This is a genomic window from Lysinibacillus zambalensis (genome assembly GCF_040183165.1).
In the GTDB taxonomy this organism is placed as follows: domain Bacteria; phylum Bacillota; class Bacilli; order Bacillales_A; family Planococcaceae; genus Lysinibacillus; species Lysinibacillus zambalensis.
On the sequence record NZ_JBEGDG010000009.1, the window covers coordinates 57,672 to 115,342 of the forward strand.

The following is a 57,671-nucleotide window of genomic DNA, read 5'->3' on the forward strand; positions in this document are numbered from 1 at the left end:
GTAATCGCCGCTGCATCATCCGTTAACATCTCTTGTACAAAGGATTTATCAATTTTTAATGTGGAAATCGGCAGATTTTTCAAATAACCTAAAGATGAATATCCGGTACCAAAATCATCAATGGCTAAATTTACCCCAAGTCCCTTTAATTGTATCATTGTTTTTAATGTTAATTCTGTATTTTTGACAATTAGATTTTCAGTAAGTTCTAATTGTAAATACTCAGGTGACAAGTCTGTTTCTTGTAAGACATTTTCTACAATAGAAAATAAATTACTCTGTTCGAATTGATGGACGGATAAATTTACAGACATACTAATGAAAGGACAACCTTGGTTATGCCATTCTTTCAATTGCTTGCAAGCTTCTTTAAGAACCCACTCACCTATAGGGACAATTAAACCGGTTTCTTCAGCAAGTGGAATAAACTTATCTGGTGTGATCATTCCGTGTTCTCGATGATTCCATCTTAATAAAGCTTCAACGCCCTTAATTTTGTTTGTTTTATAGTTTATTTGTGGCTGATAGAAGATAATAAGTTCATCTCGCTCTAACGCTTTATATAAATCATTTTCAAGCTTGATACTTTCAAAAGTTCTCGTATCCATTCCTTCGCTAAAGAAATGGTAGCTAGTACCTGGTGTTTCTTTTGATTTGTACATAGCTGTGTCTGCATTTTTGATTAACGTATCTGTCGTATCCCCATTATCAGGAAACAGGCTTATACCAATACTTGTTTTAATGTATATTTCATTGTCTATTAAGTTGAAAGGATTAGAGAAAGAAGCATTAATACTATTAATAACCTTCAAAATGTCATTTTCACATTTAATATTAGGCAAATAAATTGTAAATTCATCCCCTCCTTGGCGTGATACAGTTGCATCTTCTGGGACGCAAGTACTTAAACGTTTGGCAACCTCTTGAAGTAATAGATCGCCATAGCTATGTCCAAGCGAATCATTTACTAACTTAAAACGGTCTAAATCCAAATAGAGAACTGCTAATTTTTCTCCGTTCGCTTTTGCATACTTCAGCCCTTGAGTTAGTCTGTCTATTAAAAGAATTCTATTCGGTAAATTCGTTAAACTATCAAAATAAGCGTGGTATTTAATCTTTTCTTCTAGTTGCTTTCTTTGAGTTATATCTTTAAATGTGACAACTTCTCCTACAATATTGTCTCCTTCTTTTATTAAGGAGGTTACATATTCTACGGGAAAGTTGGAGTTGTCTTTTCTAAAAAACACCTTGTAGCTGTTGAAATTAGTATTTAAAAGGGATGAAATAATAATTTTGTCTTCCGTTTCATTACCACTCATAATAATATCGACGGATTTTCCGATTAATTCTCGCTCTGTTTCATAACCTAACATGAGTGCACCAGCTGGATTGCAGAATGTAATGTTTCGATCAAGATCTAATCCAAAGATACCTTCACCTGCAGAGTTGAGAATTAACTCTTTTTCACGGCTAAGCTGCTGTAACTCCGCTACAACTTTTTCAAGCTCTTTATTTTTGACTATTACTTCTGAGGTTCTCTCCTCAATAATGATTTCTTGCTTTTCCATATATATAAGGTTTGATAATGCAGATGCTGTAGTGTCAACAATGGATTGAGCTAGCTGTAATTGAGTTTCTGAATAGAAAAATGCTTTTTCTTCAAGATTAACAATAGATATTTGCCCTAAAATTTCACCCATTGAAACTAGAGGAAACATAACTAAACCGTTTATGCCGAAATTACGACAAACTTCATGATTAGGTCTTTCATCCTCAAATACATTTGAAATAAGAATGGCTTTTTTTGTTTCAAAAACCTCCTGCATTACAGCATCATTGCTTTGATCAATTTTAAATTTGTTATGTGTCTTTAGCCAATTCTCTTCTGTCCAATCACTTTCCTTACTCAACTTAGCCGGTTTCACTCTTTTTTCTGCTAAAGGATCTAAAAGGTGAATCCCTATATTTTTATTATCTAAAAATTTCTCTAAGTAGAAAAAGCATTTATCAAGGCTTTCTTGTAGTGAGGAGCACATTGATAAGTCACGTGTAACATCAAGCAGCAACTGCTTTTCGTTAATAAGGCGTTCTTTATAAGTTAAGTTGTTTGCATTTTGAATAGCAACAGCAGCCATATTCACATATGCCTCGACCGTTTGAATTTCTTCGTCTGTTAAGTTCATTGGAATTCCATAATCAAATAAAAAAACAAGGCCAAATAACTCTTGTTCAAAGGAGATGGGAAGAACTAATAAAGATTTAATATGGAACCCCTCAACTGCTCTGGGATCAGGTCGACTATCCTTCGAAGTATCAGGAATATAGATGGTTTTCTTTGTTTCAATTACTTCTTTTGCTAGTAAATCTATTTCGGTATCAATTATATGCATATTCAAAGTCCAGCCATTAATAACTGCTGGTTTTCCTACATATCCTCTGAATGTACCATCTTTTTGTGGTAAATAAATGCCCACAGAATCACATGTGACGATTTCTTCAGAAATTGCTATTGTTACCTGCTCTAATACTTCACGTAAATCTAGCTTCATATTAATCATTTTTGTTATATTAGCCAGTCGAGAATACCTCGTTTGTTCCATAGACATATATATGAACCCCCATTTTTATCCTTATCTTGTATAAATTTTTATTAAATTATTTCTTAATTCGTATCGAATGTCCCAGTCTTTTCATTTTACAGTAGTGATAAACAGGTAGGTAAGAAAATATAAAAATTAGTAAAAAAATCTTAAGAGCATTATGTCTTTTTACTAGTAGCCTTTTTATGTAGGACTACAATCATTCTTTAAGTGAAGTATTCCTTGTATTTCAAGTAGCGAAAGTAAATTTAAATATATCAAACAGTGGTAATTTCTTGGGCGACTTTTTGTTGTAGGTCTAAAGGAGGGAGATAATTAGTATTCAATAGAAAATATTGACATTTATTTTTCAGATAACTAAACTTAATTGGAAATAGAGCTGGGGAGGGACTGCCAGTGGAATTCATTAAATTAAATTGTCCGAATTGTAATGGGAAAATTGAATATAAAGAGGAACAATCATTCAAATGTCCTTTTTGTGAAACCGAGATAATGTTGAAAGAGAATAAAGTTTATTATGTTGATCAGACGATTAATAATTATTATGGTACAACTTCTGCCAATAAAGCTACACGTCCAAAAACGAATTTAAAAGCTCTTTTAATGGTACCGATTATAATCCTTTGTGCATTCCTTGGCTATTTCCTCTTAAGTAGCAATCAAACAGAAAATGATAACCGTGAGAAAATATCTGTTCGAAAAATGCCTGAAAGCGAAGTTCTTTTACTCTTTTTAAAAGATATTTTTGATAAAGGTGAAGCTTTGCCAACTAAAGAAGAAATCGCAAGTATCCGTTATTTGGCAGTCTATCATTCTGAAGATCAGTGGCATTTTGATTACAGTCTTGATGATCCATTTACAAATAAGCAAGCCAAAATTTCTAACTATATCATTATGGATAAGTTATTAAATACACAAAAAATCGAACAAAAAGATTTTGAGGCCTTTACTGGTCTGACGGTATTGAATTTGATGGGCGATTATGAAATATCACAAAGTGGAAATGTAAGCTTCCGACATCTGGAAGGTTTAAAAAGCTATACAGGTAGTTTTAATGAATCATTTAGTAAAATTGCTGAATATTTTAGTGATAAGTCTAATGTTGTAGAGCTTTCTATCCAAATTCGAAGTAATGATGAACTTGCTTTATTATTAGAGTTTCCCAATCTTCAATCACTTGAAATTTCGTACTACACTGAGACGGTTACAGACTTCCCTCTGCTGAATCAACTGCCATTAAAGTCATTGTCCTTAATGTCTGCCAATGATTTGAAATGGTTGTCTTCATTAACAGATTTAGAGTCGCTAACAATAGATCTAAGTGAAGCGACAGATTTTAGCTCATTCTATTCACTGAATCAATTACAAGAATTGAAGCTTACAGCGGTACGAAATTTAAAAACGCTTGATTTTATACAAAACATGCCCAACCTGCAATCGCTTGATCTTGAAAATATGGATATTACAAATGTAGAACGCCTTAGAAATAAGTCTTCATTGACAAAATTGCGTTTAGCTTCACTTTTTAAATTAGAAGTGCATGATATTGTAAACAGCCTGACTTCTCTGACCGATTTATCGATAACTGGTTATCATGGTGAAATATCGTCGATTGTAGCACCTCATTTAAAAAAAGCAGAATTAACAAGTTCTTTGCTCCCAAAGCTAGAGGCACCTGTTTTAAAATATTTGACTGTTGAAATTAGTGGAGCGCAGTCGTATTTGAATGGAGAAGAATTACTAAAATACCCGCAGCTAGAACAACTTACAGCAATGGAGGGAAGTGATTTCATAGGCATCGCTTCTTTAAATCGACTCCCAAATCTGCAAACAATAAATTTAAATGAGACAACTTTTTATGAAGAGACGAGTGAGTTATTCAATTTACAGCATGTAAAAAGGTTAAATTGTAATGAGTGTAAGTTTCAAATTGATAGTCAAAATTCGTTTAACAACAACAACCTGGAGCATTTAACTTTGAATGATGCATCTTTTCAAATAGACAATGGTGACTGGGTGAACGAAGTTGATAAGGTTATGCCTTACTTCGCTGGCTTTTCAGCTCTGCATTCATTCACTTTACAAGATAGTTCACTACAATCATTAAGTTTTATGGAAAAGTGGCAACAAATTGAGGAGCTTCATTTAGAAAATAATGCCATTTCAAATGTAGAGCCTTTGGTGAATTTGCCTAATTTGAAAAAGCTATATATTTTAGGGAATCAGGTGCAAAATACTTCTGTTCTAGACAAAGGAATTTTGATTTATTAAGGTAATTTCAATCAGGAGATACGTATCACTAAGCTATTTAAATTTTAGGTAGTTCTTCTTGCATTGAAATGAGCCAATTAAAATCATCCTCAATAATTATTTGAATGTCTAAGCCGAGGCTCATTAACTTCTCGGCTTTTAATTGTTTTGTACTTATACCACGACGTTTGTTCCCAAGAATAAGGAAATCTGTATCCTGTGTAACCGCCCCTTGCATAATTCCTCCACAAGCTCGTACTCTTTTTGCAGCTTCTGAACGTGTCATAGTGGAAAGGGCCCCTGTAAAGACAATTTGTTTATGATGAAATGGATGCTTTAAACATTCTGATGGGTCAGAAAGTAAGATGACTTCTGTGTTGTCCTTATTGTTGTTCATGTTGACTCTCCTTGATTGAAATAAGGTTTCTACCTAATGTATAGGTGACATTGATTTGATTCTACATTTAAACTAGTTATGGGAAATCGTATCATAAGTAAGGGATAAAAAATAATAGATCCGTTAATTATGAATACTTGTATCTATAGAAAAAGCTAAGAGTATGTAAAATTTAAATTGATTTCGCATACTTTTTTTCCTAAAGAAGGATTTTATAAATAGTGCTCGAACTAAGGAATAGAGCGGGCAAAATATAAACTAGCTCATTATCAAAAGAAAATAAGGGGAAAAGGGTGGTTCATGGTGATTCAATTCCAAAATAATAATATTACAGTTTTTCAAAGTGCATTATATATGACTACTTCGGCAATCATTCAAACGAATGAAGCAGTAATTATGACAGATCCTAATTGGCTACCTACTGAAATTGAAGATATTAAGAGTCATATAAACGAGATTAGAGGTGATAAACAACTATATATTGTTTATACACATAGCGATTTTGATCATATTATTGGTTCTGGGGCATTCCCAGAAGCTAAGGTAATTGCCTCAAAACAATTTGATGAAAATCCTAACAAAAAAGACATCATGCAAAAAATTAAACAATTTGACCAAGGGTATTATTTGAATAGAAGTTATTCACCTCAATATCCAAATGTAGATATTGTCGTTTCAGAGGACGGGCAAAAAGTAGAATTCGATTCCTTTACCATGACATTTTATCCAGCACCTGGTCATACGAATGATGGTTTATTTACAGTTATTGAGCCTTATGGTCTGTTTCTTTCTGGCGATTATTTGTCAGATATTGAGTTTCCATTTATTTTTAGCAACTATAAAGACTATGTAAATACGGTCAATAAAGCTGAAAATATTTTGCTTAATCATGAAATAACGACCCACGTACCTGGGCACGGTACGACAACGCAAAATCAACAGGAAATTCAAAAAAGGATAAACAGCTCGAAGTATTACTTAGAGCAGCTTCCTCATGATAATGAAGAGTTAGAAAAATATTTAAGTGAAAAATATTCATTTTTTGAAGGGATGAGAGGCATCCATACTGACAATAAGAAAATGGCTGAAGAAATTTTGTAGAGGAAGCATTCATGAGTGCTTCTTTTTTTGTTTTTTAATTCGCACTTTGTCCGTACATATTTTCTGCTCATTTTACAATACTATATCTAGATTATTTATTTAAATGGTAGGAAGGGGAGAGGTAGAATTGGCTAAGCACTCAGATATGAGTTGGAAAAAGGATCACCCAAGCACTTTGTTTGGGAACTCCGTCCAAAAGGCGGAGCGTTTGTTGAAGCATGTAAAGTCACACCCAGAGGAGATAGCGATTGAGCATGCTTTCAATCAAATAGAACATGCAGAAAATGCATTTATGAATGCAAAGGAATACGGTGAGCATTTGGATACAGTCCAACAAAATAAAGAGTACTTAGAGCAGATCAAGCAGCAATTACACGAAATGCAAGACAAATAGTGACAGAATAAATAAAAATAACTTTTAAGCGGCTTAAGTCCAATAATTGAAAGGACTAAGCCGCTTTATTTATTCCTTTTGTTTGCTTGCAGTAATCCCACCGTTATGCGAAGTGTTGCGAAAGACGGGGTGAATGAGCACCTTTCCTGGGAAATAATTTTTGTATATTTTTAATGTTCGGTTTAATTTTATGTTATTACTAAAGTTGGAATGATATTTACGTATGTCATGAATGTTAGATAAGGTAGGAGCACCCCTGGAAAGCGCCTGGTCGGAACGTATATCAACTACATGTTCTTAATCTTAAATTAACACCAAACGATTATTTTATACGGTGTGGTTTGTGCAGGGATACTTCTTGTAGTAGGGCCATAGATCACAATTAAGTTTCGATTGGCTAGGCTTTTTGAAAAAGGTTGACCATTTTTGAGCAAGATAAGTGTATAAGCAGAAACATTTAGTTGTAGTTGACCATCACTACTAACTAATTGGTTATTAAAAAAGTCGACTTTGACATTTTGATTGTTATTTTCCTTTACAACAACAAGTGCTCGATATTGAGGCGGATATATTAAAGGGACAGGTGCATTCCCATCATAATATCCAGTAACCCGATCGCCGGGAGTCACAATTTCTTGATTCACAAAGTAAGTGGAAGGAGAGACGACAAAATTGACGATGCCCTGAGTACTATCTTCTACCGTCATCAATTTATAACAACCTTCCTTTTCACCATTTTGCCCAATAGGGAAATCATCAATCTGAGTAACGACACCACGAAATGATTTAAAGTTTACCATTGCAATTCCTTTCTTTATAAAATTTCAAGCAATCATTGGTGAGACAAAAGCTTTCGTTATTTATTGTTTACCCGAAGGAGCTAAATTGAATTCATGACTAAAAGAAAATCAACAGCATTATTTTTAATTTATGTAACATATCCAATTTGGGTGACAGAGAATGATTGTAAGAACAGGTTTATATAATACATGAATCAATATATACTTAATTGGCAAACTATAAACGTTATTTTTAAGAGGAGGGGAGCCTATTGAAGTGGATTTCTAAAAACAAGAAACTCCTTTTAATATTCATCATTATTATTATGTTTATTGCTGGTATACTCGATATCAAATATGAAGGATTATTCTTTCAACTATTACCTGAATCTGTTCAAAACTATTTAGCTAATATTTTTTAAGTAGAATTGTATTTTTTAGGAATAGAGACTGGCTAAAAAACTCGTCTATTTATATTTGGAATTGGATTTTTATCCAATTCCTTTATTTAATTTCTTTCAGCGGGTATTTGGGCACCGGCACCCGTTGAAAGAAATTAAAGTACAAAGCCGATTCCTGAATCAATCATGCCGAGGCATAATTGATTCTCAAGCAAAATTTGGATGAACAGAAGAATTAAAGGAGTTGAAGTAAGAGAGTGAATAGTAAAGAGGATATTCAAAAACAGTTTTATAAAATATATAAAGGACAGATTAGTATCTCAGAATTTGAAGAATGGCTTTACAAAACACAAGAAATTGAAAGTGTTTTTAACAATGATTTTTACTTCAAGTTACTTGATTTGGATTATAGAAAAAAGCATATTAAAGTTGAATTAGTGAAGGTAATAGAGATGGAAATTCCACATGGGAAGTTTGAACAGTCGCGGATTCTTTCTCTTTTGAAAAACATCATATTTGAAAAAGGTGACCCAGTAGAGATATTGGAGCAATTATATGATGATTATTGCAACGGGTATTCATTTCTTCGTTTTTTAGGACTTACGTATATAACAGGAATTGATGTACTACCTACATTAAAGCAAAGAGATAAATGGGATGATAATAAATTTAATAGTAAGAGAGAAATATTAAACAATATTAAACCAAAACTAATAAAAGAAGCAGAGCGTTTGTTGTCATTCTTTCAAGAAGGGTTACTAATAATTGCTGAAGAAAATGATTACCTTGATTATCGAAAAGAGGAAGAAAAGATAGAACTTCATAATATTGAAAGGATGTTTAAAGAATAAGTCATTAATGGGTTAAGTGGTGGTGAGACAATGAATGATTTTGTAAAATCAATTTTATCTCCAAGTGAAGAATATAAGGTTGAAATTATTAAAAGAAATGACGGTCTATATACAATAGAGATCTTCAGATGGTTTGAAGGCGATATCGACTATTCATATGAGTATTGGAATCCTATCACACAAGGTTTTTCACTAATGGATACAGAAGAAAGTGCAATGAAAATTGGTGTTGAACAATTAAAAGTACACTCTGGTGAAATATTTGACCTTTAACATAATTAGCAACTGCGATATATTTTGACTTGTATTAAAGTAATTGTTCAGAAGGTGTTGACATTGAGCTAACTCCATCTTTTAAAGTGAAAATATTAAAAGAATGGGGTGATGTGAATGGCTATTATTACTTATGTATTGATAGGGTTATACGCATTATTGACATGGATTGCAGGCTTGCAGCAATGGAGAGAGAAAGGACATCAAGTACGAACATTTTTGTTTATGGTCTTATCTATCTGTATTCTTGTAACGATATTTTTACCGAACAAAGCTCTAGAACTGATGTTGCTAATTCTTTAATTTGTTTTGTTACATGTATTAGCAGTTGCGGAAGGGCTAGTAACAAAATTAAAATACTTTCTGAATGGTCGCAAAATACGGACGAAAATGATGAATTGACAGAAGCGGAAATTCAAAACCTTCAACAGATGAAATTATTATTTCAAAATAAGTATAAACAGATGATTCAAAGAGAAAAAGAGATTAAACAAATAAAGCAAGTCTTACAACGTGCTAAAAATAAAATGGAGCTGCTATTAGAAAAAAATAAAGGTAGTTTTAAAAGCTTTAATGGAAACGGATAAACAGTAAACCGTGTAAGAATCAGATGGGTGATTTTGATATTGATGGTTGGAAAATAAAAAGTCCTGTAATAGAATGAGTTTTACTTTCTTGGTTAGACTAAAAAGAAATAATTTTAATAAAACACTAGAAAATAGTGAGAAAATTCTATATATTTTAAGTATAGTGGAGCTGGTGCAAAAACAAGACTGGTTCCATATTTTTATGTTATTATATAAATATAATAATTTAAAAAACCTCATTATTTTATGAAAACGCTAGCCAAATTTAGGACGATTATTCCATAACGCTTAAATAAAGGTAGTGATTCTTAATGGGGGAATAGTAGGTTTTTCTCTTGATTTATTAAGGGGAAGGCTCGAAAAATGCACATAACTCTCATATAGATAGTTGATATTTTAATCTTTATGTAATTATGATACACTGCAATAAGGTAATAATTGATACAGAAAAGATGTACTCCTAAGTTACTCTAGAGCTTACTGTGACAGCAGGAGAGCTTACATCCTTTCTGCAAATCTTAATATATAAGGAAGGTAAAAATGAGTAACAGACAAATTAAATCAGATGTTATCTTAATTGGTGCCGGAATCATGAGTGCGACTTTGGGGACAATGCTTAAAGAATTAGCACCAGATTGGAAAATTACAGTGTTTGAGTCGCTTGATAAAGCTGGTGAAGAAAGTTCTCACGAATTAAATAATGCGGGAACTGGGCATGCGGCACTTTGTGAACTTAACTACACTTCAGAGAAAAAAGACGGATCAATCGATATTAGCAAAGCGATTAACGTTAATGAACAGTTCCATGTTTCAAGACAATTTTGGTCTTATCTTGTGAACAATAAACTAATCAGTAATCCACAAGACTTTATTATGCCTTTACCTCATATGAGTTTAGTACAAGGGAAAGACAATGTAGAGTTTCTGAAAAAACGTCATGAAACGATGACAAAAAATCCTTTATTCCAAGGTATGGAATTTTCTGATGACCCAGAAAAACTAAAGGAATGGATTCCTCTTATTATGCAAGATCGTCCAGCAGATGAAGCTATCGCTGCGACAAAAATTGACACTGGTACAGACGTTAACTTTGGTGCATTAACACGTATGTTATTCGACCACTTAAAAAATAAAGACGTTGACATCAACTACAATCATAGTGTTGAAAGCATGAAACGTACTAGCGATGGTTCATGGGAAGTACGAGTGCACGACAAAAAAGGCTGCAAAATGGAATACCATACAGCAAAATTTGTCTTCCTTGGAGCTGGTGGAGGAAGCCTAGAATTACTACAAAAATCAGGTATTCCTGAAGGGAAACATATTGGTGGATTCCCAATCAGTGGATTATTCCTAGTATGTAAAAACCAAGAAGTTGCTGAGCAACATCACGCGAAAGTATACGGAAAAGCTAAAGTTGGTGCTCCACCAATGTCTGTTCCGCATCTTGATACACGCTATATTGATAACAAAAAATCTTTATTATTTGGACCATTCGCAGGTTTCTCACCTAAGTTCTTAAAAACAGGTTCAAATATGGATTTATTTGCTTCTGTAAAACCGCATAATATTACAACGTTATTAGCGGCGGGAGTTAAAGAGATGGGATTAACAAAATATTTAATCCAACAACTTATGTTATCTAAAGAACAACGTATGGAAGAGCTACGTGATTTCATTCCAAATGCTAAGAGCGATGATTGGGATATTATTGTAGCTGGTCAACGTGTACAAGTTATTAAAGATACTGAAGCTAGTGGTAAAGGTACGCTTCAATTTGGTACGGAAGTTGTAAGTGCTTCTGATGGCTCAATTGCTGCATTACTTGGAGCTTCTCCAGGTGCATCTACTGCTGTACACGTTATGCTTGAGGTAATCAATAAATGCTTCCCTCAACATGTTAACGAGTGGGAGTCAAAAATTAAAGATATGATCCCATCATACGGCAAGTCATTAGCAGAAAATCCAGAGTTTCTTAAAGAAATTAACGAAGCAACGGACGAAGCGCTTCGTTTAAAATAAAATTAGATGTAGAAACAAAGAATGTAAACGATTTGTTTCTACAAAATAAAATAGAACCTTCATTCTAATTTAGGGTGGAAGGTTCTATTTTTTTATTTCATAAATGGAGTTGCAGTGAGAATTTTCATCCATAATATCTAATATATTTAAATAGGCAATAATTTATGACAAAATCGCAATGATTTAACGAAAAAAATATTTATTTATAAGCAAAATAAATGATTAGAAGCACACCTTTTACTAGCAAACAAAAGGTGTGCTTCTAATTTTAAAATTTAAGCTTGGAATAACAAAATTGGATAGATCGTTTGATATATATTGAACAAAAGAATAGCAACAAGGAAACCAAGAGTGCTAGCGGAATGCTGAAAGCGATCGGAAGCTCAGCACTATTCCAAATGCTCATTTGTATTTGTTCCAAGCCGAATGTTCGTAAAATGCCGGCTACTATTGATAGTAATGCACTGAAGACCAGCCCTGCATAGAGGACAGATAGTACGAGAAGGGCTAATGAGCAAAAAAAGCTTAGAATGATTTTTATGAATGTCATTCCTTTTCCCTCCGTATAATTTGTTGCACCTTGGCGTTTTTAGCAATCGAATAGTTTTTTGTATAATAAAGTGTTTGTATATGACAATTATCGCCTACTGCTACAATATCTCCGTATACAATTTCTGCATCTGTATAGGAAAGATGTATTTGTTCACCTTTAATACATTTACAATTCAACTTTTTCTTTAGAAAAGATATAGATAACGTATCTTTTTCTACATGTATCACATCTGCAATAAGCTTTTTTATCTCATTTCCACCAGACATTTTTAATTGAAAATGTTTTGCCTCTATTTCATTCGCTTTAACAAAACCGACTGCATGAAACTGTTCTACTTGTAAGTTTTGTTCAATGGCCAACTTCCCAGAACTATTCAATTTTGTTATTCGCCCATTACGCATATTTAAGCTCCCCGCACTTTTAACCTCATTAATTTCACAAAAATCTTTTATAGAGCATGATCCGGTACTATTTAAAATCTGTGCTTCAACGCGGGAATGAAAAGAGCTATGACCATGAGTAGAGATTTTTTTTACGCGTATTTCCTGATGTAAAGTAACAGATCCACGGATATTTATTTGCTCACAATCTGCTGTTAAGTCTTTAATAGAGCCGTTAGTAAGGGTTACTGTACGTAGTTTTTGAATCACGAAAACCACCTCATTTTTAATTTAATTGATATATATTTTAATAATTAAAATATATATCAATTAAATTATATGCCGCCTTGTTTTGTCAAGAACAAAAAAATGTCCATGAGTTTTTTATGGATTTTTTAGGCAATAAAAAAAGGATTTCAATTTTATGAAATCCTAAAAAATTTTATTCATTAACTGATTAACCTCACGCAATATTTTTGCCATGTCTATCAGTTTTTCCTGTGGAAACTTTAAAAATAAATCTTGAACCTTTAATTCACCGCTATTAGTTAACACCATTTTTACTACACGACGATCTTCTTGCTCTCTAATACGTTCTACAAATTCTAATTTCTCAAGTTTATCGCACATGGATGTAACGGCTCCTGGCGTCACACTAAAGAACTCAGCAATTTCTGTTGCCTTCATACCGTCATTAATTTTTAGCTGAAGTAGGAGGATCAATTGGTTTTGCGATAATGATTCTCCCTCAGATAAGAGATTTACAAACATTTTCGATGTATGTTGTATTTCAAGCATCTCTTTCATAATGATTTCCACATTGTGCAATTGCTCATTTTTTGACATAGTATCACTACCCGTTAAAATATTTAATAACTAAATTATATAGTAAATAAATAATGTGAGCTACTATCGTTATCCTTAAGAGAACTGATTCCTTGTCATTGTAGAACACAGAAGCGACCCATCAGACGCCCCGAGGAAGCTGTGCTCTGTGCGAAAGCGAAGCGACACAACAACAAAGTACCCAGTCGAAAGGAAATCAACCCCATGTTTTAGTGAAGAGTCAATTTATTTCACAAACGTATCGCACAGCCATTCATAAAATTTTTCCTTCTCTTCAAATTGTGGATAATGAGCGGATTGTTCAAAGGAAATAAATTCTTTTTTATCGGCTTCAATCATATCAAAGTATTTTTTTGCTGCATTAGATGAAGTTTGATAATCATATTTACCCATAACAAAATAGCATGGTAATTCAAGTTTTTTTACTTTAGTAGGTAATGGGTTTTTCATTACTTCCCCTAATAGAGTTTTTTGAGAATAGGATAGCCCATAGTTGTAACGAATCACATCTAATAAGTTATACTCACGACTGAATAACATACTTATGATATTCCCATCAGGGTTATCAATAAGTCTTGTAGCTCCACCATATTTTGCAATATACTTCCGTGGAATAAACATCTCGCCATTTTCAACTTGTTCAGTTAACCCTTGTAAATATAAAACGTCATCTTTATTGCCGGCATTTTCAGCTTGCTGAATAACGTAATTCAGACCGTCAATCTCGCTTCCTGCTTGATCACTCATCTGTCCAATTCCAACATATGCTGTAAATTTTTCAGGAGCTTTAGAGGCAGCTTGCGTTGCAATATACGTACCATAAGAATGGCCAATTAATATTACTTTTTCTTTGCCAAGACGATCTGATATATAATCCGTCAAGGCCAATAAGTCATCTACGAGTAAGTCTGATGAAAGATTAGAATAATCCTCAAAAAAATGATAGGATTTTCCGCTTGCTCTTTGGTCGTAATTCACGACCGTAAAATCGTTTTCCAATAAGTTTTGATACTTACTGGCATAAGGTATTTCTGAACATCCAGGCCCTCCATGGATAAAAATAATAACGGGATTATCCTGATCTTTGCCGCGTATCATAACTTCATGTTTACTTCCATTTATCTCTACTTGCTCTAATGCACTTACACTGTTATTACCTTTAATATGGGCAGTCCATGTAGGGAATAAAAGCGCTGTTATTAGTAATACGATAGTAATTATTCCGGTGAATTTTATAAATTTCATTATCTTTTTCATCTAATCCCCTCTGTGAATGCGAATTATAATCGAAATTTTCAGACTCTTTTAGGGAGAGTTGTTGAATTGTACATTTTTCTTTTATAAACATAAAAGTACATACTAAGGGGCCACCAAAGGACGACAAAGATTGGATAAAACGCCCATATTACGTTTGGAGAAGAGACAACGTTTACTGTAATAAAAAAGATGCTGATCAGTATTGTAGCGGTAACAGAGAATGCTACAAACGTTTTTCTTTGTGCGTGGTATAAAGCTAATGGCCACCAAATGACTAAAAATGCAGGATAAATCGCCCAAGGGTATGGATGGGATAAAATAATATTTAATAAAGAATAATAAATGATGGTACTTGCACAGCCAATCAGCGCAATCTTTAATGTTTTTGCTTTTTCCTCTAAATACATAAGAATTGGCCACCAGATGATTGGATAAACCGCATAAATGAACCATATATGATCGGGGGAGTATAAATAATTTTCAATGATAAGAAAAGCAATAATCATAGCGCTGCAAACTAGAGAATATTCCTTATACATTCTTTTAGACATGAAAAATAAAGTAATGGGCCAAAGCAGAACAAGTAAACACGGGTAAATAAACCAAATCGTCTGAGGTGATGTCGTATAATTGACGATTCCTAAAAAAATCATTGTCATTAAACTACCAACAATCGAAAAGCTAATAAAGTTCTTCATGTTTTATTCACTCCATTTCTTACGTGACCAAACGAAGTACATTGATAGGGGCCACCATAATATTGCGAAGATCGGATAGATTGCCCATATTGTATGTGGCGTATAGTAGAGATTAATAAATATAAAAAATACAATAATTAAGCCGCTACCCCATATAGAGAATTCTAAATTTAATTTAGCCATGTTTTTCTTTTCGGGCTTCTTCACACCTAATTCCTTTTTTAAATCTTCAATATCTCCAAACTCTACGATGGCTTTGTTAATGGCATCCTCTTGTTCTTTCCCTTGATCCATCAAATAAAAAACTTTTTCTTCAAGATTTTGAATGATTTCTTGTTTAACCATCTCGGTTTCTTTATTACGAGGAATGTCTTTAAAAAGCTCATCAATATGGTTTTTTATTTTTTTCATTCTAAGCCCTCCATAAATAAGTCGATAATTTCTTTTACTTCCGACCACTCTTTTACTAGCTCATTTAAATAAGCTTTACCTAATGGGGTAATACGGTAATACTTTCTTTTGCCTCCGTGTGAAACATCACCATAATAGGCTTCAATAATTTCCTTTTTCTCAAGGCGTTGAAAAACTGCGTATAACGTTGCTTCTTTAATTTGAAAACGATTATTTGTGCGGATACTTATTTCCTGAGAAATTTCATAGCCATAACGATCTTTCTCTAATATTAGCCTTAAAATAATGGAATCCAAGTGTCCGCGGATGATGTCACTTCGAACCATAAGTCACCTACTTATTTTTTATTGCTCTATCTGTCAGAGTAATATTAACAAACATTACTCTGCCTGTCAAAGTAATTTTTCCAAATAGGTCCATATTTCTGTTTAGAAGGATCATCATCAAAACGTGTGGTTGATTTCCGTTTCGGCTGAGCGCTTTGTTGCTGCCGCTACGCTTTCGCACAGATAAAACATTTGCCGCTGACGCTTCGCTTTCGCGCAGAGCAGAGCTTCCTGGGGGCGTCCGATGAGCCGCTTCACTCGCGATGCTCGCTCCAGGGTCTCGGGCCAACAGATGTCTTTTGCGCGAAAGCGTGAGTGTAACGTAGCGGCAGCAGGTTTTGGTTTTGTTTGTGCGAAAGCGCAGCGACAGCAACAGCACGATGTTGGTCACGAAGGCGTTATCACAGGATGTAATGCTTTTAGCCTTCGTTCCTCTATTGCTAATCCCCAAGGAGTCGCCCAGCCTCCACTTCAATCAACTTATTTACATAGTAGACGTTTTAATAAAAGTCACCCACGATTTTTGGTGATGAACTATGAAGAAGCAATCAATCAGAGATTAAAAAATCCCCATTCACTTTAGAAGTAAAAGAGGGATTGGGGATATTTATTTAGAATTGAATTAGGATGAAAAATCCTTAAGGGGAACTATTCTTAGATTAACAATTTCTATTACATATACAATGCTGCAAGGAATATACCTAATGCCTCTTCATAGATGTCGTCGAATTGGGTGAGTGGAAGTGGATTTGTACCACTACCTAATTCAACAGTGAATCCAGGTCTACGCCAATCCTGAATAAACCAATCTTTATAGCCCGCATAACTGCCTGCTGAATTGATAGGTTCGTAGCCACTAACCCGGCTAAACTCGTTAACAAGGGTTTCTGACTCTGGTGGTTCGAGATTTTCAAAACCCCAATAAATGACTCTACCTTGTGTATGAAACGCAAGAACTCTAGCAAAATCGCGCTTCCTCGTTAAGTCAGCCATAGCGATGGCCTCAGGCTCGGACAAAGGTTTTTGACCTCCAAAATCTCTTGGACCAGGTACTTTTGGATTTCGTGCTCTTTCAAGCTCCCATTTTGCAGGGAACTGGTCGTTCAAATCAACACCATGTATATTTGCCTTCCAACCAGAGAAATCCGTGTTACCGTTATTCCAAGTAATAAGCTGGTTTCTTAATGCTTCGTCGTTAGGAGGTCCTTGTAATACTAAATCAACACCATCGGGATTGACCATCGGAACGATAGAAAGGATTGTTTGCTGGTAAAGTGGGAGAAGGGATAAACCGCGAATTGTATTTTGATTAGTGAGAGAGAGTAGGTAGTCATTTATAAAAGTTAAAATAATTGGAGTTGTAATCCATTCATTTGCATGAAAGGAGCCGTTATAATGGACACGCTTAGCTCCGTTCCCGATTAGAAGCTCTGGAATGTCATGCTGTAAAACAGAATGTCCAATTGTAGAGATTTGTAGAAACGGATAAAAAGCGAGTAGTTTTTTAATATCGTTCATCATGGTCTTGTAAGTATAATTTTGTTTACCATTGATGAGCCTCCATGTGATTCGTTGGGGAATGCGAATTGTCTGCCCAATGTGTAATTGATTTGGATTAAGATCAGGATTGACAAGCAAAATGGCCACTAATGGGAGATTTCTGCTTTGGGCTATTTGCCAAAAAGTATCTCCTTGCTTTATTTGATAATTGACTGTAACAAACCCCGGAATTCGAACACGCTGTCCAACCCTTAAATATTGAGGTTTAATAGTTCGATTCGAATCTATAATTAGTTGAAGAGGTATTTTAAACACTTCACTAAAATGCCAAAGAGAATCCCCTGGTCTTACATAAATGTCCACAATTGTTCTCTCCTTATTATTAATTATGCCTCGGCAAAATTGGCCAATATAATATATATATGAAAAGAATACGGGACTTATTAACTTTTAATTTCTATCAGCAAAAATGTTTTATGTAGCGAAAGCAAAGCGGTTAGGGGAACGAAGGCTAAAAGCATCACGTCCTGTGATAACGCCTTCGTGACTAACATCGTGTTAGCCCGACACACCCGGTCAGAACGGAAATCAACCACACGATACAGCGATGAGCTCTGCCAATGTAAAGTATTTGTCGGAAAGAGATTACTCTCTTAACCTAAGAGGAAGAAATTTTGCTTCTTTTTGATGTACAATGATACTAGTTATAGAGTTTATGACAGATAAAGGTAGGAAAACAAATGTTAAATAAATTAAAGATAAGTATACGAACGAAAATTACGTTAGGCTATATTGTTATCATACTTTGTTTACTTGCATCAGTGATTATCTTAAATAATCAAATTACTTCTCTACAAAAAGAAAGAAATTATATTATCAAGAATGACTCGAACATACATGCTCTAACCAATCGAATTGAAAAATCCATTTTAGATATGGAATCGAACCAGAGGAGTTTTGTTGTTACAGGTGAAACAAGCTATTTAGAGTCCTATAACGAGTCTGGTGAAAAATGGCAATATGATTTTGATGAGCTTTATCAGATTGTAAAAAATAAACTAACAAAACAGAAGTTAAATGAGATAAAGGCAACGATAGAGCATTGGATTACAACAACAGGGGACCCCTCTATTAAATTAAAAAAAGAAAAAAATAACGAAGCGTTATGGGAACTCAATAAAGTAGATACAGGTCGTAAAGACATGGAAACAGTACGAGATCAGTTTGAATCACTCCGTTCAGAGGTAATTGTAACTATGCAAGCCAAAGTAAATGAGTTGGATAAGAGAAATAGTATAGTAACACTTACACTCTTTGGCATCCTTGTATTTATTTCTGTTGTTGCGATTATCATTGCAAGTGGTATTTCTCGTTCAATCGTTAAAACGTTAACAGAGGTGACACGAACAATTCAAGAAATCACTGCTTCCAAGAGCAATCAAAAAGGAAGAATACATGTTAGAACAAATGATGAAATTAATGCTCTTGCAGCTGCTACAAATGAGTTGTTGGATGCGCTTGAGAGAAGAGAATGGCTACAGTTGAATATCGCAGAAATTGTCACAAAATATCAAGGGATTTCCGCCATCAACAAATTAGCTGAAACCTTCCTTTCAGAAATAGCGAAAAAAACGCAGTCTTCCTTGGGTGCATTTTATGTTCGTGAAACTACTGATAATCATATACAGTTTATAAAAAAAGCTGCTTTTGCGGATACAAGGGATGACGTTGGAATTGAGAGCTTTAAACTGGGGCAAGGCTTAATTGGACAATGTGCTTTAGAAAAAAAGATTTTAATTTACAATGATATCCCAGAAGATTTCCGTTTAATAAATACTGGTTTAGGGAAAGTATCACCAAAAGGTATTTTTATCGTCCCTATTATCTTTGAAAATGACGTAATAGCTGTCGTTGAATTAGCTACAATGACTGGCTTTAATAAGCTACAGCAGCAATTAGTGAAGCAAGTTATCGAAACCTTTGGATTAACGATCAATAGTATCCTAGGGCGTATGGAAATTGTCCGTTTATTGAATGAATCAAGAGCTTTGACAGAGGAATTACAGGCACAATCTGAAGAGCTTCAGGCACAATCAGAAGAATTGCAGCTACAAACAGAGGAACTGACAATGATTAATGAACAATTGGAAGAAAGAACAAAAGAGGCAGAGTTAAAGTCGAGAGAATTAGAACAAGCTAAAAAAGAATTAGAGGAAAGTGCGGAACAGCTGTTACTAAATTCAAATTATAAATCTGAGTTTTTAGCCAATATGTCACATGAATTACGAACGCCACTGAATAGCATTTTAATTTTATCTGAAATGTTAGCTGAAAATAGCCAAAATACATTATCAGAAGAGGAAGCCGAATATGCAAAGGTTATCCATTCTTCAGGTGGAGATCTACTGGCACTAATTAATGATATTTTAGATTTATCAAAAGTTGAGGCAGGCAAGCTTGATATTTATTTTGGTGAAATGAATATGAGTGAGGTTCCTGTACAAATTGAGCAAACCTTTGCGCCTGTTGCAATGAAAAAAAATCTACAATTCTATATTTCGAAAGATGAAAATGTAGTCGATATTTTCTATACTGATGAACAAAGATTCCAGCAAATATTGAAGAATTTATTATCAAATGCCTTTAAATTTACAAAGCAAGGCTCAGTTCGTCTGGACATTAAACAGCTTAGAGAAGAACAGTTAACAAATAATATGAAGGATGTTAGTGCTGACTGGTTAGAAATCATAGTTTCCGATACAGGTATAGGGATTCCTAGGGACAAGCATCAGCTTATTTTTGAATCATTCCAACAGGCTGATGGGGCAACGATACGTAAATACGGTGGAACGGGTCTTGGCTTGTCCATTTGTAAAGAGCTTGCGAGATTACTTGGCGGCTGGATTTCTTTACAAAGTAATGAAGGGCAAGGTAGTACATTCACACTAACCATCCCAAGCTTGCCAAATGGCATCGAGGAGCAAGAATGTCTTGAACTTGCTATTCATGAGGTAGGGGCTACCAATGAATTAGAAGAACTAATGGAAGAACAGCTATTGGAAACTCAGGATTTCTCTCAACAAGAGGTAGAAGTTTTTCAAGGGAAAAATATTTTAATTGTAGACGATGATTACCGTAATATTTATGCATTAAAAAATGCACTCGAAAAACGAGGTATGAATATCTTAGTTGCTAAAGATGGGATAGAGTGTTTAGATATTATGCAAGCTAATGATGAAATTGACCTTATTTTGATGGATATTATGATGCCGAATTTGGATGGCTATGAAACGATGTCGATTATACGCAAACAAATGGAGATGACGGATTTACCGATTATTGCTTTAACAGCGAAGGCTATGAAAAATGATCGAGATAAAACATTAGAGGCGGGTGCTTCAGATTATATAAGTAAGCCGTTAAATTTAGATCAATTAGTATCCGTTTTAAGAGTATGGCTAGTTTCTAAAGGGAGTTAATAAAATGGAACGATTTCCTTTGCTGAAAAAAATGCATACAGATTTAGAAATTGATTTATTACTAGAGGCTATTTATCGTTTGTCGGGCTTTGATTTTCGGCAATATAATCGATCTTCTATATCACGGAGGATTTATAGTAGGATGGGGATGAGTAATATCCCAACGATTTCTCGTGTACTTGAAAAAGTAATACATGAAGATGGGTTTTTAGAGCAACTATTGAATGATTTTTCGATAAATGTTACTGAAATGTTCCGTAACCCTAGTTTTTTTAAGGCTTTTCGCGAAGAGGTTGTACCTTTTTTAAGAGATTACCCTGAAATTCGGATATGGCATGCAGGATGTTCTACAGGTGAGGAAGTATACTCCATGGCTATTTTGCTACAGGAAGAAGGGTTAATGGATAAAGCGGTTATTTATGCTACGGATATGAACGAACAAGTATTGGAAAAGGCAAAAAAGGGAGTATTCCCGATTAACAAAATGCAGGCATATACGAAAAACTATATGCTTGCTGGCGGCATCCATGCTTTTTCCGAATACTATAAAACAGATTATCAATATGCTTATTTCCATCCGGCACTGTTAAAAAACATTATATTTGCACAGCATAATTTAGTAACAGATCAATCGTTTAATGAATTTCATGTCATTATGTGCCGAAATGTTTTGATTTATTTTTCACCTGAGTTACAAAACCAGGTTCATCATTTGTTTTCCGAAAGTATAAGTGATAATGGATTTTTATGCTTAGGCGATAAAGAGACACTACGATTTGAAGGTGTTATTTCAAAATATAAAGAAATCGTAGGCAATGAAAAAATATATCAGAAGATAAAGTAAGATAAAAAATAGGCTGTTGTCCAAGTTTCTCCACAGTAGAGACTTAGGCAACGGCCACTTTTTATGTATTTTAATGTGCCTGTATCATTAATACGCACATATCATCTGGCTGATTACCTTGTTTTTCCTTAGGCAGTATATGGTCAATCAGACGTCGAGAATGATCCCATTTCGTAGATATTAGCGTTTGTAAATGCTTCTCGGATTCCATTTCACATGGTCCCATTGCCTCCAACACACCGTCCGTATATAAAATAATTTGCACGCCCTCATTGTATTGAATGAATTGTTTTTGCACGTCAATCTCATCAAAAAAGCCGACTGCGCAGCTTCCTCGATTTAAATGTACGAGCGTTTTTTCATCAACTAGAGCATAGCCAGAAGGATGACCGGCGTTTACATATTCAATGGTTTTTTGTTCTGTATCAATCACTAAATAGATAGCTGTGAAATAAAAAAGGTTGTCCTCTTTTCCGTTTCTTAAAATTGTCATATAACGGTTTAACTCTTTTATAACTAATTCGGGATCTTCTAATTGTTTAACAGCTTCTCTTAGGACAGAGGAGATAAACATACAAACAAGTGCTGCAGAGATACCATGTCCCATCATATCAAGTAAAATGCAGGCGTATCGGTGATCATTTATTTTATGCCAATAATACATATCACCTGCTAAATTAGAAGAAGGAAGATAAGAGACCTCTATTTGAATATTTTTCTCGTTTAAAGGGGCGCTCAAAAGGCTTCTTTGTACATGTGTAGCCAAGTCTAATTCGTATTGTATTTTTTTTCTTGCTGAGTATGCCAATCTAATTCTGCTTTCAATCGTAAAGCAACCCGAATTCTAGCAAGAAGCTCGGTTTTATTTATTGGCTTTGTAATATAATCTACTCCACCGATATCAAGTGCTTCCGCAAGCGTGTTTTTATCTTCTAGAGCGGTGACAAAGATAATTTGAATATCCTTTAATTGTTCATTTTGCTTAATGCGTTTGCAAGCTTCAATACCGTCTACTTCAGGCATCATAATATCTAATAAAATTAAATCTACTGAATTTCCTGTTGGATTTGGCGCATCTAACTGTAAATAATCAAAAAGTTCATAGGCAGATGTTAGAGAAACACAGTTATCATAACCTGCATTTTTTAATATTTTTTCAATTACAAATAGATTGACTTGATTGTCATCTACAAGAAGAATGGTCATAATTATTTCCCCTTATTCTGTCTGAATTAGTGCAAATTATTTATGAATGAATTTTAATAACTCTCAACTTTATTATACAAAACATTAGAGAATAACGGTATTTTGATCAATTGGGGGAGTTTTTAAACTTTTTTTAGTAGGTAGTAAAAATATATGAATAAGTAAGGGCCAACAAGAAAGAGTCAGCCCCAAAACGTATTTTTTCAAATTCTAGCCTTTTTAAAGCCACTATAAATATCATATGCATTTGCTACGATGGTGATAGCTATGCTGACGAATAATATTCGATCTATAGCTACCAAAATCTTAGCGGAGGTCGTTTCCGTAATCGCAGCAATATAAGGTACAGCGGGACTGTGTATAAAATCAGGTTGAATAGCCATTAGGATAAAAACAATGATACCTGTACATTGAAGAAGAGCATTAACTACGGCAATTAACATGGTCCATTGGCCTTCCTTCAATTTCCATAATGTTAAAGCTACACTTAAAACGATACAAATTAAAATAATCGGTGCAAAGGAGAGTAAGACTTCCTGGTTGAATATAGGCATAATAAATTTAAAGCCACCTTTATTGTGAGAAGTATAGATTCCTATAAGGTGATGAGCATTGAAATAGACAAAGGAGAAGATAGCAATACCTAAGAAACTTAAAATATTATCATTAAGCGAAATCGTTTTTTCTTTAGGAATTATTTTAACTTTAGTTAAATCATCAGGTGTCCAATCTGGATGGTCCTTTAAAAGGGGTATTCGAATATTATTTTCTCCAGATCGTTCTATGACAATGAAAGTAACTGTAATCCAGAAGAGTACGTAGATGATTACTGAAATAATATGAGCGATAGTTAAAGAAATAGTTTTAATAATAGCAGACAGAAGAGCGCCACCTTCTTCATTATAAAGCACAATACTTTCTATCATCTGTACAATAACTGTAATAATTATTGCCCAAGGAATAACTAATTTTATTGTCCTAATATAAGTATCAAACACTTTTGGACCGATTAATAATCGTGGTGTGTTTTGATAGCTTGCTGCAACTTCTACAGGACTTCCTAGCTTCTTAAGTACTTCCTTAATATCTGATTCTGAATAATCTTCAGGTAACATATTTTCAATAGTAGATTTTAACTCTAGACTGATTTCATCGCGTTTTTCTTTGCGGATTCTCCTAGTTACTTCATGAATATATACATCAATCAGATTCATTCTTTCCGTCTCCCTTCAATAATTCATGCTGTCCCAAGTTCATAGCTGTACATTCCTTTTCGAGCTGAGCTATATGTGCTCAACCCATCCTATTTCTGAATTATTTATAATTACTTCCTAATGCTCTAGTCGACGAAGTAACGAGATCAGTTCATAGTTACTTCTGAATGGCTTGAATAAGGGGCTAGCCAATAAACGAATTATGTAGTTGATCTAAAAAAGCACTAATAGTCCACCACGTTTTTTTTGCACGTGGTAATATATGTTATTATCAAGAACTAAAATTAATGTGAAAAAACCGTGCTTAAAATTAATTCCATGTAGGGTGGGAATGTATATGAGAATCATTGAAAGATTATTGAAGGAAGAAGACTGTATACATCAGGAAGATTTACTGAACAAAAGAGCCCTTTTATACACAATCAAAACAATGAGGCATTATTTTCGGTATTATGGGTTTTGCGACTCCATCATTTTGAAATGAACCTTAATTCCAATGAGGGGAGTCGACCTAATTTATAGTTGATTGCCTTCATGAAAAAGAAAAGGACGCCAACGAATATAGAGCTCGTTGTCTAAAGTTCAGGGGTTTTGCTTACTGTAATAAAGCTATTGTTCTTTTTTCATAAAGAGTGACGAGCGTACAGGTCGTTCCAGCGGCGTAATATTAATAATAAAATAGCTAATAATTAATATTAAAATAATAAGTGAATAAATTAATGTATTAATGGGATGGTCATGCTCTACAATAATTAATCGAATCATGGCTGTAATCCCTATATATATAAAATACCTTAGTGGAAAATGATAACTCTCTTTAAAATATTTAATAATCATCGTGATAAATTCAAAATACAAAAAGAAAATAAGAATGTTAGCGAGGAAAAGCTTATAGTCTCCGCCATCATTGTTGAATAATAAAATATTTAGGAATTGAATGAGTTCTTTGCAAAGTAGGAAAGATAAAATGAGTGCTAAAAGTACAAGGCAAACATTTAGAAACAATTGTAAAGATTTCGGTACAGCCTTTATTAATTGTAAGTAAGTCGAGTTCTTTTGGTTCACAGAATTCCTCCAATCTTGTAAATCGTCCTAAGTGAAAATGAAAAAACTAAATGGAGAACAAATAATCATATGATTGAGCGTCATCATTTTATGATTTGAATATAACAAATTATCGTAAATGTACGAGCATTTATTTGTAAAGTTTTGGTGTAAATTGGATTATCACCGAAAGCTGTGGATGATATTTGTAAAAACGTATGTTATAAGTATAGGTTGAGTGGAGGCTGGCGACTCCTTGGGGATCAGCGGACGCCCCCAGGAAGCTTTGCTCTGTAGCGACAGCAACAACAAATGTTTTCTGTAGCGAAAGCAAAGCGGCAGCAATGGTAATGAGCCTATATATTAGCGAAAGAAAGTTTTTAAAATAAATTAGCTGTATGCTAAAATAGATGTGCATGAATATAAAATTTAAAAGGGGTTTTTAAAATGGCTAAAGCAGCAAAAACAGGAAAAATCACACCAGAGCGTTTAGAGGAAGCATTAAACGTACGTGATCGTCTTATTATCGAGTTACTAGTACAAGTACTTGATGAAAAGCTTGTAATTGAACGTCCAGTATTACGTGAGCGTGTAGCAAACCTTGTAGACCTTTCTGATCATGATGAAGAATTAAAAGAAACGATCCACGCTGTTATTAACAAACTATAATCTAAAGGGAAATGCTACACTTCATTGGTAGCATTTTTTCTTTTGCTGCAAAGATATGTTTTCAACAAAAGAATCGGTCAACCAAGAGCCGAGAACGCTCGGGTAGTCCGAAAAATTGATCAGTATTTGCCCTAGGAGAAACGGAAACCAACAAAAAACCCAAACAAGAATTTATTCCATTCTTGTTTGGGTTCTTATAGTTTTTAGTATACTTTATCTCCATTAAAAATAGAGTTTTTCACAATTACATAATCTACATTTCGAATGGCATCTAGTTTATTGCCACCTGCATAAGAAATAGACGATTGAAGATCTTGCTGCATTTCAATTAAAGTATCTTTGATGCTGCCTTTATGTTCAACAAACATCTTTTTACCTTCAACATTTTTACGTTCGCCTTTTTGGAATTCAGAAGCAGATCCGAAGTATTCCTTCACAGTTTTACCGTCGATTTCGATTGTTTCACCAGGTGACTCCTCGTGACCTGCAAATAATGAGCCAATCATCACCATTGAAGCACCAAAGCGAACCGATTTTGCAATATCACCATTTGTACGAATACCACCATCAGCGATAATTGGCTTTGTTGCAGCTTTTGCACACCAGCGTAGTGCAGCTAGCTGCCAACCACCTGTACCAAAACCAGTTTTGATTTTAGTAATACATACTTTACCTGGTCCAATACCAACTTTTGTTGCATCTGCACCAGCATTTTCAAGTTCACGAACTGCCTCAGGTGTGCCCACATTACCAGCAATTACAAAGCTAGTTGGTAGATGTTTTTTAATATGCTGAATCATACGAATAACAGCATTTGAATGCCCATGTGCAATATCGATTGTCATAAAATCAGGCACTACATTAGCAGCTGCTAATTCTTCAATAAATGTATATTCTTCATCTTTTACACCAACACTAATTGATGCGATTAAGCCACGAGCTTGCATATCTTTGATGAAATCGATACGAGTTTCTGGATTAAAACGGTGCATGATATAAAAGTAACCGTTTTCAGCAAGCTTCACAGCAAGACTTTCGTCGATGATTGTTTGCATGTTTGCTGGTACAACAGGAAGCTTGAATGTATGACCGCCTAAAGTAACAGAAGTATCACATTCTGAGCGACTTTCTACAATACATTTTGCGGGAATTAGCTGAATATCCTCATAGTCAAATACGTTATCCATTATAAACACTCCTAAAATACGAATATTTTTTAAGTTTTAATTTAAATCGTTCGTCATTTGGTAATTTACATTATTTTCGAGTAAATGTCAAAGCTTTTATCTAAATTAATAAAAAAATAGCAGGAAAGAACAGGAATTAAGCGAAATATATAGATATATTACTTTTTGTTAGAGTGGGAAGGCGGTGTAAGTTTACTTTATTCAAAAGTTAAAAGTAGTTAGAGGAAATCCTGAGCTTTTGTAGGGGAGTAAGCTGTTATTGTTTTTCAAAAGAAGGAAAGTAATTTATTGATTCTAAGATTTGTACTATTAGTTATTAACCGTGTAAAATAAAATTGTTTCGAAAATGACAAAGGGAGTGTTGGAAATGGCAGTAGAGGTTTATTTAAATTTTAATGGAAATTGTCGAGAAGCTGTAACTTTTTATGAGACAGTTTTTAATACAAACAAGCCTGAAATTATGACGTTTGGAGATTCACCACAGAATCCAAGTTATCCATTACCAGAGGAAGCAAAAGATCTTGTCATGCATACGCGACTTTCGATTTTTGGTAGCACTGTAATGTTTTCAGATACATTTCCAGGACACCCATTCACGATTGGAAACAATGTAACATTAGCTGTTGTCTCAGGCGATGAGGCCCAGATGAGAAAAGCTTTTGATGGCCTTAAAGAAGGTGGCAAAGTTACCATGGAGCTACAAGAAACGTTTTGGAGTAAATGTTATGGCTCCCTTACTGATAAATTTGGTGTTGAATGGCAATTTAGTCATGAGGAGAATAGATAAAATTACTATTAAAAAGCACGATGTTTTTGGAGAGTTCCCCATTAACATTGTGCTTTTCTTTTTAGTATTTAAAACGATTCACATAGCTTTGTAATTCATCAGCCATATCGAGAAGTTCTTTTGAGGCTACAGCCATTTCCTGCATCGAAGACAATGTTTGTTCAGTTGAAGCGGCAACTTCCTCTGACGCTGCAGCATTTGTTTTAGCATGATCTGTTAGCTCTATAGCTGTTGCAGAAACTTCTTCGACTACTGCTGACATCTCCTGAGCTGATGCAGATATATCCTCCATTTTCGGAGCAATTTCGTGGAGACGCTTAATGATACTTGCAAACTTTTTACTTGTATCTTCTGTTAGCTGTAAACCATCCTGGACATCGGCTGAAGTTTTTATCATTGTTTGAACAGACTTAGCCGTATCTTGCTGAATGCCAGAAATTAGTGCAGAAATCTGCTCTGCCGATTGATGAGATTGCTCTGCTAACTTCCGCACTTCATCGGCAACTACTGCAAAGCCTTTCCCGTGCTCTCCAGCTCGCGCTGCCTCAATAGCAGCATTAAGGGCAAGCAGATTTGTTTGCTCTGAAATAGCGCTAATAATTTCTAAAATAGAACCAATTTCTTTTGTTCGATCATAGAGTGATTTAATCATCGTATCCGATTGTGTCACAGATTCATGAATCGAGACCATTTGATTAACAGTTTGTTCTACTGCTTGTCCGCCTTCATCGGCCAATTGTATAGCACGGCTCGATAAATCGGAAACCTGCATGGAGCTATCAGCGATCTCGACGACTCCTTTTGCAATTTCCTCAATAGAAACAGCATTTTGGTCAATACCAGTTGTTTGTTTTTCTGTACTAACAGCAACCTGCTGCATAGCTTCAGTAACTTGTTCAGAAGCAGCGATATTTTGTTCGGCATTCGCAGATAAGCCATGCGCCGAAGTTTGAACATGTTGAGAGCTTTGATCAACGTTACGAATAAGCTTTTTTAAGTTAACCTTCATGGCGATAAAAGCTTCTCCAAGCTGTCCAATCTCATCTTTCGAATGATTGTCAATAAACTCTGTTAAATCGCCCTCGCTAATTTTTATAGCGCTTTGTTTAAGTCGATTGATCGGGTTAACGACTGATTTGATCATGAATAGCATAAAAATAATGCCAACAGTAATAGAAATGGCGATAATTACTAAATTGATATTAAATGTCGAAGCAGCAGCGTTAGCAGCCTCAGCTGTGAACATGGTACCAACGACTTTCCAGCCTGTTAGCTTATTTGTAACAAATTGAAGTTGTCGATCTTTTTCTATAACAGTACCACTATCTTGTTCATAGATTTTAGTAATATAGCTTTCTGTTGCTTCAGCACCACTTTCTTTATTTGGGTGGGCAATATAAATTTTATTACTATCTAAAAGTGAAGCAAAGCCAGTTTCTCCAATGCGTATATCATTCGTGATGGTACTTAATCTAGATATATTTACATCTAGCCCTATTACCCCTGAGCCGTCTGGTAAAGCCTGAGTAATCGTAAGAACGATATCACCTGTAGTCTGTGTAACGTATGGAGCTGTAATAGATACTTGGTCTTTGTTATCTACAGCTTGCGTATACCAAGATCTTTTACGAGGGTCAAACCCACTAGGGTATTTTTGGGCAGGTTCATCCAGTAGTCTGCCATCAGAAGTTCCGATATAAATTAGCTCCACCTCTGGATGCATGTTCATGTATTCGTGGAAAAGAGATTTAAGTTCTGTAGTTTTACCTTCTTGTAAATAAGATTGATGGAGCTTGTTTGAAAAATATTGAACGTCTTTCACTTTTGGCTCAATCGTGTTAGTAATATTCGTATTAAGCATGCGCACACTTTCAGTTGCGCTTGCTTGCTGTTCTTTTGAAATTTGCCTTCCAGCACTTTGGTAAGACACAATTCCAATTAACAGTGTTGGAATGAGAAGCATTGCTAAAAACGAAAAAATGAGCTTTTTCCTTAAACTTAGTTGTTTCACTTGAATTATCCTCACTATGATATAGTATTTTAAACTTTTTTATCACCGAATATTGAGTAAGTAATAATGCCTGAGTGGATGGTGATAAAGTCTATACATTTACTTTCTATGTAAACAATAGATAGCTAGGCTCATTTTACCAAAAATAAGATAAAAGTTAAGCATTTTATAATAACTGTTCACTATATAGTAGATTTATTCAATAAATACTTTAAAATTCTCCTAAAAACGATAACCGCTAAATGACATATAAAGCTACTTTTTGATGTATACTAATGCTCAAAAGAGGAGGGAATTGTTTAATGATTCGACAAATTGGACAAGTAATGTTGTATGTAAATGATCAAGATACTGCCGTGAAATTTTGGACAGAAAAAGTTGGATTTGTTGTAGTTGCTGATCAGGAAGAGGGCGGAGTACGCTGGATTGAAATTGCGCCTACTAAAGAAGCTCAAACTACCTTTGTTTTACACAATAAAGAAATCATTGCAAAAATGCAGCCTGACTTAAATTTAGGAACACCTTCTATAATGTTTTATGCCGAACATATAGAAGATCTATATCAAGATTTTCAAGCAAAAGGCGTTAAAGTAGGGGATTTAGTCATGATGCCAATGGGTAGAGTTTTTAATTTTGCTGATCACGAAAATAATTATTTTGCATTAGTAGAAAAATAAGCCTTGTCTACCCTAGAAAAGGCAAGAATCTGTCCAATTTCGATGCGGAAATCAGGCAAATTCTTGCTTTTTCCTTATATAAGGACATGGTAACTTATTTTAAATCTTCGCCAAAAATCGCTACAGTTTGACGGTCAACGCTAAATTTATTGCCATCCCATTTCAAAATATTTTCTACATAACCTAATCCATCGGCATGAAATCTGCCTGCTATAGCCTGATACGCTAAAATTTCATATATGCCATCTCGTTCATAGTCGACCGGATATAATCCGCTGATTGGATCAACCCATCCTTGAATTGGTTGCTTTAGTGTACCGTCTTGATTATAAATTTCTGCTAAATAATCCTGACCTTTGTATTGTAAATCTATGATATATTGTTTTTTGGGATTCATGCTACGGACGGCTACTTTATATTGGTTTTGATAATTAACAGTGTATTTTAGCGTATTACTAAACGTTTCTGCATCAAAAATTGAGCGTATTTTCCCGTTTATTGAGGCAAATATTTCGCCATTGATAATACCGCCACTACCCCCCGTGTCAGAAATAGCTAAAATATCATCTTGATGATTCCCAATAAAGTCACCTAAAAATATAGTTGGGTTGTACCCGACGCTTTGTTTTAGCATTATTTTTTCGAATTGGTGCGTCTGTCCGTAAAATATCGCAAGCGTTAGGTTTTTCCACAAAGGGCTATCTGGTGTTTTATTCCCCATCAAAAGAACAGTTTCAAGTAAGCCATCTCCATTAATATCTCCAAATTTCGTCTGAATAACCTGAGGGGTCATAGGCGAAATAGGCATATTATTTAAGGCTGGATTCATATTATTAGTCATACATGCACCTCTTTCTATAGTGTTAGCATATGCTGTAAATATGGCTTGGTGAAAAAAGAAGACATGTAAGTAATGGATATAAAACTTATAAAAAAACTTGTTATTATCCCATTGACATTTTTAAATGTGAAAAGTATTATAAATGTCAACGAATCAGAAAATTCAGTACCACACATTCTCTTGCTACAAAACGTAGTTAGAGATTTTTTACAACATTAATTCTTAGTAAGTATATATGTTTTATACATTTTGGGAAGAAGGAGATTTTCTTGAAAAATTTATTTGTTAAAACAAAGCAACAACAGTATTGGCTCGATCAGCTAGCATCTATTTCGGAGTCAATTAAGGCTGAAGCTAAAGAAGTAGATGAACAATCTCGTTTTCCATTCGAAGCACATAAACTACTTCTGCAAATTGGTTATCCAAAACTAACTTTACCGAAAGAATTTGGCGGTGAAGGATTATCAGTCTATGATATGGTACTCGTTCAAGAAACGTTAGCAAGCTATGACGAGAATGCTTCACTCTCGCTAGGATGGACATTAGGTGTTGTAGGTGAACTATATGAGAAAAAGCTATGGACAGACGATTTACTAAGTTCGTTTGCTCAGGAAATAAAGAACGGTGCAATTATAAATAGGGCTGCGAGTGAAGCGGCAACAGGTAGTCCAACGCGTGGAGGGCGACCCGGAACGAATGCTGTTTCTAAAGAAGCTGGTTGGCTCATAAATGGGCGTAAAATCTTTACGACAGCCTCCCCAGTACTAGATTACTTCTTAACATCAGCATGGATTGAGGAGAAAAATCAAATTGGTTACTTCCTTATTCATAAAGATGCCCAAGGGCTTTCAATCGAAGAGAACTGGGAAATGTCTGCAATGCGAGGCACAAGTAGTCATGACCTAGTGTTAAAAGGTGTAATCGTTCCTTCAAATCATTTAGTAGAGTTACCAAGTCACCCAAGTGGCGGCAAAATAAATGGTTGGATTCTACATATACCAGCAACATACTTAGGGATTGCGCAGGCAGCCCGCGATTATGCGCTGCATTTTGCAAATCATTATCAACCTAATAGTTTAAATGCTCCCATTAGTACATTACCTAATGTGCAGCAACTCCTAGGTGATATTGAATTAAAGCTATATCAAGCGCGTTTTGTACTGTATGGGGTTGCCGAAGCTTATGATGACCCAGCTAGACGTGAGCTTTTGGTAAATGAAATGGCAGTTGCTAAGCATACCGTAACAAATTTGGCGATTGAAATCGTCGATAAGGCAATGCGTGTAGTAGGAGCTAAAAGCCTACAATTAACGAATCCATTACAGCGTTATTATCGAAATGTTCGTGCAGGACTTCATAATCCACCGATGGATGATATGACAATTATTAAATTGGCAAATGCCGCAATTGAACAGCAAGAATCGACTGAACATCAATTACAAAACAATGGAGAAAAGAATAAGGGGAAATGACATATGTTTAAACAAAAGAAAAAGATTTTCCAATTGGCTGCAATCGGGTTAGCATCACTTGCTATTTTAGCAGGCTGTAATTCAGGTGAAGCTTCAGATAAAGATTCAGAGGATAGCGGGAAAGTACGTACAGTGAAGGTTGCATTTGATCAGGCATCTAAGCCAATTAGTTATCTTGATGATAACGGAAATCCGACTGGCTACGATGTGGAAGTCATGAAGTTAGTGGATGAACAGTTACCTGACTATAAGTTTGAATTTGTAGGCACGACTAGTGATGATTTACTAATTGGTGTTGAGCAAGGGAAATATCAAGTAGGAATAAAAAATGCCTTCTTTACGCAAGAACGTACGGAAAAGTTTATTTTCCCTAAAGAATTTTTAGGCTTAAGTAGTGCGGGTTTAGTATTACGTAAAGAGGATGAAGGCGTAAAAACATTAGCCGACTTTGCGAATAAGGGTTATTCATTAGCTCCAATTGCTGCGAATAATGCTCAATACACAATTATTGATGAATATAATAAAGCCAACCCAGACAATAAAGTGAAATTACAGGCTGGTGATGCGTTCACTGTCGATGTTGTGCAATGGGTAAATGAAAAACGTGTCGATGGCGGTGTCATGATTGAAGGTCCATTTAAACAACAAGTTATAGCAGAAGATGGCCCCTATCATAATTTAAAGGATGACGTAGTTTACAACGAATTTGCCGTTATTAAAACATGGCCGTTATTCAATAAAAAAGAACAGGAATTTGCAGATGCTTACGATAAAGCTATAGCAAAAATTAAAGAGCAAAAGAAAACAAATGAATTAAGCACTAAGTTTTACGGTCGAGATTTATTTGAAGTGTTAGAAACCGTGAAGCGCTAATAGGCGGTAGCGGTACTACCAAATAAAAGGCTGTTGAGTCAGTATACTCAGCAGTCTTTATTAACTTCTTTCAGCGGGTGTCCAAACACCTGTTGAAAGAAGTTAAAGCCTCCGGCGGATGTCACAGAATCGGAAGGGAGCTCTTTGTGCAAGCACAAAGCCGATTTTGGACGCAATTATGCCGAGGCATAATTGATTAAAAAGAGAATATTGTATCAGGTGTGTTGATTAGGGAAAAATGTTGGTCAATTGTTGGGTAAAAAAGAATTTTTTGTGATTTACCTTATAGATGAGCATATTTAGCTGATTGTAGTGAAAGGCTACTTGACTCCCGTGGGAAAGCGAGACAGACGAGACCCTGAGGCCAACATGATGTTGGTCACGAAGGCATTGTCACAGGACGTGACGCATTTAGCCTTCGTTCCTTTAGCGAAGGAAGCGGCTCGTCACTCGCCCGCCGGAAAGCAAGTAGCGCGTAACGGAAATCAGCGTCTTCTACTTAATTTTAGTAATTAAAAATGGCTAATCAACACACCTCTTATTGTACATCTATATAGAAGTTGGTGAGGAAATGGAGAAGTATTTTGATTCATCATACATTTGGAACTCAATTCCTGTATTATTGCCGTTTTTAAAAGTGACCTTCCTAGTCGCAGGATCTTCCATTGTACTAGGCACAATATTTGGCTTACTATTAGCGGCTGCCAAGTTAAGTTCAATAAAATTGCTACGAAAATTAGCGAACTTATATACAACGATTATGCGTTGTACACCATCTATTGTCTTATTATTCCTCGTCTATTATGGTGTTCCAGCGTTAGCGGAAAACTTCGGCATAAATCTCCATTCAATTGAAACAGCCATTTTCGTAGTCGTAACGTTCACTTTACAGTTTGCGGCGATTATGTCAGAAGTTATTCGTTCTGCTTATTTAGCGATTGATAAAGGGCAATTTGAAGCGGCTGTTAGTGTGGGATTAACGCCAGTCCAAGCTTATCGCCGTATTATTTTCCCGCAGGCACTCGTTATCGCTTTACCGAACTTTGGGAATGGAATGATTGCGTTATTACAAGAAGGAGCGCTTGCTTATACAATCGGCTTAATTGATATTGTCGGTAAGGCAAATTTAATTATCGCAAGTAATATTAATGCACATGCATTAGAAATATATATCGCTTTAGCCATTGTTTATTGGGTGCTGTCGATTATTATCGAAAAATTCTTCGCTATGCTAGAAAAGTTTTTTGGTAAGGGGAAAAAGACATTAGAAACAACGTAAGGAGGCGTAACCGTGAATTATCAATTTTTAGTTGAAACATTTTTTGTTGCATTATCAGGTGTACCTATCGCACTCCTTGTGACAATTGTTGCTATGCTTGTTGCTTTACCACTAGGCTTCCTACTAGCACTAACACGGGTCAATAAAATCCCGGTGATCCATCATATAGCAAAGATATATGTCTCCTTTGTCCGAGGTACACCGATAATCATTCAAATCTTTATTATTTATAGTAGTATTCCATTATTACTTAAAATTATTTTTGAAAAATATAATATTGCCTATGACATTTATAAAATCAATCCAATCTGGTATGCATTTATTGTCTTCGCATTTAGTACGACGGCAATTTTAATAGAAGTATTTCGTTCTGCTTTAAGTACGATTGATAAAGGTCAGCTAGAGGCAGCTCAAGCAGTAGGCTTAACAACATTTCAAGCTTATCGCCGTATTATTATTCCGCAGGCTTTAGTAGTAGCGATGCCGAATATTTGTACAGCCACAGTCAATCTCATTAAAGCGACGTCTTTAGGCTATGCAATGTCCTTACCTGAAATTACATTAAAAGCTAAAGTAGCTGCCAATGTTGGCTACAATTACGTGGAAGCATATATTGATATTTTCATTGTGTACTTAATTTTATGTAGTACGGTTGAATACATTTTTAAACGATATGAAAAACATTTAAGTAAATTCAAAGTGGCAAAAGCCTAAGGGGTGAACGAGTATGCTAGAAATTAAAAATATTCATAAATCATTTGGTAACAATGAAATTTTAAAAGGTGTCGATTTAGCCATTGATAAAGGAGATGTTGTCGTTATTTTAGGTCCCAGCGGCTCGGGAAAAACAACATTATTACGTTGCATTAACTTTTTAGAGAAAGCCGACCAGGGACATGCGACATTTGGCGATATCCAAGTAGATTTTCAAAATGTGAAGAAGAAGGACGTACATTCTATTCGACAACGGGTAGCCTTTGTATTCCAAAATTACAATCTTTTTACGAATAAAACAGCGTTAGAAAATGTGACAGAAGGGCTTATTATAGGACGTAAAATTCCAAAGACAGAAGCCATAGATATTGGCAAAAAAGCGCTTGATAAAGTAGGTTTATCAGAAAAATATGATGCCTACCCAAGTCAATTGTCTGGAGGCCAGCAACAACGAGTCGGTATTGCACGGGCAGTAGCGTTGAACCCTGATATTATTTTATTTGATGAACCGACTTCTGCACTTGATCCAGAGCTAGTAGGAGAAGTCCTTCAGGTTATGAAAAACATTGCAGCAGAAGGGACAACGATGCTTGTTGTCACACATGAAATGGGCTTTGCAAAAGACGTAGCCAACCGAGTGATTTTTATGGACGGTGGTGTCGTTGTAGAAGAAGGAAGCCCACATGATATATTTGTTAATCCGAAAGAAGAGCGCACGAAGAAATTCTTAAAACGTGTAATTCCTGAGGATTATAATTACTACATTTAAAAAAGAGAATCTGCTAGCCTTTAATCGAAGCATGCAGATTCTCTTCTTTATTGAAATTAAAGTTTTAAAAAATGGGTTAACTCATTAATGGAATAGATATGCAATTCGTGCATAGCTCGTGTACAAGCTGTGTAAAAATAATTACGTTCTGTTTCTCTAAAATAAGTAGCTGAGGAAGCATTGTATATTAAGACAGCGTCGAATTCAATTCCTTTTGCCATATAAGCAGGCAACAGTAAAATACCTTTTTTAAATTGATTTGTATGATGGGTAATGAGCTGAATATCTACTTGGTCTTTCATTTGTTCAAAAACCTTCGTACACTCTTGCTCTGTTTTACAGATGACTGCAATTGTTTCGAAATTTAGGGACAAGCTGTTAATCTTTTCGACAAGCTGTTCCATTAAATCTATTTCATTCGAAACAATCGTGATCGTCGGTTCTGAACCAGTTCGATTAAAGGCTTCTACTTTTGCGTTCTCATGTAAAATCTTCGAAGTAAGGTGAATAATTTGTTTTGTTGAGCGATAACTTTTCGTTAATATTATTTTTTCTGCTTGTTCACCATACAATTGTGGCGTCAGCAGTGAAGGGTTTTTAAAGGTATGGGGATGGATAGTTTGATGTCCGTCGCCTAATATAGTCATACGTGCACGTGGAAATAATTGTTGTAATACAAATAGCTGAAATGGAGAATAGTCTTGTGCTTCATCAACCAAAACATGACGAATCATCGTATTTGTTCGTTGACCTTCTATTTTGTCCTGCAAATATAAAAATGGAGCGGCATCTTCATATGAAATAATGCGCTTTGCTAAATTAGGGAGTGTTTGTTGACAGATTTCTTCCCAATGGTCAGGTAAAAAGTTCTGTAATTGCTGATGAATAGTATAGTTCATATCAAACAGTTGACGATAAATGCCTAACAAGTGAACGAACTTTAATTGTTTAACAGATTGACGAAGTGGCTTGAGCTGTTTTTTGACAATTTGGATGGCTATTTTCTTGCGCTCTTGCTCAAAATCATCAAAGGTGTTTTCTGAAAAGCGACCTTCATGTAAAAGTTCACTATAGGTTTTTGTATATTCTTCAATGTCTAACAGTTCACTAGCTTCTTCTACCCATTCTTTCGTCCGTTCTGTCTTTTCAATTTTCGATAGTTGTTGTAATAACCATTCTTTCACTAACTGTAGTCTATTTGGAATGGGAATTGTCGCATTGAACGAATAAAAGTACTCAGCAATTTCTTGCGCTGTAATAATTCTTTCTCCTCGAAAAACAATGTTTTTAAATAGCAAACCGTCATCGGCAAGGTACTCTATATATTTGTCCATCAATTCTCGATATTGGAGGCTAGCTTTGAAAGAAATAGTAGTAAGCTTCGTTTGGTAGAGCAAGTCATTTTTCTCTGTTAAAAGTGACTCCAATTGCTCGTAAGGATACTCCAATTGGAACTGTCGACCTAAACGTTTTGTTGCATATTCGGAGAAGGTTAATTGCTGCATATTATCTTCACCTAAATCCGGTAAAACGGTATGAACATATTGATTAAAGAGCTGATTAGGTGTAATCAATAAAATTTGATCAGCAGTAATTTGGTCTCGATAATGATACAACAAATAAGCAACGCGTTGGAGAGCAACAGCTGTTTTTCCACTACCCGCGACACCTTCTACAATGAGATAAGGCGTGTTGACATGACGAATAATTTTATTTTGTTCGGCTTGAATCGTTGCTACGATGCTACGGATATGTTCATTTGCATTTTGAGCGAGAATATCGAGTAATAAGTCATCACCTATTGTTAATCCTGTATTAAACATCGATTGCAATTGACCATTCTTAATGATAAATTGCCGCTTTAAAAGCATCTCACCTTGAATGTCGTCAGTCGCTGTTTCATAAGTAGCTGGGCCAGGGGTGTAATCATAATACATACTTGATATAGGGGCTCGCCAATCATAAATTAGTATGTTTTCATTATCTTCATCCATTAAGGTTGCTACACCGATATAAATCTTTAAAGGTTCGTTTTGCCCATCCTGTAAAAAATCAATGCGAGCAAAATAAGGTGATTGCAGTAAGCGGTCATAAGTTTTAACATCCTTGATGGCACGTTGCTGAGCATGTTGAGAATCGGATAAGAGCTCCGCCTGTTGTTTAATAGCATAATAAGTTTCGTCTATATCCTCAGGAGTATCTAAATTCACTCTGACGTCATCCCAAAAGGTTTTCTTCAATGTTAAAACATTGTCTCTAACATCCTTTTCCTTTTGTAGTAACTCCTCTTTTTTGTGATCAACTGTATTTAAACAAAGAACAAGGTACTGATTTTCTTCTGTTCGTTCATATTGCTGTTCCAATGTTACTCACATTCCTTTCAATATGGATTTAGAATCGGGAAATTTATCATACAGCTAGTTTGGAAAGAAGTATAGTCTAGTAATTTTGGCAAATTTATGATATAATTAAATTATAAAAGAAAATCAAATTTTTGATAAAAGACTGTTCCTAAAAAGTTGGGGCAGTCTTTTTTGTAGCCTGATTTCTCTCTTTTGGATAATGTTACTTTTTATGGATAGTAACCTATCTTTTGGTATGGCATCATGAGTTTAAGGTGATGGAGGTGGAGGTTTGCTAATTCCTTATGAAATGGCGCCGCGCCTTGTGATAACGCACCTTTATGATTAATGTAGTATTGTCGTTGACGCTACGCTTTCGCACAGATGTTGGCCCGAGAGGCTAAATGGATGCCTTTAAGAGAGCGTCCGGTAGGAACGAAGATCAACTCCACGTTATGATAATTATCCCTGTGTCTCTTTGTTGTTATTTTAACCATCAAAAATTAATCTCTATACTTTAAAGCTAAGCTGATGGTTAATTTTTGATAAATAAGAAGAATAGAAGTCGATTACAAACTAAAGAATATGTTTCTATAAACGATATAGACACTTGAAAGGAGGTGAAAAAATGAAGGTGATATTTACAGTTGGGTTACCTGGTAGTGGTAAGAGCACGTTCGTTAAGGGGCTAGCCAAAAGCGAAAACGCGCTTATTCTTTCAAGTGATGCTATACGTCAAGAGTTATTTGGTGATGCTACAAGGCAGCAATCGCGAATAGTATTCCGTGTTTTGTATGAGCGTTTAAATGAATGTGTGGCCAAAGGGCGATCTGTTATTGTTGATGCGACAAATATCGAGAGAGAACGTAGGGTGTTTGCTATAGGTAAAATGTCTCGTGACGTAAAGTTTGTTTGTTATTATTTTGATACACCTTATGAATTGTGTGTATCAAGAAATCAACAAAGAAAGAGAAAAGTTCCGTTAGCAATTATGGAAAAGATGAGAAAGAATTTGGAGTTTCCGATAGTGGGGGAAGGGTTTGAAGAGGTGCATATTGTACATGAAGCGAGTCCGTATGAAATGTCAAAAGAGCAGTTTATTTCACTAATCCAAAGTGAAACCACATATGAGGAGCTTTTTCAGAAGTTAAGATCAGTCCAACCATTTAAGGAAATTTATCAATTTAATCAAGAAAATCCGTATCATCAATTTTTCCTTTGCCAGCATACGTATTTTGTTTATGAATATATGAATGAATACTATATGGAGAGTGACAAGCTTGCACTACAAATAGCTGCTCTATTCCATGATGTAGGGAAACCGTTTTGTAAAAAATATAAAGAATTACAACAAAGATATGGATATTATGGACATGAAAATGTATCTGCTCAAATGGTATGCCATTTTTTATTAGAACTTGGCTTTGAAGAAGACTTTGTTTTAAAGGTTGTTAATTTAGTGCAATTTCATATGTTAATTCAATATGGAGGCGATAATGGATCGAGTAAGATTTATCATTTATTAGATGGTGACTTATTAACAAAGCTTTATTTCTTTCGTGAGGCAGATCAATTTGCGAAGTAGATGTAAATAAAGGAAGTGAGTTTATGACCAATTTGATGAAATATCCAAGAAGCTTTCATTTGCCGTGGAGTAGAGGGTATACACATGATGATAAGGTTGCTAAAAATGTTAATCATTTTATTGGAAAAGAGGTTGTTGTAACCGAAAAATTAGATGGGGAAGGAACAACACTGTATCAAAACGATATGCATGCTAGAAGCTTAAATTCAGGAGATCATCCATCTAGGCATTGGGTAAAAACGTTTCATGCTACATTTGCATTCCAAATTCCAGAAGCGTGGAGATTATGCGGTGAAAACGTTTATGCCAAGCACTCCATTTACTACAATGAATTAACTAGTTACTTTTATTTATTTAGTATTTGGAACGAAAAAAATATGTGTTTAAGCTGGGATGAGACAGTCCATTATGCAGCTAAACTGGGGATTGAAACGGCGCCTGTATTATATCGGGGCATTTTCGATGAAGAAAAAATAAAGAAGACGTTTACAGGAAAATCACTTCTTGGGGGTGAGCAGGAAGGGTATGTTATTAGAAATGCGGCTTCCTTCCATTATGATGATTTTCGATTTAATCTAGGGAAATTTGTTAGACAGAATCATGTTCGAACAAGCGAACATTGGTTAAACGAAGAAGTGATACCTAATCAATTGAAATAAGTGAGGCATACCTACTAAAAGAAAAAGGACTGAGAAAAATGTAATTCTTTAATTTGAAATCAATAAAAAATAATGTATATGAGGAAGTATGCAGTGGCTGCATGTCCCTTTATAAAATAGGGATTCACAGGTTCGATTCCTGTCAACCTCACTAAATGAAATAATAGAAAAATTAGTTTTTGGATATAGTGTCGACATTGAAGCATGTCCACTATATAAAAATGAACGCCCAAGAGAAAATGGGCGTTCATTTTTTATAGCTTGTTATTTTGTGTAGTTATCAAAATAACCTTGGATATAAATCATTGGTGTTCCTTTGTCGCCTGAACCTGAAGTTAAATCTGAAAGAGAGCCGATTAAGTCTGTTAAACGACGAGGCGTTGTACCTTGAGCGGCCATTTGCCCAGTTAAATCTTCATCTTTGTTTTGGATATACTCAGAAATGGCTGCTTTTAATTCTTCGCCGCGAAGTTCCGCAAAATCGTTATCCGCTAAGTATTTTAGTTTTACTTCGTTTGGTGTGCCGTCTAATCCAGCTGTGAAAGCTGGAGAAACAACAGGGTCAGCTAACTCCCAAATCTTACCCACAGGATCTTTAAAAGCACCATCACCGTAAACCATTACTTCAACTGTTTTACCAGTAGCTTCCTTGATCTTTGTTTGGATGCCATCAACGATTGGTTGGCAAGTATGTGGGAATAATTTTACGCTATCTTCAGTAGCTTTATTTGAACCAAGTAGACCATATTCTGCATTAAAGCCAGAGTCGTTATTAGGCTCAGATAAAATATTATCAAGACTGTATACTTTTTCGGCACCATTTGCCGTTAAAATACGTTTTGTGCGTAAGCGTGTATGAATATCACAAGTTAAAACGCTCTTCGTAAAATCTAAAATTGTTTTTGGGTTGTTTGAAAAGATAACTTCACAAGACGCGCCTTCAGCTTCGATTAGTTCTTTATAATATTCAATATAATCTACGCCTGTAAATGTATGTTTTTTATAGCCGAAATGCTCACGGAATTCAGCCTCAGTTAAAGTATCTGTCCAAGGATTAATCCCTTTTACATCTAGCTCATCGATATCAACTAGGTGGTTCCCAACTTCATCAGATGGATAGCTAAGCATAAGAACAACTTTTTTAACGCCTTTTGCAATACCGCGTAAGCAGTTAGCGAAGCGATTGCGGCTTAGAATTGGAAAAATAACACCAACAGTATCATCACCAAATTTAGCAGCTACGTCCGCTGCTATGTCATCGATGGATGCATAGTTACCTTGTGCACGCGCTACGACAGATTCTGTTACTGTAACGATGTCACGATCTTCAATTGAATAGCCTTCAGTCTTTGCTGCGTTTAATACTGTATCAACAACAATTTGCTCAATATTATCGCCTTCGTTAATAATCGGACCACGAAGACCTCTTACTACTGTACCAACTACACGTTCCAAAATAATCTCTCCTTATTAATAGATAAATGTATGATTAATAGTTATGCCTCGGCATGATTGCGTCTGGAACCGGCTAAGGGTTTCACAAAAAAACTCCTTGCCGATTCTTTTTCGCCTACTGAAAAAAGTTAAATATTGTGAAATTAAATCAATATGGTTTTACTATACGCCTCTTTAGTGATATAAGTAAAATTAATAGTTCGTATAATAGCTATAAGAGGTGCTTATATGATAGGGAAATTAGATTTATATCGCGTTTTTAGTATTGTTGCTAAAAATAATAGCTTTTCAAGTGCTGCTAAAGATTTATATATGACTCAACCAGCTGTTAGCCAAGCTATGATGCAATTAGAAAAGGAGCTCGGCACACGTCTTTTTAATCGCACACCTAAAGGGGTGACATTAACAACTGAGGGAAGCCTTCTGTATGAATATACAAATTCAGCATTAGGCCTTTTAGATGCTGGCGAGGAGAAGCTGCTAGAATTTAAAAATCTAACAACAGGTCAGTTGAAAATTGGGGTAGGAGATACTATTTCTCGTTTCTTTTTAATGCCTTATCTAGAGGCATTTCATACGATGTATCCAAATATAAAATTACAAATGTTAAATGGAACGACTTCAGAAATTTGTAATTTTATTAAATCTGGTGAGGTTGATATAGGACTTTGCAATTTTCCGATAGAAGATCCGACATTACAGTTAACCGCTTGCACAGAGGTTCAAGATATTTTTGTATGTGGCGAGAAGTACAAAACGTTGGCTTCAAAAAGTATAAGCTTTGAGGATCTACTAAAGTTTCCACTTATTTTTTTAGAGAAAAAGTCTAATTCAAGAAAGTACGTAGAAGATTATTTGTTTGCAAGAGGAATCCATATTGAACCTGAGTTTGAGCTTGGTTCACATGATCTAGTGCTAGAATTTGCACGAAGTAATTTAGGGATTGCCTGTGTAACGAAAGAATTTTCTAAGGATTATTTGCAACGTGGCCTTTTATATGAGTTAACATTAATAGAAAGTATTCCAACACGAAGCATTGGCATGTGTTATTTAAAAAGTGTGCCTTTATCTCGAGCAACGTTGAAATTCGTAGAAATTATTGAGCAAAAGCAGGAGCGTAAACGTATAAATCCAAGATTTATACAGTGAGCTTAGAGAGTAGTGTTGAAAAATAAAATGATGAAGAAGATCTTTGTGAATGTTGTAGTGCTTTAGCTGAGGGTGATTTTCATACCCCCAGGAAAGCGCCTAGCCGGAACGGAAATCAACCCCTTGTTTTGCCGAAGAGTTATATATTTAAGCTTTTTTTAATAGTGCCTCTATAAGAGTGTCAACATTTCGTTTGTTTTTCATTGTAGGTGAGTACAAATAAGAAAATGTTCGTGTAAAATGTTGATCCTCGAGAGGTAAGATTTTTATATCGTTATTTTTTAATTCACGCTCAATGACACTAGCGGACAGTAATGAAAGTCCAAGCCCTTGAATCACGCTTTCTTTCACACCTTGATTACTACTAATAGTAAGAAGTGAACGTACTTGGAGCCCGTTTGCTCTAAATAAATGATCTAAGTAATAGCGTGTTCCAGAGCCATCTTCACGTGCAACCCAATTTTGCTGCTGTAAGTCCGCAACCGTAATAGTTGGTACCTTTGCAAGAGGGTGATTACTCGCACTGACAATAAATAATTCATCTTGCATAAACGGATGAATAATAAGTTCATGGTCGTGTGCCTGTCCTTCGATAAGACCGATATCGACTTGTAACAATTTTGTATATTGAATGATTTCTTTCGTATTGCCAATAATAACTTGAAGCTCTAACTGGGGGAATTGCTGTTGTAGGCTAGCTATGATAGGAGGCAAAATATATTCGCCAATTGTAAAACTAGCCCCAACCACAAGTGTCCCTTGGATTTCATGATGATAGGTTAAAATATCTTCCTTTGCTGCTTCCGCAATTGCCAGCATCTGTTTAGCTCGTTTATATAAAATTTCTCCAGTTGGGGTGATTTGTACAGATTTTGGTGAACGGATAAACAAGGTCGTTTGAAATTCTCGTTCTAAGTTTTTAATGTGTAAACTGACACTCGGCTGTGAAATATGAAGTATTTCGGAGGCTTTCGTAAAATTATTGACTTCTACCAGTGTGATAAATGTTTTTAAAGCATCATACTGCATATCGTCACTCCTATCATTAGAAATATTAATAATTGCCATTATATATATGTATTTTACTAATGATTAACTTTCTAATAAAGTATTAATCATCAAGGATGAAAGAAGTGAACAATATGGATAATGGACAACGTAGGTTAAAAAGTTTCCTGACCCCTGCGTTTATGAAGGGGATATTGTTGACACTCATTATTGCCTTAGTGGCGAAGTATATTTCGACATTTCCGTTCTTCTCAATATTAGGGCAGCTTGTCATTGCCATTATATTAGGTATGACTTGGAGAGCAGCCTTTAAGGTGCAGGATACTTGGCAAACAGGCATCACATTTTCAAGTAAAAAATTATTACGCCTCGGCATTATTTTATTAGGTATGCGTTTGAATTTAATGGATATTTACAATGCTGGAGCGAGTGTCTTTCTTATTGCGTTTATTAATCTAGTATTTGCTTTACTTGTTGTATATGGCTTAACGAAGGTATTTCATGTCGATAAGAAACTCGGTATATTAACAGCTTGTGGCACAGCTATTTGTGGAGCTGCTGCCGTTGTCGCTATTGCTCCTCAAATTAAAGCAAATGAAAAAGAGACAGCAGTGGGCGCAGCGATTGTTGCATTATTAGGGACTGTATTCACATTAGTCTATACGGTGTTATACTCAGTATTTAATTTAACCCCTACTGAATATGGTATTTTTGCGGGAGGCACTTTACATGAAATTGCTCATGTTATTGCAGCAGCCTCTGCTGGTGGGAATGAAGCAATTGATATGGCGGTTATTGTTAAGCTAACACGTGTTGCATTGCTTGTACCAGTAGCCATTGTCATCGGTATTTTATATCGGAGAATGGACAAGAAGCAGGAAAAGGAAGGATTTTCACTGTCAATCATTCCATGGTTTATTCTCGGGTTTTTAGCGATGAGTGCTATTAATTCATTAGGGATCGTACCAGCTAATGTAGCGCAAACATTTGTAAATATCGCTTATATTTTAATCGGCATGGCAATGGCCGGACTAGGTTTAAATGTAGACATAAAAACCTTTAAACAATTAGGTGTAAAGGCGTTTATTGCCGGACTGATCGGTTCGGTTTGTTTATCAATACTTGGATATGTTTTAGTTATTTTCATGCGATAAAGTATTAAAAAACCTGCATTTTTAAAAATGCAGGTTTTTTTTAGATAGAATCAGAAGATATGTTAGTTATTATCCCGCTTCCTCGGAAATAGTGAGGATAGGAGATATAAAATCAATTATGCCTCGGCATAATTGGGTCCGGAATCGGCTTTGTGCTTAGGCCTGCACGAGGGCCGACACGTACCGAAAGCGTAGCGACAGGTACAGGAGTTTGGACACCTGCTGAAAAAGTTAAAAGTTAGCGTAATGCTTCAATTGAAGAAGCTAATTCAGCTATAACTATTTTGCTACCGATCATTGGACTGTTTTCAGGTTTTCCACCCTCAGAGCTTTGTCCAGGACGGTGATGTGCCGCAGCGAATGCATCGCTATTTCGCCAAGCTTGGAAATGCTCCTTTGTCTCCCAGTACATATTGACGCTCATTTCGTCATAAGTCGGATCATCAGTTGAAACTAGTACCTCTACTTTATGGAAGCCTTCAAACTGTTGTAGAGGACCTGGTTTTGTAAAGTTCGGTGCCATTTTTGCAGCAAAGCCGGGTTTGACTTGAATACGATTTGTAACAACAATCATGCTTTTCCCCCCTAATCATTTTTAGTTAAAAAAATCTACTATACGAATGAATTATCAATGATTATCATTCGCAATCAATGATAATTGGCTTAGGAAGACATTGTCAATAGATTTAGATTGTAAATAGCTCGATATTTGAAGTGTTGGAACCATACATGGAAATATACTTCGCTATAAGAATGAACAGACGCACTAGCTCCTGACATTTAACTGACATAATCCGATGATATAATGAAAATACGAATGAGCTGGTAACGAGGTGAAGGACATGGCAAAAATATTAGTAGTAGAAGACGAATATGCAATAAGTCAAGTTTTGAAGGCATATTTGAAAAAAGTAGGCTTTGATGTTGTGCAATGTTTTAATGGTGGACAGGCATTGGATATATTTCAAAAGGTGCAGCCTGATTTAGTATTACTCGATATTATGTTACCAGAAAAAAATGGTTGGTTCATTTTAAAGGAAATTAGAGAATGTAGCTCTTGTCCAGTGATCATGCTAACGGCATTAGGCGATGTAAATAATCGATTAGAGGGTTTTGATCAAGGTGCAGACGATTATATTGCAAAGCCATTTATAGCTGATGAGGTAGTAGCAAGAGTAAAGGCAGTTTTAAGACGTGCTGAAGGAAGTTATAGATCTTCAGAAATAAAACGCTTTGGTGAGCTAGAGATTGATATGAAAGGCCACCGAGTGCTACTTAAAGGAGAAGAAATTATTTTAACGCCTAGAGATTTATCGGTGCTCTTATTTTTGGCAGAACACCCAAATCAAACATTTACACGTGATCAACTGATCGATCAAGTTTGGGGATGGGAGTATGAAGGTAGCGATAGAGCGGTGGATTTAGCTGTGAAGCGACTCAGAAAGGTACTTAAGGAGTGGGATGAGGAAGAGGGAGAAATAAAGACACTACGTGGATTGGGGTATCAGCTAAGTGTTCACAAAAAATAAGCGAGTATCTTTACGCAACTATTGGACAAGCCGCTATTTACTAACGCTCTTTGTAGGTCTAGCTATTATCTCTTTTATTTCTGCGGCATGGATTCGACATACGACGTTTCAAAATCGACTAGAGATGATGGAATTTATAGCAGACGAGACTGTATTTCGCCTAACAGATACTTATGGATCTATGGGGGGGATTCCAGAGTTTATTGGTAACCGTGAGCGATCTACTATGCGAGAATTTGATCCCGTTTTATATGTTGTAGATACGGCAGGCAATATAGTAAACAACAATCGACGACCGATGCCTCCGGGGAATGAAAAAAATGTTGCCAACTTACTGGATAGTGAAGAAGGGACAAAGAAGATAACTTTAACGAGTGAGGGACGAGAGTTAGCTCAATATGTCGTAAAACGAAAACTTGAAAAGGACAATAAGGTAGTTGGCTGGGTGCTTGTCTTAGAGAAAAAGGACAATTTAACGAAGGTTAACCAAGCATATGGACAACTGGCATTATTAATTGGAGCACTTGCTGTATTAGGTTGGGGTGCTATTTATTTTTTATCAAAACGTTTAGCGTATCCAATAAAACAAGTTGCCGAAGCCGCAAAGCAAGTGCAAGAAGGAAACTATACATTTGATTTGCCTCAAAATATTAAGGAAGAAGAAATTTATGAGCTCGTTAGTTCTTTTAAGGAAATGGCGAATAAGCTAGAACAATTAGAAAAGACTCGAACGGAACTATTAGCAGGCGTCACCCACGAGCTAAAAACACCAGTTACATCAATTAGTGGATTATTGCAGGCAGTGAAAGATGGGGTCGTTACAGGTCAAGACGCTAGTGAATTTATTCAAATGGCGCTAGTAGAAACGACGAAAATGAAAACGATGGTCGGTGATTTGCTAGCTTACAATCATTTTGCGGTAGATGCAATTCCAGTAAAGCTTGAAACAGTAAGTGTTAATCAATTAGTACGTGATGCTGTAGCACAATGGGAAGTCATGCAGGATAATGAAAATGTTAAGATACAAACGGATCTCCTTACAGAATCTGCTGATGTACACGCTGATGTTGTAAGAATACAGCAAATAGTTACGAATTTATTGACGAATGCAAAGCAGGCAATGCAAGAAGGGATTGTTACCGTAAAGCTTATGGAAAAAGAGGATGCTGTATCAATTACTGTAAGGGACACTGGATACGGTATTCCTCAAGAAGATCAAGCATTTATCTTTGAGCGTTTTTATAGAGGCGAAAATAAAAAATATGCGGTCCGTGGGTTAGGCTTAGGATTATCACTTAGTAAAATGATGGCGCAATCTATAGGTGGTGATTTACGCTTAATTAACAGTAAATCATCAGGAACATGCTTTGAAATAACACTAAAAAAGGCTATTACGCTCTAAAAGGCGTAGTAGCTTTTTCTTTGTAAAAAATTTTGAAGGAAATGTTAAAGCTGACATCTGACTGACACATTAGACCTTTATAGTAGGCATTGTAAACGAGAAACCAAAAGAAAGGATGGGATCAAGGATGGCCGCAAACAAAAGGTTTTTCCGAATGATCGCCTTACCTGCTGCATTATTAATCCTACTAGCTGGATGTGGTGAGAGTAACGATTATGTGGCGAAGGTTGACGGTGAAAAGATTTTACAAACAGAATTAGATGACGCATTGCGTGAACAATACGGTACAGAGGTACTAGAAACAATAATTACCAATAAAATAGTTGAGCTAGAGGCGAAAAAAGAGGGTGTTTCTGTATCTGAGGACAGTATTCAAGAAGAGTATGAAGAGTTAGCGGAGTCGTATGGCGGAGAGGAATCCTTACAAGCAGCACTAGAGGAAAATGGACTGACTGAGCAAAGTGTGAAGGATAATATTCGTATGTATCAACTTACAAAAAATGTTATTGCTACAAGCATCGACATATCAGATGAGGAAGTAGCTCAATATTTTGAAGACAATAAGGATAGTTATGGACAAAAGGAAGAGGTCGTAGCCAGTCATATTTTATTGGAGGATGAAGCAACAGCAAAAGACGTGCTAGCAAAAATAAAAGCCGGTGAGGATTTTGCAGATTTAGCAAAAACTTATTCAATTGATACAACAACGAATGAGGCTGGCGGGGAAATAGGTTATATTAGCCGAGGACAAATGGAGGAGCAGTTTGAGGAAGTAGCGTTTGGCCTTGAAAAGGGTAGCATCAGCGACATCGTACAAACATCAGAGGGCTATCACATTATTAAAGTAACCGATAAAGTACCGGCAGAAGAGGCAGTATTCGAAGATCTAAAAGATGAAGTTTATGCAACGGTGCTTGAGGAGCGCATAAATGAAGAGTATGCGTCTTGGTTAGCTGAAAAGCAAGAGCAATACAAAATTGAAAAAATGTAAGGAGTGAACTATATGCCAACTCTTACTTCGTTTAACCCTAACGGTCGAAAGGAGATTAAACAGGCCATCTCCTATCCGGACTATGCATTATTAAAAACTAAACTTCGGCATGTGATGCAGTTAGACAAGCATGCTGGGATGAATGGTAAGTATTTAATTCGCAGCACATACTTCGATAATTTTGCAAACAAGGTCCTAAATGAGAAAAAAGAGGGCTTTATCAATCGAGATAAATATCGAGTACGAATTTATGGTAAGTCCACAGAGATTATAAATTTGGAGCGGAAAAGTAAACGTAATAATTTAACGTTTAAAACGAAGTGTGCCATATCTCAAAAGGAATTTGAACAAATGCGCGTTGGGGATATCGCTTGGATGGAGAAAGACAAACGAGCGTTAATACAAGATTTATATAAGGAAATGAAGTATCACCAATTGAAACCAATGACAGTTGTTGATTACGAGCGAGAGGCTTACATCTATCCCTTTGGAAATGTGCGTGTCACATTTGATAGTAAAGTACAATCGAGCTTACGTAATACAGATATGTTTCATCCGAAACTGCCGATGGTTGATGTACTTGAGCCAAACTTAGTTATTTTAGAAGTGAAATATGATGAGTACTTGCCAGATATTATTAAGTACTTATTACAATCAGTAGATACACGTGCTGAAGCATATTCGAAATATCAGCTTAGTCGTATGTACGTATAAAGGAGAATTAAACAATGGATACTATAAAATTTAACGATATTTTTAAATCCAGCTTTTTAGAGAAAACAGCATCATTTTCATTAATAGATTCAATTTTAGGGTTAGTTGTAGCGTTCTTTGTGGGGCTGTTTATTTACGCCGTTTACAAGAAAACCTTTAACGGAGTGATTTACTCACATTCCTTCAATATTTCGCTGCTCATTATGACAATGACAACAGCACTAGTGATTATGGGAATAAGTTCAAATGTGCTGTTATCGCTAGGTATGGTTGGTGCGCTATCAATCGTGCGTTTCCGTACACCTATTAAAGATCCTATGGATTTAGTCTATATTTTCTGGGCAATAGTTTCGGGGATTCTTTGTGGTGCAGGATTTATTCCACTTGTTATTATTGGCGCAGTTTTAATTGGTCTTGTATTACTAGTGTTTGTAAACAAAATTACTGTGGAAAATCCATATTTATTAATTGTGAAATTTGAAGAAGATTATGCATGTGAGGAAGTAGAGCGTATTATTGCGGCACAGTCTAAAAAATTCGCTTTAAAATCAAAATCTATTATGTCGGATGTTGACATTGAAACAACCTATGAAGTTCGTGTTAAACAAAATGATACAAAATTGATGGACAATCTTACAAAAGTACCTGGAGTAAAATCAGCAGTAATGCTTAGTTATGATGGTAATTTCACTGCTTAGTAACCACTCTGGAGGAGTTTTCTACTATGAAGAGAGGTGCAGATGATGATTAAAACACGGGTTGTCTATATTTGTATGGCAATTCTGCTACTCCTCTTTGTTGTTGTATTTGCTGTGCTTCCAAACGCGGGCATTGAAACGAAAAATACCGAGTTTTCCTATGAGACTATTGTATTTAATAAAAATAAAGTAACAACATTAGATATTGAAATAGCCGAGGAAGATTGGACAGACATGCTAGAAAGTGCAGCAGATAAGGAGTTGAAGCAAGCTAATATCACGGTAAATGGCAAGAGAATAGAGAATGTGGCTATTCGTACAAAAGGAAGTTCATCACTGAACTCGATTGTAAATAGCGACTCAGATCGATATAGCTTAAAAATAGATTTCGATTATTACGATGATACACAAAGTTTATATGGCTTGAAAAAATTAAATTTAAACAATAATTTCAGTGATACAACATTAATGCGAGAATATGTTTCTTATGAGCTCATGGAACAAATGGGATTGCCTACACCCGCTCATTCATATATGTATGTCACAGTGAATGGTAAGGATCGAGGTTTATTTTTAGGGGTAGAAGCGGTGGATGAAACATTCCTGGCAAATAACTACGGCTCTAATGATGGATTTTTGTTTAAGCCAGATGGGACAGGCAGTGATTTAAAATATATTAGTGATGATATTGCTGATTATACGGGAATTGGCTTAAAAACGAACGAAGGCAATGTCGATGAATCAAAATTCATTGAAATGATTGAAGCCATTAATAATGGCGGTAATATCGAAAAATATATTGATGTCGATGAAATGCTGCGTTACTTTGCTATGAACACAGCACTCGTAAATCTTGATAGTTATCAGGGAACTATGAAACACAATTACTATTTGTATGAGGAAAATGGTATGTTTTCGATTATACCATGGGATTTTAATATGTCGTTTGGCGGCTTTGGTGTTGGTGGTAGAATGGGTGGCAACAATAAAATCCGAGACAATGCCGATATAAAAGCACCTAATGATGCACAGATAAATGATAAATCCGAAATGCAGCCTCCGAATAATGGTCAACAGCAACAGCCAAATGCTGACCGGAATCAGGGTGGACTCAATATGGGATTTGGATTGTCTGGGGATTTGATGGAAGATAGCGCTATTAACTTTAGTGTGACTACACCTGTATCTGGCACAACTTTAGAGGAGCGGCCGCTATTGAACGCCTTACTTTCCAATGAAGAGTATCGTGCTAAATATGAAGGCTATTTAGAAGAGATAGCGACTAATTACTTAACAGAAGATAATGTACAAAACATTACCAAAAAATTGGCATTGCTATTAACAACGTATGTGGAAGCAGACCCTACGAAATTCTCTACAACAGAACAATTTATAGAAGCGGTAGAAGGGGAAAAGAGTCTCCCTGAATTTGCAAAGCAGCGCTCCGAATCTATTTTAAAGCAGCTGTCGGGGGAACTTGTTGTGGAAGCAACAACACAAGAGAATATGGCAATGCCTAATCCGGGCGAAATGGGTGACATGAACATTCCGATGCAAAGACCAGATGACTTTGATCCGAATCAAATGCCAGAGGATTTTGATCCTTCACAAGCCCCTCCGTTTAATCAAAATGGCGATAATAAGGGAGAAAGACCAAATGATGGTGGCCCAATGCAACGACCTGACCAAAATGGAGGACCTATGTGGCCGAACCAAGGCGATGAGCAACTAAAGCAAGGAACCGTTATCGATAAAAATACAGTTCTTACAGCGATTGTTTGTTTTGCGTTGTTAATAGTTGCACTGCTCTTTGTTTTAAAATTTAACCGAAGAGGTCGTTAAAAAAAACCATATCCAAAACTTTTGGGTATGGTTTTTCCTTTTTATCGTGGTAAAATTAATCATTCTTTTTTAGGAGTAATAGTATGAATGAACATCAATTTGATAAATATTTACATATTAAAACGGTGGGCGAACAATACGGCTTCCCTAAACTTGCTCATTACCATCGCTATGAACCAACACCGTATGTTGGCTTAGAACAATTATTTTCGGAGTATGAAATGCCTGATCATCCAGTGTTTATCGATATGGGATGTGGAAAAGGGAGAGTCCCTATTTATGTACATGATAAATTTCATATTCCTACAATTGGGGTAGAAATGGATGCAGGTTTTTATGCAGAAGCTGAGAATAATAAAAAGAGCTATCTTCAAAAGAAGAGTGCTCAAGCTCCGATTTCCTTTATTCATTCAATAGCGGAAGACTATGCTATACAACCATGCGACACGGTTTTCTTTTTCTTTAATCCGTTTTCAATCAATATTTTCCGTACAGTTATTCATAATATTTGGAAGTCTTATGAACTGCATATGCGCGAAATTCATATAATTTTATACTACCCACCATATGATTATTTGCAGTTTTTACATCATGGGACACCTTTTGAATTAATCCATGAGGTCCATCTTGAAAATGAAACAAATATTAACGAACGCCTCTGTGTGTTTGCACTAAAAAAAGCTTAGAGCTGAGCAATAGTCCAGCTTTAAGTTTTTTTTACTTCTTTCCGATTCCGGGCTCAATTATACCAAGGCATAATTGATGAAGGTTTAGCGACTAAAAGTAAACAAACGATGATTACTCCCTCTACTCCTCTTATTCCCCAGGTAATAAATGGTTATTGTGGTTTCATATAAATACAACCATTTTAATGCCTGATACTCTAGATCATGCAATTTATGACTTCTTTTTACGAGACTTTATCGAAAAAAATAATCAGAAATGATAGGTTTGTATGAATATTCATAATAAATTAATAGATAATTCACAAATTACTAATTATACAGAAAAATCACTCTAGACTAAATATAAGGAATGTTTTACAATGTAAAAGTCCTAAATGAATAATATTTTGATTCACTTAAAGATAGATAGTTATAAATTATAATTTTGGCTATTTTTGTTATTGAGCAAATGCTATTAATTGTTTATAATTATCTGAAATATCTAATATTTGAGAAAATTCTAGGGGGAATAAAATTATGAGAGAGAACAAAAAGCTTAAAAAGTTTGGCTCACTTCTAGTTGCATCTTCACTACTTGCAGGAGTTCTTGCGGGATGTGGTGGCGGAGATAGTTCAAGTTCGGGAGGGGGGTCATCATCAGGTGGTGGTTCTTCTGACGGTGATACTATTAAAATCGGTGCAAACTTAGAGCTTTCAGGGAACGTAGCTTCTTATGGTTCTTCGATTGGTGTAGGTGCAGACCTAGCAGTTAAAGAAATTAATGATAAGGGCGGAATCGACGGTAAAAAAATTGAGCTTATTAAAGTAGATAACAAATCTGAAAACTCAGAGGCTACTGCGGCAGCTCTTAAACTAGCAACACAAGATAAAGTAGTAGCAATGCTAGCTCCAGCAACTTCTGGTAATACAGTTGCTACTGTTCAAATTGCTAACAGCAATAAAATCCCGATCGTTACAGGTTCAGGTACTGCTCCTAATATTACAGTTAATGATGATGATAGCGTTAACGAGTATGCATTCCGTACTTGTTTCATTGACCCATTCCAAGGGATTGTAGCAGCGAACTTCGCTTCGGGTGAATTGAAAGCTAAAAATGTAGCTATTTTCGCGGACAACGCGTCTGACTATGCAAAAGGTTTAGCAAAATCATTTAAAGATACAATCACTAAAAATGGTGGGAAAGTTGTAGAAGAAGAAGCGTATGTAGCTAAGGATGCTGACTTCCGTACACAATTAACAAATATTAAAGCAGCTAAACCAGACTTTATTTTTATCCCAGGATACTATGAAGAGGTTGGTTTAATTGTTAAACAAGCGCGTGAAATGGGTATCGATGTTCCACTGATGGGGGCTGACGGTTGGGATTCACCTACTTTAGTAGAACTAGCTGGAGGGAAAGCACTGAATAACACGTACATCACAAACCACTATTCTGCAGAAGATCCAGATCAAAAGATCCAAGATTTCGTAAAGGCATTTAAAGCAGCGAACAGTGACAAAGCACCAGATGCATTCAATGCACTTGGCTATGACACAATTTACTACATTGCTGATGCTATTAAACGAGCAGGCTCTACGGATGGGAAAGCTATTAAAAATGCTTTAGCTGACACAAAAGATCTATCTTTAGTAACAGGTACTTTCTCAGTTGACGAAAACCATAACCCAATTAAAACAGCAACAGTTCTTGAATTTAAAGACGGTAAACAAGTGTTCAACTCTAAAGTTAATCCTTAATGTTTTCTTGAGCAAGGGGAGGCGGGTAAACACGCCTTCCTTTTTATGTTTTATCTTCATTCAATGAAGGCTCTCGCTATTGAAGGTGGTGAGATGAATGAGGATATAGTTCCTTTACAGTGTTCAAAATCTGGACGCAATTTTTCTAAAGCGAGATTGCTAGATAGACCATGAAAAAAATTTTTTAAAGACGACACAATTTACTCTATTTTCAATAATAACATGTAGTATAAATTCTATTTTTGCATTTTTCAAAAAATAAAAGGGGTGAACGCTCATGGAATGGGTACAGCAGCTTGTGAATGGTATTTCACTAGGTAGTATTTACGCATTAATAGCGCTAGGGTATACGATGGTATACGGGATTATTAAGCTGATCAACTTTGCCCACGGCGATGTTTTCATGATTGGGTCATTTATTGGCTTTTACGCAATTGCTAAATGGGAGCTTGGCTTCTTCCCAGCACTATTATTGGCGATGGTGGTCTGTGCAATCTTTGGTGTTTTAATTGAACGTATTGCTTATAAGCGTTTACGAAATGCCACACGTATTGCAGCTTTAATTACGGCAATAGGTGTATCGCTACTAATTGAATATACAACGATCTACTTCAGAGGGGCGCAACCGGCGGCATACCCAGAAGTTATTACAAATAAATCATTTGATGTTTTCGGGGTTCAAATCGGTAGTACATCAATATTAATTTTATCTGTAGCAATTGTACTGATGATTCTTTTACAATTCATCGTACATAAAACTAAAATCGGGAAAGCGATGCGTGCAGTTTCTCATGATGCAGATGCAGCACGTTTAATGGGTATTAACGTAGATAATACAATTTCAGCAACATTCGCGATTGGTTCTGCTCTAGCTGGTGCAGCAGGTGTTATCTTTGGTGTTTACTATACGAAAATAGATCCATTAATGGGTGTTATTCCAGGGGTTAAAGCGTTTATCGCTGCAGTACTTGGTGGTATTGGGATTATTCCAGGCGCTATGGTTGGCGGTATGTTGCTAGGTGTAGTGGAATCATTAGTAAGTGCACTTGGTTTCTCTTTATGGCGCGATGCAGCGGCATTCGTTATTTTAATTTTAATTTTAATCTTCAGACCATCGGGTATCTTTGGTAAAAATGCCCGTGAGAAAGTGTAGGTGAGCGGTAATGATGAAAAAGTCTAAAGTATTCTGGGGCTATGCCGTATTAGCGCTAGTCATCTATGCAGTTGTTCAAATCCTTATTTCAACAAACATTCTCGATATTTACTATCAAAATATGTTGATCACAATGTGTATTAACATCATGCTTGCGGTCAGTTTGCATATTGTCATTGGGATTACTGGTCAATTCTCGATTGGGCATGCCGGCTTCTTAGCAGTTGGGGCATATGTTTCTGCAATTATTACAACTAAGCTATTGCTTCCGTTCCCATTAGCTATTTTCTTAGGGGCATTAGCAGCAGCGGTAGCAGGTTTAATCGTAGGTATTCCGACATTACGTTTAAAGGGTGACTATTTAGCAATTGCCACGCTTGGTTTTGCGGAAATTATACGTATTATCTTTTTAAATACGGACTATGTTGGTGGCGCGGCAGGGATGCAGGTTCTATATTTATCAAACTGGTCTTATGCATTCATAGGTGTTGTTCTAACAATTTTAGTTATCTCAAACTTTACGAATTCACGTCATGGACGCGCATGTATATCGATTCGTGAGGACGAAATTGCGGCAGATGCAATGGGTATTAATACAACCTACTATAAAGTTGTAGCTTTTGCGATAGGTTCCTTCTTCGCCGGCCTTGCAGGGGCCATTTTTGCACATAACTTTTACATTATCCAACCGACAACTTTCGGGTTCTTAAAATCATTTGATATTTTAATCTTTGTAGTTCTTGGTGGCTTAGGAAGTCTTTCTGGATCTGTCATCGCAGCTATTTTCTTAACAGTAGTCTCAGCATATCTAGCAAACTTCCCAGAAACACGTATGATTATTTACAGTTTAGTATTAATAGTCGTAATGCTATATC

General features: G+C 35.6%; 52 protein-coding genes and 1 pseudogene (2 of these 53 cut by a window edge). 33 read left to right on the forward strand and 20 right to left on the reverse strand.

What is annotated here, in order from left to right:
- Positions 1–2,606: the 5' portion of a bifunctional diguanylate cyclase/phosphodiesterase gene (locus ABNX05_RS13295; protein ID WP_349660188.1), read on the reverse strand. Its footprint begins 172 nt before the window's first position; the window shows 2,606 of its 2,778 coding nt (coding positions 1–2,606); the start codon lies at positions 2,604–2,606; the stop codon falls past the left edge of the window.
- Positions 2,607–2,996: 390 nt separating this feature from the next.
- Between ABNX05_RS13295 and ABNX05_RS13300 the strand changes: the two genes are divergently transcribed.
- Positions 2,997–4,871: a leucine-rich repeat domain-containing protein gene (locus ABNX05_RS13300; protein ID WP_349660189.1), complete on the forward strand. Its 1,875-nt coding sequence runs from the start codon at positions 2,997–2,999 to the stop codon at positions 4,869–4,871.
- 37 nt (positions 4,872–4,908) lie between these two features.
- Here the strand turns inward: ABNX05_RS13300 and ABNX05_RS13305 are convergent, their stop codons facing one another.
- Complete coding sequence (locus ABNX05_RS13305) at positions 4,909–5,247, reverse strand: BRCT domain-containing protein (RefSeq protein WP_349660190.1); 339 nt, start codon at positions 5,245–5,247, stop codon at positions 4,909–4,911.
- 300 nt (positions 5,248–5,547) lie between these two features.
- On the opposite strand from ABNX05_RS13305, the gene ABNX05_RS13310 reads away from it, so the two are divergent.
- Both ABNX05_RS13310 and ABNX05_RS13315 read left to right on the forward strand, forming a co-directional pair.
- Complete coding sequence (locus tag ABNX05_RS13310; RefSeq protein WP_349660191.1) at positions 5,548–6,348, forward strand: MBL fold metallo-hydrolase; 801 nt, start codon at positions 5,548–5,550, stop codon at positions 6,346–6,348.
- A gap of 127 nt (positions 6,349–6,475) precedes the next feature.
- Positions 6,476–6,742: a hypothetical protein gene (locus ABNX05_RS13315; RefSeq protein WP_079563395.1), complete on the forward strand. Its 267-nt coding sequence runs from the start codon at positions 6,476–6,478 to the stop codon at positions 6,740–6,742.
- Positions 6,743–7,050: 308 nt separating this feature from the next.
- Here the strand turns inward: ABNX05_RS13315 and ABNX05_RS13320 are convergent, their stop codons facing one another.
- The gene (locus ABNX05_RS13320; protein ID WP_349660192.1) at positions 7,051–7,542 is read right to left on the reverse strand and encodes a hypothetical protein; all 492 of its coding nucleotides are present in this window, start codon (positions 7,540–7,542) and stop codon (positions 7,051–7,053) included.
- A gap of 251 nt (positions 7,543–7,793) precedes the next feature.
- Between ABNX05_RS13320 and ABNX05_RS13325 the strand changes: the two genes are divergently transcribed.
- The 5 genes from ABNX05_RS13325 (at position 7,794) to ABNX05_RS13345 (ending at position 11,655) form a co-directional block, all read left to right on the forward strand.
- Positions 7,794–7,943 carry a hypothetical protein gene (locus ABNX05_RS13325; RefSeq protein WP_349660193.1) on the forward strand — a complete coding sequence of 50 codons (150 nt, stop codon included), beginning with the start codon at positions 7,794–7,796 and terminating at the stop codon, positions 7,941–7,943.
- 236 nt (positions 7,944–8,179) lie between these two features.
- Entirely contained in the window at positions 8,180–8,773 is a 594-nt protein-coding gene (locus tag ABNX05_RS13330) for a hypothetical protein (protein WP_349660194.1), read from the forward strand.
- A gap of 30 nt (positions 8,774–8,803) precedes the next feature.
- Positions 8,804–9,046, forward strand: a complete 243-nt coding sequence (locus tag ABNX05_RS13335) for a hypothetical protein (protein ID WP_349660195.1) — start codon at positions 8,804–8,806, stop codon at positions 9,044–9,046.
- A gap of 86 nt (positions 9,047–9,132) precedes the next feature.
- A complete protein-coding gene (locus ABNX05_RS13340; protein ID WP_349660196.1) occupies positions 9,133–9,633 on the forward strand; it encodes a hypothetical protein in 501 nt (166 codons plus the stop codon).
- Positions 9,634–10,173: 540 nt separating this feature from the next.
- The gene (locus tag ABNX05_RS13345) at positions 10,174–11,655 is read left to right on the forward strand and encodes a malate:quinone oxidoreductase (protein ID WP_349660197.1); all 1,482 of its coding nucleotides are present in this window, start codon (positions 10,174–10,176) and stop codon (positions 11,653–11,655) included.
- A 546-nt stretch (positions 11,656–12,201) separates the two neighbouring features.
- On the opposite strand, the gene ABNX05_RS13350 is transcribed toward ABNX05_RS13345, so the two are convergent.
- The 6 genes from ABNX05_RS13350 to ABNX05_RS13375 form a co-directional block, all read right to left on the reverse strand.
- Positions 12,202–12,858, reverse strand: a complete 657-nt coding sequence (locus ABNX05_RS13350; protein WP_349660198.1) for a hypothetical protein — start codon at positions 12,856–12,858, stop codon at positions 12,202–12,204.
- Positions 12,859–13,020: 162 nt separating this feature from the next.
- Complete coding sequence (locus ABNX05_RS13355) at positions 13,021–13,434, reverse strand: MarR family transcriptional regulator (RefSeq protein ID WP_349660199.1); 414 nt, start codon at positions 13,432–13,434, stop codon at positions 13,021–13,023.
- A 225-nt stretch (positions 13,435–13,659) separates the two neighbouring features.
- The gene (locus ABNX05_RS13360) at positions 13,660–14,691 is read right to left on the reverse strand and encodes an alpha/beta fold hydrolase (RefSeq protein ID WP_349660200.1); all 1,032 of its coding nucleotides are present in this window, start codon (positions 14,689–14,691) and stop codon (positions 13,660–13,662) included.
- A 38-nt stretch (positions 14,692–14,729) separates the two neighbouring features.
- Positions 14,730–15,389, reverse strand: a complete 660-nt coding sequence (locus ABNX05_RS13365; RefSeq protein ID WP_349660201.1) for a hypothetical protein — start codon at positions 15,387–15,389, stop codon at positions 14,730–14,732.
- Positions 15,390–15,392: 3 nt separating this feature from the next.
- A complete protein-coding gene (locus ABNX05_RS13370; protein WP_349660202.1) occupies positions 15,393–15,800 on the reverse strand; it encodes a permease prefix domain 1-containing protein in 408 nt (135 codons plus the stop codon).
- Positions 15,797–16,126 (reverse strand): PadR family transcriptional regulator, encoded by a 330-nt coding sequence (locus ABNX05_RS13375; RefSeq protein ID WP_053482886.1) that lies wholly within the window; start codon positions 16,124–16,126, stop codon positions 15,797–15,799. The genes ABNX05_RS13370 and ABNX05_RS13375 overlap by 4 nt, the downstream gene beginning before the upstream one ends.
- 292 nt (positions 16,127–16,418) lie before the next feature.
- Here ABNX05_RS13375 and ABNX05_RS13380 point away from each other — a divergent pair, with 292 nt between their 5' ends.
- Entirely contained in the window at positions 16,419–16,709 is a 291-nt protein-coding gene (locus ABNX05_RS13380) for a hypothetical protein (protein WP_349660203.1), read from the forward strand.
- Positions 16,710–16,798: 89 nt separating this feature from the next.
- Here the strand turns inward: ABNX05_RS13380 and ABNX05_RS13385 are convergent, their stop codons facing one another.
- Entirely contained in the window at positions 16,799–17,989 is a 1,191-nt protein-coding gene (locus tag ABNX05_RS13385) for a M14 family metallopeptidase (protein WP_349660204.1), read from the reverse strand.
- Between the two features lie 377 nt (positions 17,990–18,366).
- On the opposite strand from ABNX05_RS13385, the gene ABNX05_RS13390 reads away from it, so the two are divergent.
- Positions 18,367–21,105, forward strand: coding sequence for an ATP-binding protein (locus tag ABNX05_RS13390; protein WP_349660205.1), 2,739 nt, complete (start codon positions 18,367–18,369; stop codon positions 21,103–21,105).
- Positions 21,106–21,109: 4 nt separating this feature from the next.
- A complete protein-coding gene (locus tag ABNX05_RS13395) occupies positions 21,110–21,949 on the forward strand; it encodes a CheR family methyltransferase (protein WP_349660206.1) in 840 nt (279 codons plus the stop codon).
- Between the two features lie 70 nt (positions 21,950–22,019).
- On the opposite strand, the pseudogene ABNX05_RS13400 reads toward ABNX05_RS13395, so the two are convergent.
- From ABNX05_RS13400 to psiE, 3 genes and pseudogenes are all read right to left on the reverse strand, one after another.
- Positions 22,020–23,155, reverse strand: a pseudogene (locus ABNX05_RS13400) (SpoIIE family protein phosphatase).
- 203 nt (positions 23,156–23,358) lie between these two features.
- Positions 23,359–24,369, reverse strand: a complete 1,011-nt coding sequence (locus tag ABNX05_RS13405) for an HAAS signaling domain-containing protein (RefSeq protein WP_349660207.1) — start codon at positions 24,367–24,369, stop codon at positions 23,359–23,361.
- A 609-nt stretch (positions 24,370–24,978) separates the two neighbouring features.
- Positions 24,979–25,434, reverse strand: a complete 456-nt coding sequence (psiE, locus tag ABNX05_RS13410) for a phosphate-starvation-inducible protein PsiE (RefSeq protein WP_349660208.1) — start codon at positions 25,432–25,434, stop codon at positions 24,979–24,981.
- A gap of 426 nt (positions 25,435–25,860) precedes the next feature.
- Here psiE and ABNX05_RS13415 point away from each other — a divergent pair, with 426 nt between their 5' ends.
- Positions 25,861–26,082 carry a phosphate-starvation-inducible protein PsiE gene (locus tag ABNX05_RS13415; RefSeq protein ID WP_068985751.1) on the forward strand — a complete coding sequence of 74 codons (222 nt, stop codon included), beginning with the start codon at positions 25,861–25,863 and terminating at the stop codon, positions 26,080–26,082.
- Positions 26,083–26,285: 203 nt separating this feature from the next.
- On the opposite strand, the gene guaC is transcribed toward ABNX05_RS13415, so the two are convergent.
- Complete coding sequence (gene guaC, locus ABNX05_RS13420) at positions 26,286–27,269, reverse strand: GMP reductase (RefSeq protein ID WP_349660209.1); 984 nt, start codon at positions 27,267–27,269, stop codon at positions 26,286–26,288.
- 367 nt (positions 27,270–27,636) lie between these two features.
- On the opposite strand from guaC, the gene ABNX05_RS13425 reads away from it, so the two are divergent.
- Positions 27,637–28,056, forward strand: a complete 420-nt coding sequence (locus tag ABNX05_RS13425; RefSeq protein WP_349660210.1) for a VOC family protein — start codon at positions 27,637–27,639, stop codon at positions 28,054–28,056.
- 61 nt (positions 28,057–28,117) lie between these two features.
- On the opposite strand, the gene ABNX05_RS13430 is transcribed toward ABNX05_RS13425, so the two are convergent.
- Complete coding sequence (locus ABNX05_RS13430; protein ID WP_349660211.1) at positions 28,118–30,067, reverse strand: methyl-accepting chemotaxis protein; 1,950 nt, start codon at positions 30,065–30,067, stop codon at positions 28,118–28,120.
- 302 nt (positions 30,068–30,369) lie between these two features.
- Here ABNX05_RS13430 and ABNX05_RS13435 point away from each other — a divergent pair, with 302 nt between their 5' ends.
- Positions 30,370–30,744 carry a VOC family protein gene (locus tag ABNX05_RS13435; protein WP_197142626.1) on the forward strand — a complete coding sequence of 125 codons (375 nt, stop codon included), beginning with the start codon at positions 30,370–30,372 and terminating at the stop codon, positions 30,742–30,744.
- A gap of 94 nt (positions 30,745–30,838) precedes the next feature.
- On the opposite strand, the gene ABNX05_RS13440 is transcribed toward ABNX05_RS13435, so the two are convergent.
- Positions 30,839–31,585 (reverse strand): YybI family spore inner coat protein, encoded by a 747-nt coding sequence (locus ABNX05_RS13440; RefSeq protein WP_349660212.1) that lies wholly within the window; start codon positions 31,583–31,585, stop codon positions 30,839–30,841.
- Positions 31,586–31,854: 269 nt separating this feature from the next.
- Between ABNX05_RS13440 and ABNX05_RS13445 the strand changes: the two genes are divergently transcribed.
- The 5 genes from ABNX05_RS13445 to ABNX05_RS13465 all read left to right on the forward strand — a co-directional run bounded on the left by ABNX05_RS13445 (position 31,855) and on the right by ABNX05_RS13465 (position 36,692).
- Positions 31,855–33,057, forward strand: a complete 1,203-nt coding sequence (locus ABNX05_RS13445) for an acyl-CoA dehydrogenase family protein (protein ID WP_349660213.1) — start codon at positions 31,855–31,857, stop codon at positions 33,055–33,057.
- A 3-nt stretch (positions 33,058–33,060) separates the two neighbouring features.
- Entirely contained in the window at positions 33,061–33,930 is an 870-nt protein-coding gene (locus tag ABNX05_RS13450) for a transporter substrate-binding domain-containing protein (RefSeq protein WP_349660214.1), read from the forward strand.
- 571 nt (positions 33,931–34,501) lie between these two features.
- A complete protein-coding gene (locus ABNX05_RS13455) occupies positions 34,502–35,209 on the forward strand; it encodes an amino acid ABC transporter permease (protein WP_349660215.1) in 708 nt (235 codons plus the stop codon).
- Between the two features lie 12 nt (positions 35,210–35,221).
- Positions 35,222–35,923, forward strand: coding sequence for an amino acid ABC transporter permease (locus ABNX05_RS13460; RefSeq protein ID WP_349660216.1), 702 nt, complete (start codon positions 35,222–35,224; stop codon positions 35,921–35,923).
- Between the two features lie 13 nt (positions 35,924–35,936).
- A complete protein-coding gene (locus ABNX05_RS13465) occupies positions 35,937–36,692 on the forward strand; it encodes an amino acid ABC transporter ATP-binding protein (protein WP_349660217.1) in 756 nt (251 codons plus the stop codon).
- A gap of 56 nt (positions 36,693–36,748) precedes the next feature.
- Here the strand turns inward: ABNX05_RS13465 and helD are convergent, their stop codons facing one another.
- Positions 36,749–39,055: an RNA polymerase recycling motor HelD gene (helD, locus tag ABNX05_RS13470; RefSeq protein WP_349660218.1), complete on the reverse strand. Its 2,307-nt coding sequence runs from the start codon at positions 39,053–39,055 to the stop codon at positions 36,749–36,751.
- A gap of 607 nt (positions 39,056–39,662) precedes the next feature.
- Between helD and ABNX05_RS13475 the strand changes: the two genes are divergently transcribed.
- Together ABNX05_RS13475 and ABNX05_RS13480 are read left to right on the forward strand one after the other, a co-directional pair.
- Positions 39,663–40,619: an AAA family ATPase gene (locus tag ABNX05_RS13475; protein WP_349660219.1), complete on the forward strand. Its 957-nt coding sequence runs from the start codon at positions 39,663–39,665 to the stop codon at positions 40,617–40,619.
- Positions 40,620–40,642: 23 nt separating this feature from the next.
- Positions 40,643–41,278: an RNA ligase family protein gene (locus tag ABNX05_RS13480; RefSeq protein ID WP_349660220.1), complete on the forward strand. Its 636-nt coding sequence runs from the start codon at positions 40,643–40,645 to the stop codon at positions 41,276–41,278.
- A 264-nt stretch (positions 41,279–41,542) separates the two neighbouring features.
- Here ABNX05_RS13480 and ABNX05_RS13485 read toward each other — a convergent pair whose 3' ends face one another.
- Positions 41,543–42,733, reverse strand: coding sequence for a coenzyme F420-0:L-glutamate ligase (locus ABNX05_RS13485; protein WP_349660221.1), 1,191 nt, complete (start codon positions 42,731–42,733; stop codon positions 41,543–41,545).
- A 228-nt stretch (positions 42,734–42,961) separates the two neighbouring features.
- Here ABNX05_RS13485 and ABNX05_RS13490 point away from each other — a divergent pair, with 228 nt between their 5' ends.
- A complete protein-coding gene (locus ABNX05_RS13490) occupies positions 42,962–43,882 on the forward strand; it encodes a LysR family transcriptional regulator (RefSeq protein WP_349660222.1) in 921 nt (306 codons plus the stop codon).
- 147 nt (positions 43,883–44,029) lie between these two features.
- Here the strand turns inward: ABNX05_RS13490 and ABNX05_RS13495 are convergent, their stop codons facing one another.
- Positions 44,030–44,911: a LysR family transcriptional regulator gene (locus ABNX05_RS13495; RefSeq protein ID WP_349660223.1), complete on the reverse strand. Its 882-nt coding sequence runs from the start codon at positions 44,909–44,911 to the stop codon at positions 44,030–44,032.
- Between the two features lie 113 nt (positions 44,912–45,024).
- On the opposite strand from ABNX05_RS13495, the gene ABNX05_RS13500 reads away from it, so the two are divergent.
- Positions 45,025–46,044, forward strand: a complete 1,020-nt coding sequence (locus tag ABNX05_RS13500) for a YeiH family protein (protein ID WP_349660281.1) — start codon at positions 45,025–45,027, stop codon at positions 46,042–46,044.
- 238 nt (positions 46,045–46,282) lie between these two features.
- Here the strand turns inward: ABNX05_RS13500 and ABNX05_RS13505 are convergent, their stop codons facing one another.
- Positions 46,283–46,618, reverse strand: coding sequence for a heme oxygenase (locus ABNX05_RS13505; RefSeq protein ID WP_349660224.1), 336 nt, complete (start codon positions 46,616–46,618; stop codon positions 46,283–46,285).
- A gap of 268 nt (positions 46,619–46,886) precedes the next feature.
- Here ABNX05_RS13505 and ABNX05_RS13510 point away from each other — a divergent pair, with 268 nt between their 5' ends.
- The 10 genes from ABNX05_RS13510 to ABNX05_RS13555 form a co-directional block, all read left to right on the forward strand.
- Complete coding sequence (locus ABNX05_RS13510) at positions 46,887–47,573, forward strand: response regulator (protein WP_349660225.1); 687 nt, start codon at positions 46,887–46,889, stop codon at positions 47,571–47,573.
- Positions 47,557–48,975, forward strand: coding sequence for a sensor histidine kinase (locus tag ABNX05_RS13515; RefSeq protein ID WP_349660226.1), 1,419 nt, complete (start codon positions 47,557–47,559; stop codon positions 48,973–48,975). The genes ABNX05_RS13510 and ABNX05_RS13515 overlap by 17 nt, the downstream gene beginning before the upstream one ends.
- A 127-nt stretch (positions 48,976–49,102) precedes the next feature.
- Positions 49,103–49,966, forward strand: a complete 864-nt coding sequence (locus tag ABNX05_RS13520; RefSeq protein ID WP_349660227.1) for a peptidylprolyl isomerase — start codon at positions 49,103–49,105, stop codon at positions 49,964–49,966.
- Between the two features lie 12 nt (positions 49,967–49,978).
- A complete protein-coding gene (locus tag ABNX05_RS13525) occupies positions 49,979–50,680 on the forward strand; it encodes a polyphosphate polymerase domain-containing protein (protein WP_349660228.1) in 702 nt (233 codons plus the stop codon).
- A 14-nt stretch (positions 50,681–50,694) separates the two neighbouring features.
- Positions 50,695–51,378 carry a DUF4956 domain-containing protein gene (locus tag ABNX05_RS13530; protein WP_349660229.1) on the forward strand — a complete coding sequence of 228 codons (684 nt, stop codon included), beginning with the start codon at positions 50,695–50,697 and terminating at the stop codon, positions 51,376–51,378.
- 42 nt (positions 51,379–51,420) lie between these two features.
- Positions 51,421–53,220: a CotH kinase family protein gene (locus ABNX05_RS13535; RefSeq protein ID WP_349660230.1), complete on the forward strand. Its 1,800-nt coding sequence runs from the start codon at positions 51,421–51,423 to the stop codon at positions 53,218–53,220.
- Between the two features lie 83 nt (positions 53,221–53,303).
- The gene (locus ABNX05_RS13540) at positions 53,304–53,906 is read left to right on the forward strand and encodes a class I SAM-dependent methyltransferase (protein WP_349660231.1); all 603 of its coding nucleotides are present in this window, start codon (positions 53,304–53,306) and stop codon (positions 53,904–53,906) included.
- Positions 53,907–54,422: 516 nt separating this feature from the next.
- On the forward strand, positions 54,423–55,643 hold the full coding sequence (locus ABNX05_RS13545) for an ABC transporter substrate-binding protein (protein WP_349660232.1): 1,221 nt from the start codon (positions 54,423–54,425) through the stop codon (positions 55,641–55,643).
- A 277-nt stretch (positions 55,644–55,920) separates the two neighbouring features.
- Positions 55,921–56,796: a branched-chain amino acid ABC transporter permease gene (locus ABNX05_RS13550; protein WP_349660233.1), complete on the forward strand. Its 876-nt coding sequence runs from the start codon at positions 55,921–55,923 to the stop codon at positions 56,794–56,796.
- Between the two features lie 13 nt (positions 56,797–56,809).
- A protein-coding gene (locus tag ABNX05_RS13555; protein ID WP_197142666.1) for a branched-chain amino acid ABC transporter permease crosses the window boundary here: on the forward strand, positions 56,810–57,671 show its 5' portion. Its footprint extends 74 nt past the window's final position; 862 of the gene's 936 nt are visible here — the first part of the coding sequence; it begins with the start codon at positions 56,810–56,812; the stop codon falls past the right edge of the window.

Bases quoted from the DNA above. Each gene is read 5' to 3' on its own strand.
- ABNX05_RS13305 (WP_349660190.1), bottom strand. From the start codon at position 5,247: ATGAACAACAATAAGGACAACACAGAAGTCATCTTACTTTCTGACCCA.
- ABNX05_RS13310 (WP_349660191.1), top strand. From the start codon at position 5,548: ATGGTGATTCAATTCCAAAATAATAATATTACAGTTTTTCAAAGTGCA.
- ABNX05_RS13320 (WP_349660192.1), bottom strand. From the start codon at position 7,542: ATGGTAAACTTTAAATCATTTCGTGGTGTCGTTACTCAGATTGATGAT.
- ABNX05_RS13335 (WP_349660195.1), top strand. From the start codon at position 8,804: ATGAATGATTTTGTAAAATCAATTTTATCTCCAAGTGAAGAATATAAG.
- ABNX05_RS13345 (WP_349660197.1), top strand. From the start codon at position 10,174: ATGAGTAACAGACAAATTAAATCAGATGTTATCTTAATTGGTGCCGGA.
- ABNX05_RS13355 (WP_349660199.1), bottom strand. From the start codon at position 13,434: ATGTCAAAAAATGAGCAATTGCACAATGTGGAAATCATTATGAAAGAG.
- ABNX05_RS13360 (WP_349660200.1), bottom strand. From the start codon at position 14,691: ATGAAAAAGATAATGAAATTTATAAAATTCACCGGAATAATTACTATC.
- ABNX05_RS13365 (WP_349660201.1), bottom strand. From the start codon at position 15,389: ATGAAGAACTTTATTAGCTTTTCGATTGTTGGTAGTTTAATGACAATG.
- ABNX05_RS13370 (WP_349660202.1), bottom strand. From the start codon at position 15,800: ATGAAAAAAATAAAAAACCATATTGATGAGCTTTTTAAAGACATTCCT.
- ABNX05_RS13375 (WP_053482886.1), bottom strand. From the start codon at position 16,126: ATGGTTCGAAGTGACATCATCCGCGGACACTTGGATTCCATTATTTTA.
- ABNX05_RS13380 (WP_349660203.1), top strand. From the start codon at position 16,419: ATGTCTTTTGCGCGAAAGCGTGAGTGTAACGTAGCGGCAGCAGGTTTT.
- ABNX05_RS13390 (WP_349660205.1), top strand. From the start codon at position 18,367: ATGTTAAATAAATTAAAGATAAGTATACGAACGAAAATTACGTTAGGC.
- ABNX05_RS13395 (WP_349660206.1), top strand. From the start codon at position 21,110: ATGGAACGATTTCCTTTGCTGAAAAAAATGCATACAGATTTAGAAATT.
- ABNX05_RS13405 (WP_349660207.1), bottom strand. From the start codon at position 24,369: ATGAATCTGATTGATGTATATATTCATGAAGTAACTAGGAGAATCCGC.
- ABNX05_RS13415 (WP_068985751.1), top strand. From the start codon at position 25,861: ATGGCTAAAGCAGCAAAAACAGGAAAAATCACACCAGAGCGTTTAGAG.
- guaC (WP_349660209.1), bottom strand. From the start codon at position 27,269: ATGGATAACGTATTTGACTATGAGGATATTCAGCTAATTCCCGCAAAA.
- ABNX05_RS13425 (WP_349660210.1), top strand. From the start codon at position 27,637: ATGGCAGTAGAGGTTTATTTAAATTTTAATGGAAATTGTCGAGAAGCT.
- ABNX05_RS13435 (WP_197142626.1), top strand. From the start codon at position 30,370: ATGATTCGACAAATTGGACAAGTAATGTTGTATGTAAATGATCAAGAT.
- ABNX05_RS13440 (WP_349660212.1), bottom strand. From the start codon at position 31,585: ATGACTAATAATATGAATCCAGCCTTAAATAATATGCCTATTTCGCCT.
- ABNX05_RS13450 (WP_349660214.1), top strand. From the start codon at position 33,061: ATGTTTAAACAAAAGAAAAAGATTTTCCAATTGGCTGCAATCGGGTTA.
- ABNX05_RS13455 (WP_349660215.1), top strand. From the start codon at position 34,502: ATGGAGAAGTATTTTGATTCATCATACATTTGGAACTCAATTCCTGTA.
- ABNX05_RS13465 (WP_349660217.1), top strand. From the start codon at position 35,937: ATGCTAGAAATTAAAAATATTCATAAATCATTTGGTAACAATGAAATT.
- ABNX05_RS13475 (WP_349660219.1), top strand. From the start codon at position 39,663: ATGAAGGTGATATTTACAGTTGGGTTACCTGGTAGTGGTAAGAGCACG.
- ABNX05_RS13480 (WP_349660220.1), top strand. From the start codon at position 40,643: ATGACCAATTTGATGAAATATCCAAGAAGCTTTCATTTGCCGTGGAGT.
- ABNX05_RS13490 (WP_349660222.1), top strand. From the start codon at position 42,962: ATGATAGGGAAATTAGATTTATATCGCGTTTTTAGTATTGTTGCTAAA.
- ABNX05_RS13495 (WP_349660223.1), bottom strand. From the start codon at position 44,911: ATGCAGTATGATGCTTTAAAAACATTTATCACACTGGTAGAAGTCAAT.
- ABNX05_RS13500 (WP_349660281.1), top strand. From the start codon at position 45,025: ATGGATAATGGACAACGTAGGTTAAAAAGTTTCCTGACCCCTGCGTTT.
- ABNX05_RS13505 (WP_349660224.1), bottom strand. From the start codon at position 46,618: ATGATTGTTGTTACAAATCGTATTCAAGTCAAACCCGGCTTTGCTGCA.
- ABNX05_RS13510 (WP_349660225.1), top strand. From the start codon at position 46,887: ATGGCAAAAATATTAGTAGTAGAAGACGAATATGCAATAAGTCAAGTT.
- ABNX05_RS13520 (WP_349660227.1), top strand. From the start codon at position 49,103: ATGGCCGCAAACAAAAGGTTTTTCCGAATGATCGCCTTACCTGCTGCA.
- ABNX05_RS13525 (WP_349660228.1), top strand. From the start codon at position 49,979: ATGCCAACTCTTACTTCGTTTAACCCTAACGGTCGAAAGGAGATTAAA.
- ABNX05_RS13530 (WP_349660229.1), top strand. From the start codon at position 50,695: ATGGATACTATAAAATTTAACGATATTTTTAAATCCAGCTTTTTAGAG.
- ABNX05_RS13535 (WP_349660230.1), top strand. From the start codon at position 51,421: ATGATGATTAAAACACGGGTTGTCTATATTTGTATGGCAATTCTGCTA.
- ABNX05_RS13540 (WP_349660231.1), top strand. From the start codon at position 53,304: ATGAATGAACATCAATTTGATAAATATTTACATATTAAAACGGTGGGC.
- ABNX05_RS13545 (WP_349660232.1), top strand. From the start codon at position 54,423: ATGAGAGAGAACAAAAAGCTTAAAAAGTTTGGCTCACTTCTAGTTGCA.
- ABNX05_RS13550 (WP_349660233.1), top strand. From the start codon at position 55,921: ATGGAATGGGTACAGCAGCTTGTGAATGGTATTTCACTAGGTAGTATT.